At 40.6% G+C, this 57,671-nt stretch carries 43 protein-coding genes (1 of these 43 running past the window's edge); 24 read left to right on the forward strand and 19 right to left on the reverse strand.

Features of this window, described 5'->3' with window-relative positions; all coding sequences use genetic code 11:
- The first annotated feature begins 450 nt into the window (after positions 1-450).
- From pyrG to PSE72_RS06890, 3 genes are all read left to right on the forward strand, one after another.
- On the forward strand, positions 451-2,088 hold the full coding sequence (gene pyrG, locus PSE72_RS06880) for a glutamine hydrolyzing CTP synthase (RefSeq protein WP_004913671.1): 1,638 nt from the start codon (positions 451-453) through the stop codon (positions 2,086-2,088).
- Positions 2,089-2,153: 65 nt separating this feature from the next.
- Complete coding sequence (gene eno, locus PSE72_RS06885) at positions 2,154-3,455, forward strand: phosphopyruvate hydratase (protein WP_004260453.1); 1,302 nt, start codon at positions 2,154-2,156, stop codon at positions 3,453-3,455.
- Between the two features lie 488 nt (positions 3,456-3,943).
- Positions 3,944-5,329 (forward strand): DASS family sodium-coupled anion symporter, encoded by a 1,386-nt coding sequence (locus PSE72_RS06890; RefSeq protein WP_004913667.1) that lies wholly within the window; start codon positions 3,944-3,946, stop codon positions 5,327-5,329.
- A gap of 116 nt (positions 5,330-5,445) precedes the next feature.
- Here the strand turns inward: PSE72_RS06890 and PSE72_RS06895 are convergent, their stop codons facing one another.
- Positions 5,446-6,375 (reverse strand): two-partner secretion domain-containing protein, encoded by a 930-nt coding sequence (locus PSE72_RS06895; RefSeq protein ID WP_232800839.1) that lies wholly within the window; start codon positions 6,373-6,375, stop codon positions 5,446-5,448.
- Between the two features lie 966 nt (positions 6,376-7,341).
- Between PSE72_RS06895 and PSE72_RS06900 the strand changes: the two genes are divergently transcribed.
- Entirely contained in the window at positions 7,342-13,533 is a 6,192-nt protein-coding gene (locus PSE72_RS06900; protein WP_115166797.1) for a TcdA/TcdB pore-forming domain-containing protein, read from the forward strand.
- A 108-nt stretch (positions 13,534-13,641) separates the two neighbouring features.
- On the opposite strand, the gene PSE72_RS06905 is transcribed toward PSE72_RS06900, so the two are convergent.
- Together PSE72_RS06905 and PSE72_RS06910 are read right to left on the reverse strand one after the other, a co-directional pair.
- Positions 13,642-16,800 (reverse strand): efflux RND transporter permease subunit, encoded by a 3,159-nt coding sequence (locus tag PSE72_RS06905; RefSeq protein WP_004913657.1) that lies wholly within the window; start codon positions 16,798-16,800, stop codon positions 13,642-13,644.
- 15 nt (positions 16,801-16,815) lie between these two features.
- A complete protein-coding gene (locus PSE72_RS06910) occupies positions 16,816-18,003 on the reverse strand; it encodes an efflux RND transporter periplasmic adaptor subunit (RefSeq protein WP_004913654.1) in 1,188 nt (395 codons plus the stop codon).
- Between the two features lie 134 nt (positions 18,004-18,137).
- Here PSE72_RS06910 and acrR point away from each other — a divergent pair, with 134 nt between their 5' ends.
- The 3 genes from acrR (at position 18,138) to mscK (ending at position 22,638) form a co-directional block, all read left to right on the forward strand.
- Entirely contained in the window at positions 18,138-18,788 is a 651-nt protein-coding gene (gene acrR / locus PSE72_RS06915) for a multidrug efflux transporter transcriptional repressor AcrR (RefSeq protein ID WP_272690934.1), read from the forward strand.
- Between the two features lie 12 nt (positions 18,789-18,800).
- The gene (locus PSE72_RS06920) at positions 18,801-19,154 is read left to right on the forward strand and encodes a DsrE/DsrF/TusD sulfur relay family protein (protein ID WP_004913652.1); all 354 of its coding nucleotides are present in this window, start codon (positions 18,801-18,803) and stop codon (positions 19,152-19,154) included.
- A gap of 106 nt (positions 19,155-19,260) precedes the next feature.
- Positions 19,261-22,638 (forward strand): mechanosensitive channel MscK, encoded by a 3,378-nt coding sequence (mscK, locus tag PSE72_RS06925; RefSeq protein ID WP_115166798.1) that lies wholly within the window; start codon positions 19,261-19,263, stop codon positions 22,636-22,638.
- Positions 22,639-22,643: 5 nt separating this feature from the next.
- On the opposite strand, the gene rsmS is transcribed toward mscK, so the two are convergent.
- Both rsmS and priC read right to left on the reverse strand, forming a co-directional pair.
- On the reverse strand, positions 22,644-22,820 hold the full coding sequence (gene rsmS, locus PSE72_RS06930) for a pleiotropic regulatory protein RsmS (RefSeq protein ID WP_004913648.1): 177 nt from the start codon (positions 22,818-22,820) through the stop codon (positions 22,644-22,646).
- Positions 22,821-22,838: 18 nt separating this feature from the next.
- The gene (gene priC / locus PSE72_RS06935) at positions 22,839-23,387 is read right to left on the reverse strand and encodes a primosomal replication protein PriC (protein WP_115166799.1); all 549 of its coding nucleotides are present in this window, start codon (positions 23,385-23,387) and stop codon (positions 22,839-22,841) included.
- A gap of 142 nt (positions 23,388-23,529) precedes the next feature.
- On the opposite strand from priC, the gene apt reads away from it, so the two are divergent.
- From apt to PSE72_RS06980, 9 genes are all read left to right on the forward strand, one after another.
- Positions 23,530-24,081, forward strand: coding sequence for an adenine phosphoribosyltransferase (gene apt, locus PSE72_RS06940; protein ID WP_115168259.1), 552 nt, complete (start codon positions 23,530-23,532; stop codon positions 24,079-24,081).
- Positions 24,082-24,193: 112 nt separating this feature from the next.
- On the forward strand, positions 24,194-26,137 hold the full coding sequence (dnaX, locus tag PSE72_RS06945) for a DNA polymerase III subunit gamma/tau (RefSeq protein ID WP_198641377.1): 1,944 nt from the start codon (positions 24,194-24,196) through the stop codon (positions 26,135-26,137).
- 48 nt (positions 26,138-26,185) lie between these two features.
- The gene (locus PSE72_RS06950) at positions 26,186-26,515 is read left to right on the forward strand and encodes a YbaB/EbfC family nucleoid-associated protein (RefSeq protein WP_004260403.1); all 330 of its coding nucleotides are present in this window, start codon (positions 26,186-26,188) and stop codon (positions 26,513-26,515) included.
- On the forward strand, positions 26,515-27,114 hold the full coding sequence (recR, locus tag PSE72_RS06955; RefSeq protein ID WP_115166800.1) for a recombination mediator RecR: 600 nt from the start codon (positions 26,515-26,517) through the stop codon (positions 27,112-27,114). The genes PSE72_RS06950 and recR overlap by 1 nt, the downstream gene beginning before the upstream one ends.
- Before the next feature lie 493 nt (positions 27,115-27,607).
- Positions 27,608-29,476 (forward strand): molecular chaperone HtpG, encoded by a 1,869-nt coding sequence (gene htpG / locus PSE72_RS06960; protein WP_198641581.1) that lies wholly within the window; start codon positions 27,608-27,610, stop codon positions 29,474-29,476.
- A 192-nt stretch (positions 29,477-29,668) separates the two neighbouring features.
- Complete coding sequence (gene adk / locus PSE72_RS06965) at positions 29,669-30,313, forward strand: adenylate kinase (protein ID WP_004913624.1); 645 nt, start codon at positions 29,669-29,671, stop codon at positions 30,311-30,313.
- 181 nt (positions 30,314-30,494) lie between these two features.
- A complete protein-coding gene (hemH, locus tag PSE72_RS06970) occupies positions 30,495-31,460 on the forward strand; it encodes a ferrochelatase (RefSeq protein ID WP_115166803.1) in 966 nt (321 codons plus the stop codon).
- A gap of 123 nt (positions 31,461-31,583) precedes the next feature.
- Positions 31,584-32,702 carry an LPS O-antigen length regulator Wzz(fepE) gene (gene wzz(fepE), locus PSE72_RS06975; RefSeq protein ID WP_004913617.1) on the forward strand — a complete coding sequence of 373 codons (1,119 nt, stop codon included), beginning with the start codon at positions 31,584-31,586 and terminating at the stop codon, positions 32,700-32,702.
- A 106-nt stretch (positions 32,703-32,808) separates the two neighbouring features.
- A complete protein-coding gene (locus PSE72_RS06980; protein WP_004913614.1) occupies positions 32,809-34,122 on the forward strand; it encodes an inosine/guanosine kinase in 1,314 nt (437 codons plus the stop codon).
- A 339-nt stretch (positions 34,123-34,461) separates the two neighbouring features.
- Here PSE72_RS06980 and eutH read toward each other — a convergent pair whose 3' ends face one another.
- Positions 34,462-35,712, reverse strand: a complete 1,251-nt coding sequence (eutH, locus tag PSE72_RS06985) for an ethanolamine utilization protein EutH (protein WP_110732207.1) — start codon at positions 35,710-35,712, stop codon at positions 34,462-34,464.
- A gap of 22 nt (positions 35,713-35,734) precedes the next feature.
- Positions 35,735-37,174 carry an FGGY family carbohydrate kinase gene (locus PSE72_RS06990; protein ID WP_110732206.1) on the reverse strand — a complete coding sequence of 480 codons (1,440 nt, stop codon included), beginning with the start codon at positions 37,172-37,174 and terminating at the stop codon, positions 35,735-35,737.
- A 241-nt stretch (positions 37,175-37,415) separates the two neighbouring features.
- On the opposite strand from PSE72_RS06990, the gene PSE72_RS06995 reads away from it, so the two are divergent.
- The 4 genes from PSE72_RS06995 (at position 37,416) to PSE72_RS07010 (ending at position 41,316) form a co-directional block, all read left to right on the forward strand.
- A complete protein-coding gene (locus PSE72_RS06995; protein WP_115166804.1) occupies positions 37,416-38,816 on the forward strand; it encodes an NAD(P)/FAD-dependent oxidoreductase in 1,401 nt (466 codons plus the stop codon).
- Positions 38,813-40,042 carry an NAD(P)/FAD-dependent oxidoreductase gene (locus PSE72_RS07000; RefSeq protein WP_115166805.1) on the forward strand — a complete coding sequence of 410 codons (1,230 nt, stop codon included), beginning with the start codon at positions 38,813-38,815 and terminating at the stop codon, positions 40,040-40,042. The genes PSE72_RS06995 and PSE72_RS07000 overlap by 4 nt, the downstream gene beginning before the upstream one ends.
- A 35-nt stretch (positions 40,043-40,077) precedes the next feature.
- On the forward strand, positions 40,078-40,854 hold the full coding sequence (locus PSE72_RS07005; protein WP_004913603.1) for a DeoR/GlpR family DNA-binding transcription regulator: 777 nt from the start codon (positions 40,078-40,080) through the stop codon (positions 40,852-40,854).
- A gap of 111 nt (positions 40,855-40,965) precedes the next feature.
- Positions 40,966-41,316 (forward strand): DUF1937 family protein, encoded by a 351-nt coding sequence (locus PSE72_RS07010; RefSeq protein WP_004913600.1) that lies wholly within the window; start codon positions 40,966-40,968, stop codon positions 41,314-41,316.
- A gap of 124 nt (positions 41,317-41,440) precedes the next feature.
- On the opposite strand, the gene ybaL is transcribed toward PSE72_RS07010, so the two are convergent.
- On the reverse strand, positions 41,441-43,192 hold the full coding sequence (gene ybaL / locus PSE72_RS07015) for a YbaL family putative K(+) efflux transporter (protein WP_004913598.1): 1,752 nt from the start codon (positions 43,190-43,192) through the stop codon (positions 41,441-41,443).
- 286 nt (positions 43,193-43,478) lie between these two features.
- Positions 43,479-44,702: an MFS transporter gene (locus PSE72_RS07020; RefSeq protein ID WP_004913594.1), complete on the reverse strand. Its 1,224-nt coding sequence runs from the start codon at positions 44,700-44,702 to the stop codon at positions 43,479-43,481.
- A gap of 258 nt (positions 44,703-44,960) precedes the next feature.
- Here PSE72_RS07020 and ushA point away from each other — a divergent pair, with 258 nt between their 5' ends.
- The gene (gene ushA, locus PSE72_RS07025; RefSeq protein WP_004913593.1) at positions 44,961-46,625 is read left to right on the forward strand and encodes a bifunctional UDP-sugar hydrolase/5'-nucleotidase UshA; all 1,665 of its coding nucleotides are present in this window, start codon (positions 44,961-44,963) and stop codon (positions 46,623-46,625) included.
- A 60-nt stretch (positions 46,626-46,685) separates the two neighbouring features.
- Here ushA and PSE72_RS07030 read toward each other — a convergent pair whose 3' ends face one another.
- The 5 genes from PSE72_RS07030 to copA form a co-directional block, all read right to left on the reverse strand.
- The gene (locus tag PSE72_RS07030; RefSeq protein ID WP_071524548.1) at positions 46,686-47,015 is read right to left on the reverse strand and encodes a hypothetical protein; all 330 of its coding nucleotides are present in this window, start codon (positions 47,013-47,015) and stop codon (positions 46,686-46,688) included.
- Complete coding sequence (gene ybaK / locus PSE72_RS07035) at positions 46,987-47,460, reverse strand: Cys-tRNA(Pro)/Cys-tRNA(Cys) deacylase YbaK (protein ID WP_004913586.1); 474 nt, start codon at positions 47,458-47,460, stop codon at positions 46,987-46,989. Before ybaK ends, PSE72_RS07030 begins: the two co-directional genes overlap by 29 nt.
- Positions 47,461-47,481: 21 nt before the next feature.
- The gene (locus tag PSE72_RS07040) at positions 47,482-48,285 is read right to left on the reverse strand and encodes a TraB/GumN family protein (protein WP_004913582.1); all 804 of its coding nucleotides are present in this window, start codon (positions 48,283-48,285) and stop codon (positions 47,482-47,484) included.
- A 156-nt stretch (positions 48,286-48,441) separates the two neighbouring features.
- On the reverse strand, positions 48,442-49,023 hold the full coding sequence (locus PSE72_RS07045) for an HdeD family acid-resistance protein (protein ID WP_004913580.1): 582 nt from the start codon (positions 49,021-49,023) through the stop codon (positions 48,442-48,444).
- Positions 49,024-49,215: 192 nt separating this feature from the next.
- Positions 49,216-52,149, reverse strand: a complete 2,934-nt coding sequence (copA, locus tag PSE72_RS07050) for a copper-exporting P-type ATPase CopA (protein ID WP_115166806.1) — start codon at positions 52,147-52,149, stop codon at positions 49,216-49,218.
- A 119-nt stretch (positions 52,150-52,268) separates the two neighbouring features.
- Here copA and cueR point away from each other — a divergent pair, with 119 nt between their 5' ends.
- Positions 52,269-52,679 (forward strand): Cu(I)-responsive transcriptional regulator, encoded by a 411-nt coding sequence (gene cueR, locus PSE72_RS07055; protein ID WP_004913575.1) that lies wholly within the window; start codon positions 52,269-52,271, stop codon positions 52,677-52,679.
- Here the strand turns inward: cueR and PSE72_RS07060 are convergent.
- The 5 genes from PSE72_RS07060 to tesA all read right to left on the reverse strand — a co-directional run bounded on the left by PSE72_RS07060 (position 52,633) and on the right by tesA (position 56,523).
- Entirely contained in the window at positions 52,633-53,112 is a 480-nt protein-coding gene (locus PSE72_RS07060; RefSeq protein ID WP_004913573.1) for an NfeD family protein, read from the reverse strand. The genes cueR and PSE72_RS07060 overlap by 47 nt on opposite strands.
- Positions 53,109-54,053: an SPFH domain-containing protein gene (locus tag PSE72_RS07065; RefSeq protein ID WP_109912071.1), complete on the reverse strand. Its 945-nt coding sequence runs from the start codon at positions 54,051-54,053 to the stop codon at positions 53,109-53,111. The genes PSE72_RS07060 and PSE72_RS07065 overlap by 4 nt, the downstream gene beginning before the upstream one ends.
- A 13-nt stretch (positions 54,054-54,066) precedes the next feature.
- A complete protein-coding gene (locus PSE72_RS07070) occupies positions 54,067-54,924 on the reverse strand; it encodes a co-chaperone YbbN (protein ID WP_272690935.1) in 858 nt (285 codons plus the stop codon).
- Between the two features lie 75 nt (positions 54,925-54,999).
- Positions 55,000-55,803 carry an SDR family oxidoreductase gene (locus PSE72_RS07075; protein WP_115166808.1) on the reverse strand — a complete coding sequence of 268 codons (804 nt, stop codon included), beginning with the start codon at positions 55,801-55,803 and terminating at the stop codon, positions 55,000-55,002.
- A gap of 78 nt (positions 55,804-55,881) precedes the next feature.
- A complete protein-coding gene (tesA, locus tag PSE72_RS07080; protein ID WP_115166809.1) occupies positions 55,882-56,523 on the reverse strand; it encodes a multifunctional acyl-CoA thioesterase I/protease I/lysophospholipase L1 in 642 nt (213 codons plus the stop codon).
- Here tesA and ybbA point away from each other — a divergent pair.
- On the forward strand, positions 56,491-57,177 hold the full coding sequence (gene ybbA, locus PSE72_RS07085) for a putative ABC transporter ATP-binding protein YbbA (RefSeq protein WP_004913560.1): 687 nt from the start codon (positions 56,491-56,493) through the stop codon (positions 57,175-57,177). The genes tesA and ybbA overlap by 33 nt on opposite strands.
- Positions 57,174-57,671, forward strand: partial view of a putative ABC transporter permease subunit YbbP gene (ybbP, locus tag PSE72_RS07090; protein WP_115166810.1) — the beginning only. The gene runs 1,950 nt beyond the window's last position; 498 of the gene's 2,448 nt are visible here — the first part of the coding sequence; it begins with the start codon at positions 57,174-57,176; the stop codon falls past the right edge of the window. The genes ybbA and ybbP overlap by 4 nt, the downstream gene beginning before the upstream one ends.

The following is a 57,671-nucleotide window of genomic DNA, read 5'->3' on the forward strand; positions in this document are numbered from 1 at the left end:
TGCGGACCTTGTCTGCAATTGTTTAAACCATTAGTTGTTTTAAAATCTGGCGGTTGTTGGTTTGTTCTAAAAGCACTTCATTCAATAGCACCAAACAAAGCTTCAAAAATAATGGGTGACGTGAAATATTGAGGTGTTAAATAGCGACAAGTAGAGTAAATAGTTATTCAAAATCAAAGTTAGTGCAGAATCGCATTTTTTATACCACACAATGAGCTGAAAGGATTTAGCTTTTGCATTTGAACTGTGTTAATCTATGAAAATAGACAAAGATGACTAATTTTGAAGCGATAAATAATTTTCGCTTTTAACTTGCTGATAATATTAGAGTATTGATGAAATTTAGCCTTATTATGCTTAGAACATTTGTAGCGAAATTAAGGTTCGGGTATACTGTTTTCCCGTCCTGTTATATCCATCATCTTTTAAACCTAAACTTTCAGGTTCAGCATGAAAACTAATTATATTTTTGTGACCGGCGGGGTCGTATCCTCTCTGGGTAAAGGCATTGCCGCAGCCTCTTTGGCGGCTATACTCGAAGCCCGTGGACTCAATGTGACTATTATGAAACTGGATCCCTACATCAACGTAGATCCAGGCACAATGAGCCCAACCCAACACGGGGAAGTTTTCGTTACAGAAGACGGCGCTGAAACTGACTTAGATTTGGGTCATTATGAGCGCTTCATCCGTACTAAAATGACTCGTCGTAATAACTTTACGACTGGGCGTGTTTACTCTGAAGTTCTGCGCAAAGAGCGCCGTGGCGACTACTTAGGCGCTACAATTCAAGTTATCCCTCATATCACTAATGAAATTAAAGACCGCATCATCCGTGGTGGCGAAGGCCATGACGTTGTTTTGGTTGAAGTTGGTGGTACAGTGGGTGATATTGAATCATTGCCATTCCTTGAAGCGATTCGTCAAATGGCTGCAGAAGTCGGCCGTGAGCGTACTTTATATTTGCACTTAACATTAGTGCCTTACCTTGCAGCAGCTGGTGAAGTGAAAACTAAGCCAACTCAACATTCTGTGAAAGAATTGCTGTCAATTGGTATCCAGCCAGACGTGTTAATCTGTCGCTCAGACAGAGTGATCCCAGCAAATGAACGTGCAAAGATCGCATTGTTCTGTAATGTGCCAGAGAAAGCGGTTATTTCTCTCAAAGACGTTGATTCAATTTATAAAATTCCAGCCTTGTTAAAATCACAAGGTTTGGATGAGTACATTTGTAACCGTTTCCGCATTGATGCGCCAGAAGCTAATTTATCTGAGTGGGAACAAGTTATTTACGAAGAAGCTAATCCTGCTGGTGAAGTCACCATTGGAATGGTTGGTAAATATGTTGAGTTACCAGATGCGTATAAATCTGTAATTGAAGCATTAAAACACGGTGGATTGAAAAACCGTTTAACTGTGAATATCAAATTGATTGATTCACAAGACATCGAAACGCGTGGTGTTGAGTTACTAAAAGATTTAGATGCTATTTTAGTGCCAGGCGGTTTTGGTGAGCGTGGTATTGAAGGTAAAATTCTGACTGCTCAATATGCACGTGAAAACAAGATCCCTTACTTAGGGATTTGTTTGGGTATGCAAGTTGCATTGATTGAATTTGCACGTAATGTGGCCAATATGGCAGATGCAAATTCAACAGAATTTAAAGCGGATTGTAAATTCCCAGTTGTTGCGCTGATTACAGAATGGCGTGACGAAGAGGGTAACCTTGAAGTGCGTTCAGAAGAGAGCGACCTTGGTGGAACAATGCGTGTTGGTAGTCAACCATGCCACCTAGTGAATGGTAGCCTTGTACGTGAGATGTATGGTTCAGAAACCATTATTGAACGTCACCGCCACCGTTATGAAGTGAACAACTTACTGCTGAAACGCATAGAAGATGCGGGCCTGAAAATTGCAGGTCGTTCAGTAGATAACAAGCTGGTGGAAATTATTGAAAACCCAAATCATCCATGGTTTGTGGCTTGTCAGTTCCACCCAGAGTTCACCTCTACACCAAGAGATGGTCATCCGTTGTTTGCAGGTTTTGTTAAAGCCGCTGGTAAGTACCAGAAAGGTGAGTTGAAATAAGATATGGGGAAGTCGGCGCAGGTGCACCAACTTCCCAAAATTTAACTTGTACTGAGGAAAACCTAATGTCCAAAATTGTTAAAGTGATCGGTCGTGAAATCATTGACTCTCGTGGTAACCCAACTGTAGAAGCTGAAGTTCATTTAGAAGGTGGCTTTGTTGGTTTAGCTGCAGCACCATCAGGTGCGTCAACAGGTTCTCGTGAAGCTCTGGAACTGCGTGACGGTGATAAAGCACGTTTTCTGGGTAAAGGTGTTCTGAAAGCAGTTGCTGCTGTTAATGGTCCAATCGCAGAAGCGCTGATCGGTAAAGATGCTAAAGACCAAGCTAACATCGATAAAATCATGATTGATCTCGATGGCACTGAGAACAAATCTAAATTTGGTGCAAACGCAATTCTGGCTGTATCTTTAGCAAATGCAAAAGCAGCTGCGGCAGCGAAAGGTATGCCTCTGTATGAGCACATTTCTGACCTGAATGGTACTCACGGTCAATACTCTATGCCTCTGCCTATGATGAACATCATCAATGGTGGTGAGCACGCAGATAACAACGTTGATATCCAAGAATTCATGATCCAGCCTGTTGGCGCACCAACGCTGAAAGAAGCTGTTCGTATGGGTTCTGAAATTTTCCATCACTTAGCAAAAGTACTGAAATCTAAAGGTATGAACACTGCTGTAGGTGATGAAGGTGGTTATGCGCCTAACTTAGAGTCAAACGCAGCGGCATTAGCAGCAATTAAAGAAGCGGTTGAGCAAGCAGGTTATGTGTTAGGTAAAGACGTAACACTGGCAATGGACTGTGCAGCATCTGAGTTCTATAACGCAGAAACAGGCAATTATGAGCTGAAAGGCGAAGGCAAAACCTTCACTTCACAAGAGTTCACTCACTATTTAGAAGAACTGACTAAACAGTACCCAATCGTGTCTATCGAAGATGGTCTGAATGAGTCTGACTGGGATGGTTTCGCATACCAAACTAAAGTTCTTGGTGACAAAATCCAACTGGTTGGTGACGACCTGTTTGTAACGAACACTAAGATCTTGAAAGAAGGTATTGATAAAGGCATTGCTAACTCTATCCTGATCAAATTCAACCAAATTGGTTCTTTAACTGAAACTTTGGCTGCAATTAAAATGGCGAAAGATGCAGGCTATACAGCTGTTATCTCTCACCGTTCAGGCGAAACTGAAGATGCAACTATCGCAGATTTAGCAGTCGGTACAGCTGCAGGCCAAATCAAAACGGGTTCAATGAGCCGTTCTGACCGTGTTGCTAAATATAACCAACTGATTCGTATTGAAGAAGCATTAGGTAAAAATGCACCATTCAATGGCTTAAAAGAAGTTAAAGGCCAAGCGTAATTTTAGTTCGTTAACCAATTTATACGAAAGGAAGCCGATGGCTTCCTTTTTTTTTCGACTGAAACCTTTGCTGAGGAAGCCATTTTTACTATATATTCCCAGTAATTTATGATTATCTCTAATGTATCATAATAAATTTGATTGGATTTTTAGTAAGCTTAATGATTGGTCAGCCTTTTATTGACTCACTTTATATTTAATAATCAATTTAAAATCAATCAATTAGATAGTTGATTGATATACGTCTCTTTAGAAATAATATGCTAATTTATAGTGGCTATTTTAGTATTTAATTCTTCGATTTTTACGAGTAAATGGGTAGGTTTTTTGGAGTTTACATGAAAAACGATGAAATTATACGGTGTAGATCGCACTTTTAGTTCCTCCACATTTTAATTTCATACAATTAACTTTATATTCCAGCTCTTGCAAAAAAATATTAACAATAATACTCGAAAATAATTTGCTTCCGAGCTAATGGAGTTTACATGGACGCTTCCGAATCCCTACAACCAGCGGTCAGCCCGACCCCATCCAATAAACGGGGTTGGATCATTTTAGCGGTTGATATTGTTCTTCTGATCTTACTTTTAAAATATTTGCCTTTTGATGACAAGGCAAATGCAGGCCTTGCAATGATGGTTTTCATTGGTGTGCTTTGGCTAACTGAAGCTATCCATGTCACTATTACTGCACTTTGTATTCCTATCTTAGCGGTTGGGCTTGGATTAATGAATACTGGGGAAGCGCTTAAATCATTCGCAAACCCAATTATTTTCTTATTCTTCGGTGGCTTTGCTTTAGCGACGGCTTTGCATATTCAAGGCTTAGACCGTCTAATTGCTAACCGCTTACTAATGGCTGCACGTGGTCGTTTATCAGTCGCAGTATTACTGTTGTTTGGTGTTACCGCGCTATTATCAATGTGGATTAGTAACACAGCAACTGCTGCAATGATGTTACCACTTGTATTAGGTATTTTATCTAACCTCGATGTACGTCATGAACGTAATACGTTTGTGTTTGTTTTATTAGGTGTTGCTTATAGTGCCAGTATTGGTGGTCTAGGAACTATTGTGGGTAGCCCACCAAACGCAATTGCGGCTGCTGCATTAGGTTTAGATTTCTTATCGTGGATGAAATACGGCATTCCAATCATGGTAGTTTTACTACCGATGATGTTTGTATTGATGTACATGATGTTACGCCCAAATCTGAAACACCGCTTTGAAATTGAATTAGAGCATGTTAAATGGAATGGCAAACGTATTACAGCAATGGGGATTTTCCTGTTTGCAGTAGTTTGCTGGATCACCAGTACGTTTATTAGTGAAGCACTTGGTGGTGTGAAGGATCTCGACACCATTATTGCTATGATTGCTGCAATTTTGATTGGTATAACAGGGGTTGCTAGTTGGTCACAAATCCAAAAAAATACCGAGTGGGGCGTATTGATGCTGTTCGGTGGGGGGTTGACTCTCAGTGCAATTCTAAGTTCTTCAGGTGCCAGTAAAATTATGGCTGACTGGATGCAAATGACATTTGGGACAAGTCATTGGTTTGTTATTATCTTAGCGGTAACAACCTTTATTATCATCCTGACTGAATTTACGAGTAATACTGCAAGTGCCGCCCTGTTAGTTCCTATTTTTGCTACTGTTGCTGAAGCATTAGGTATGCCAGTTATTGTATTAACTATGATTATTGGTATTGGTGCCTCTTGTGCGTTTATGTTGCCTGTTGCGACTCCGCCAAATGCGATTGTATTCGGTTCTGGTTATATCAGGCAAATTGAAATGGTACGGGTCGGTGCAGTTCTGAACGTAGCATGTATTATTGTTATCTCTCTATTTGCTTGGTTCTTTTGGCTATAAAGCAAACAAGAAAAATCACTAAATTGATTTTAGCTAAAAGTATAAAGTGAGAGAAACACATTTTATCTCACTTTCCCAACGACCTACGGGCTCATTAAAAATGAGCCCGTTTTTCATTACTGTGCGACAAGCACTTGCTGATTTTTCCCTATTTGTATTTTACCTGTGCCGTGCATTACAAAATCACTGTCGCCACGTAATGAAAAATTCATTGTTTGTATCAAACCTTTGATATCAATTGTATTTTGAGGGCAAAAAAAACTGTCTTTACATTGATATTGATGACTTTCAAATGAAATAAGCCGGCCTAATAGCTTGGTATTTTCTCCCAGTTCTAGGTGGCTGCCTTGGCTATAAGGTGTATCCGTTTTAAATTTAGAGCCTGAGTGAATGACTGCTTCTCGTGGGGAAATTGAAGCACTTCCGGATGTACTCAGATAGTTTTGAACCGCAGCCGTAATATTTAGTGCATTTTGTAGTTTTATTCGATCGGCGAACACATTCAGTTTAGAAAGCTGTAACGGACTGGCATGCTGTTGGCTGATGTTGATTTGGCTTGCGGGGCTAACTGAGAATTTCAATTGACTGTATTCATCTAGTGCTTTTGCTTCAAGCTGCTTCGTTTCTTTATTTTTAACATATTGTTTTTCTAACTTACCTGCAATTAAAGATAAGCTATTAATATTACTTATGGAGCCATCAGCCCATGAGATCCCATTGGGATTAGCAATAATTAGGTTCGCGGCTTGTCCTTTAATACCGAGGACACCTTTAATTTTACTTTCTTCTGTTCCTGTCACTTCAGCCAATATTAGTTTTGCAGCTTTGTTTGCAAGCTGATTATTATCATTAATATCATTATTAAAAATGAGACCATGATCATTAGAAGATAAACTCTCAAAAGAGTTAAATGAAATATGATTTTTTAGAGGAGCTTCGATATTAATTAATTTTGCTTTAGATACATCGGCTTGAGAAAAGGAAGAAAAACTCAAACATGATAAAAAAGAGTTTGTTAGAAAGATAAATTGCATTTTTTTATTCATTACGTTTCCTTGTAATAATAACCCTAATAGGTGTAATTAAATATAATCTATTTTATTTTTCATTAGTATATTAAAATTTAACATGGATGCTATAAAAATAATTATTTTAAATTTTAATGATGAAAAATTAAAATCAACAACGATTAGTTGGGTAAGTGTAACAAATAGAGTTGCAAGTGTAGATATTAAATCATTTAAGTCACATTCCTACAATTTATAATAAAGTTGATGTTCAATTCGTTTTACTAGGATATAACGGCAATCATCAGGTAAAAAATCGCTCGTTTATATCGATATACCCAAGTACTCATCTAAAGCAAAATTTTTATTTACACGTACACTTTCTGATAGTTTTGTGATCGTTACTGAACTAAATGAAACAACTTATCGGGTCTATTATGATGGGAGAATTAATAGTTCGATTCCTTTTGATAATGTAGTGATGGCGTAGATTACAAAGATTACCAAATAAAAAATGCTAGTCTAATGACCGGTATCAGACTGATACCGAACATATTATGTTTGGTAGTAAATCTAATAGGCTATTGAGAATAAACTAGAAATATCACTAAATTGATTTTCCCCTATCTGTATTTTATCTGTGCTACATATATACAAAATAACCGTCGCCACGTAATGAAAAATTCATTGTTTGTACCAGCACCTTGATATCAATGGTATTTTGAAGCTAAAGAAAACTGTCTTGACACTGATATTGATAGCTCTCAAATGAAATGAACCGGCCTAATAGCTTGGTATTTTCCCCCAGTTCTATCGGCTAAGATATTAAGTTTAGAAAGTTGTATTCTTATTGCTTATATAATCCCTGTAAAAGATAATGATAGCTATTATATTTATTTTATTATTTGTTTAATGATTGTTAATGGAATTATTTTTTATAAAATGTAATTCTTGATATGTGGAGATGCTCTTGTATAACATAGATAAATAAAAGGATTTAATTATATGTTTAATAATAGTTGTTTATTAAAAAATTCCATTTATAAAATGGATGAAATTAAAAAAGATAATAATTTTCTAATTATTAATACAGAATCATTATTAATAATTCGCCAAATAAAACAAATTTTACTGAGAACAGTGCAAGAGATGGGCTATGATACAGTTAACTCTAATTTAGTTGCACAAGTACTGCGTGATAGTCGTTTAAAATCTGGATTATTTGGCAGTATGCCACTTAAAAATAGTCCAGCAAGTCCTGATGTTAAGAACTTTCTTGCAGACACATTATCGTTTACCCGCTTGCATGCGATTAGTGGGGATAGCATGACAACAATGGGTAAAATACCACCTTATGGACGTGCACACTTAGTTAAAATTGGTCCGAATAGTTATGCGGTTGAATATAGATATGAGCCTTCAAGCATCTCGCCTTCATTAGCATTCCATACTTATTTTTTAGGTTATAACGGGGCTAATCAGTCCAGTATAACGCCTGCTTATGTTGATATACCTATTCAGGCTGCGGAGGATAGTTTTTTATTCACGGGCTCTTTAACAGGGTGCTCCGTTATTGTTACTAAGCTGAATGAAACAACCTATCGTGTTTATCATGATGGCCGTGTGAATAGTTCTATATTGTATGATAACGTTGTAATGGCATTTGATTATATGGACTACCAAGTTCCAGGCTCAGATGAAGGCCTTGCGATGGCGTATATGTATTTTAAGGATGGCCATTGGCGGTTATTATTACAAAAGCAAGAATATGAATTGATCAATGGAACACCTATTCCTAAGCTACGTAACAACGAAAGTTCTATGATAGGTTATTATGTTGATAATCAATTTTCCGAGAAACAATTAGAAAAATTCAATCGATATCGCCATGCATCACAAAATAAATTAAAAGAAATAGCAAAAGAATTTGGTATAAATACGGACCAGGTTTCAGATGGTGAATATATTGATGGGGGGTTTTCGCTGGAGAACTCAGCAATAAAATCATGGGTTGATTTAAATGGCAAGGTTAAAAAGAAAATTTATGATAAAATCAATCAATTAATTAAAAAAATTGATAAATTTAAAGTTGAATTAAGCAATCTAAAGAGTAAGTCAATACGAAGTAATGACGAAAATATAAGGATCGATAATTTAATATCAATTCTGGAAATGGAAAAAACTATTAAAGATTACTATTCTCAAAAATATTTATCGATATTAACTGAGTCATTATCTGTAGAAAAAAGCAGGTTATGGCTACAAATAAAAAATAAGACTGGAATTGACTCTGTTGTTCAAGTCGTAAATGAAGAACTTGGTAACGGTGTTACGAATATAGCACTAAATAAAGAATATAAATTGGCGGTGATGCGAGATCGTAATATTGCTAATGATAAATTTAATGAAGGTTATGATAACTATAATAAAACTGATATTCGAGGCTTTAATCAAGAAATGACTTCATCAGAGATGATGGCTCTATATTTAAATCCTGAATTGAGCGTGACAGAACGTGGCGCATTGTATAGGCATATTCAAAATACGATAGATAACGAAGGTCGTCATCAAATTTTAGAAAATACGAGGGAAATAAATGAATTATTTAAGAGAGAGGGCAGTATAAATTCTAGGCTATCCCCCCAAGATTTTTATTTACCTTTAATGGGAGATATGTCAGATGGTCGCTGTTATCCGCTTGTTAGAGCTATGGCTGTTGCATTAGAGGAGAATGGGCCAAATGGTAGTAATGTACTACTCGACAAACTCTTTTTAGCTGCCGCATCACCAACAGATAACAGCTCAATTCTATTAAAAAAATCATTAATAAGGCTTCACTCAAATATTGAAGCGGTACAGTCTTCGAGTTCTCAAGGTAACCTAGATTTAAATGCTATTGAGGCTAGATTAACTGAGGGGAATGCAACGAAAATGTATGCCTTAAATAGCCAGAAGCATGCGATGATGTTGGGGAAAATTGTATATGAAGATAGTGTAACCTATTATTTTTACGATCCTAATTTCGGTATATTCATGTTTGAAAGTAGTCATAAACTTTTTTCAGCTCTAAATAAGTTTATGATAAATAAAAAAATGGCTAAATTATATGTTGCTTTAGGCTCTGATTCGAAACCTATTTTTGAATTAATTTCTATTGATGTTGACGGGATGAGAAATGTGGCAGTGGGCGGGGGATTAGTCGTATCAGATTTATCCAATACAGATGATTTGAATCTTGTTGCTGAAAGGCGTAAAAATACGATTAAATTTATTGAAAATCAAATACAAATCACTAAAGAGTTAAATATAAAAGCATCGTTAACAATTTTGACCGCTGAACGATGGGGGGACAAAATTGAGAGAGTATTTAATGAGATATCTGAACAGTATCAATTAGATGAAACATGGTTACCTAATTTTTCTAGTATAGAAATGACTGAGGAGGGAAAATACCGTATTCAATTTATTAATAAAGACATCGCATTTCGAGAGCGCTGGATTGAAACAACAGATAGTACTTTGATGGAATTTAAAGAGTACTTTAATGAAAATATAAATACATTTGAACAAAGCTACGAATTTCACCATTCTGAATTACGGCGCCGAGGTGGCATAGGTAATGCGGAACATGTTGATGGAATGAACATGGGAATGGCCGTTCACGCATTAATTCAGTGGGCTGCGAATAAAAATAGACAAAACATAAGCAGTGGCATGTCATCAAATTTAGCGGAAGCATTAAAAATTCATGCTTATGTCACTTATAGTATGATGGCGCATGGTGCAGTAAATGATGTGACAAAGGTTGTAAAGTTAGTTAAAACGCTTTGGTGTGAGGAGGCGGGAATTACCCACTCTGCGATGAAGACTTTTTCATCATCATTTGCCCGGGTAGCTAATGAAGGGATCGGTACTGTTTTTCAAGGCGCAATGGTTGGGTTTGATATTTATGAATTAACACATGCAGAAAATGATCCACAAAAGGCTGTATTTGGAACTCAGCTGGCATTCGATTCAGCAAGTTTACTATTAAGTGGTGCAACAATTGGTGCAGGTATTGTCGGAGCTACAGAGGCAGCTGCTGTATTTGGTGGTGTGGGTGTGATTGTTGGTGGCCTCGGAATTGGAATTGTGGGACTAGCACGTGCATATGCTGAAATTGGCGAGCATGCGAAAGAAGTTGGGGTCTACTTCCAACATTTAGATGATGCGTATAGTGGGAATGGATTTGATTATCAAATAGATAATAAAAGTGGTAAACGGATCTTAGTTCCACGTCCTTTGGCTGTATTTGATCGTATTGACTTACGCTCAAAAAAAATTAACTTTGATAGCCAGTATCTCTACCGTACACAGCCCCATCGCAGTGGAAATGGTAGTGGGCGCAAAGATTTTATTGCTTGGGCAGCGTATCTTCCCTATTCGGTGGTTGATAAAAAACAAGCCATTAATATTCGAGAAGGACTTGGTTATCAGAGCAAGCATGACATTCCATTTCAAGAGACAGATACCGTTATTTTACCAGGGGTGCCAAAGTCATATATTAATTATTCTTTTAATCTATTTCCAGGTGCATTGACTCGTTATGATTATGGTTTTAATGTTTTGCGGAGATTAGAAGAAACAGATAAATTTGATTATGATTTTTATTCTTTTCCTGGTGAGTATATTATAACTAGAATTTATCATGAATATGTCAGTACCAAAACAAATATTATTTTACCCATAAATAAAGCACATATTGCCGTGCCTAAAATATCCAGTGAATGGTATGGGAAACTATCTTATAACCTTAGCGGAGCGGGTGGTGAATATATTATTAGTATTAACCATGGTGTTAATATTAAATTAATAAATGATTCAAATTTTAAGCATAATTCAAAATGGGTTATTGATACAAGTTTGATTGATGGCGGTGATCCTACAGTAGAAGTTAATGATGGTTATCTAAGAATTGGCAGTTTAAATATAAATATTGATCCAAGTGCCTTATCTGATCAAGTTATTTTAGTTAATTCAGAGCATGAAGTTCGTGAGGTAGATTTTAAAAATAAACTCATTCAAGTTATCAGAGAGGATGGTCGACAGTGGAGTAATAAAGGCCAGTCAATTGAACAGCACCTAAATGAATTGGCTGATAAACACCAATTGCACGGTAACTTTATTGTAGTTGATGATTATATATATGGTAAGAAAAATGTTGGGAGAGCTTTTTATGAGGTCGCAACAAAAAGAATGCTTTTTACTAATTCAATAAATAAAATCTATCATTCGCCTACACTCGGAACTATTGATGCAGAGTATGCCTATTTCTTTTCTCAGGAAGAAAATATTATTTGGCGGAGCAATATTAATAATGGTGGTCAACTCGATAATAATTATTATTTAGCTGATGAGAAATCATCACCGTTTAAAGTACATAAGCTATGGAGGGAGCATGAAAATATTTATTTTAGTTTAACTCATCATGATAATAATGACGAAATTTTCACTAAATATAAAATAGATGGAAAAAAATCTGAACTCGTTAATATTTTTAATAGTAGTAAGCTGTTAGAATATTTAGCGAATTCACCAACAAAAATAAATAGTTCGGGATACCATATTTTAAAAATGTATTATAATGTACCTAATGATCGTTACAGTCAAAATCTTAGCGAAGTAGAATCTGATAAGTTAGATTTTTCTACGTTAAATCTTGCAAAGATAGTAACTATTGATGGTAAAGATGAAAATGGTATCAATCGTCGTTATTGGCTACGTCGTGACACAAATACTTTAATTAAGGTTAACCTTGGTGTAAATAAATATACAAAGGTTGTTGAAAACCCTGCTGATTTAATACTTGTTGGTAGTTTAATTGACTACAGTGAAACGGAAGTGTTTTTTTTCTATAGTAAAGAAAAAGATAGATTATATCGTCAAGAAGGCTTGGGGCAAGATGTATTTGATATCAACAATCCAACAACAAAGGTTATCACACAAGAAATATACGGACACTCAATCCCGATTACACAAATAAACACTGTTTTTAATTGGAATGGAAATATTATTGTTATAAGAAAGTCAGGAAAGATACAGCAAGTTAATGCGGATGGTAGTATAGATATAGTCGCATTTAATGAGCATTGGTTAAAAACATTAGATTCATCTAATTGGTTATCAAAGCTTGACGACAACTATAATGGAACAAAACAGGCAATTGCTTTATTGGGATTAAGGCGCTCAGATGAGAGTATCATTCCTGCATGGTACTTTGATCGCAAATTTATTATTGCTCACTCTTTGTTATCAGAACATGAGCTACAATTTTTAGGATTTGATTCAGATAATCAAAACGGGTTTATATTTGATAGAAATACCGGTAAATTATATAGTCAGCAAGTTGTTAATATTGATACTATGCGACATTCATTCGGTGTTATTAATACCTATATGAGTTCAAATAATAATATAGCTGATAGCATTAGAATATACCCAGAGTTAGTATTTAAAAATATTAAGAAAATTGATAATGGCCTCATGATGCTAACGGATAAGAACGAAATACTTTATCAGCCTGAAAATGGAACAAAAGAATCGAACAAGATAGGTGCTTCATTTGTAATTAAAGGAACGCATGAGGCAGATATCATTAATCCATCTAAAATAGCTCATGTTGATACATTAATATTAAGTGGTGGAGAAGGGGGGGATACATATGAATTTAGTGTAGATGCTTGGAAAGCTTATCGTGCCATTATTATTGATAATAACGCAAAAGATAATGCTGTAGATGATATTATTATACCGTCAGTTGACAATTGGAGAAAGATGTTCATTAACCGGCAAGGTAATGATCTCATTATTACAGATATCCATAATGACACATCGTTAATATTACGTGAAGTCTATGGTTCAAAATCTAAGTCTTATCGCCACTTGATGATTAAAATAGCGCAGGAGCATGATGATATAGTACTCGATAATCTAGTTAACAAGCTAAAGGAAAATTACGGATTAATGTATTTATCGACATATTTTAATGAAAGAGCAAAACGACAGTCAGACTCTACCGATATTATAGATTTATTAACGGATAGAATAAATTTTATGCGTCACATAGAACAATTAAATGTAGATATTATGCTAGACGGAAAAAATGAACGAACTGAACTTATACCAATTGGCTTATCAAGCCAAATTAATTTGGCTTGATTTTTTATTTTTGTCCACTGGGATGATGTATTAGAGCGCATTATAGGAATCAGCATTTAGATAAAAAAAGAGCCACAATTAGTGGCTCTTTTTGTCATTCATCAGCGTTTATTGAGCTGTTGGTGGGTGACTGTGTTCCACGTCCTCTGATTTCTTCGAGAAACGGCGACGGATCACCACGAAGAATACAGGAACGAAGAAGATAGCCAGCGAGGTTGCTGCGAACATGCCTCCAAGAACACCAGTACCTACTGAGTTCTGGGATGCAGAACCTGCACCATTACTAAATACCAGTGGGATAACACCTAACATAAATGCTAGAGATGTCATCAGAATTGGTCGTAAACGCATTTTAACTGCATTCAGTGTTGCTTCGACTAACCCTTTTCCTTCTTTTTCCATCAAGTCTTTGGCGAATTCAACAATCAATATTGCGTTTTTCGCCGATAGCCCAATGGTGGTTAAGAGGCCCACTTTAAAGTAAACGTCATTGTCTAAACCGCGAACACTGGTGAACAATAACGCACCAATAATACCTAATGGAACCACTAACATAACTGAGAATGGAACAGACCAGCTTTCATATAGAGCAGCCAGACACAGGAATACCACTATCAAAGAAATCGCATACAGTGCAGGGGCTTGGTTACCTGCTAAACGTTCTTGATAAGACATACCCGTCCACTCGTAACCAATTCCTTCAGGCAGGTTTTCAGTGGTGAGTTTTTCCATTAACAGCATCGCATCACCCGTACTTTGTCCCGGAGCTGCTTGGCCTTGAATATTCATCGCAGGGACACCGTTATAACGTTCTAAACGTGGTGAACCATACTTCCAAGGATCTTTGGATTCGTCCATAAATGCAGAGAACGGAACCATTTTACCTTGGTTATTACGAACATACAGGTTACTGATGTCAGAAGGTAACATACGGCTTTCTGCGTCACCTTGTACGTAAACTTTCTTCACACGACCACGGTCGATAAAGTCATTCACGTAGCTTCCACCAAACATAGAACTCAATGTTGCGTTGATATCACTGATAGCGACACCTTGAGCCTGTGCTTTTTGTTGGTCAATATAAATACGGTATTGCGAGGTATCATCCTGACCATTTGGGCGAACACCTTGAAGCATTTCTGGGTGCTGAGCCGCCAATCCTAGCAACTGGTTACGGGCTTGCATCAGTTTATCATGCCCCAAGTTACCTTTATCAACTAACTCAAAGTCAAACCCGTCTGCGGTACCTAACTCAACAATTGCGGGTAGGTTAAAGGCGTAAATCAATGCCTCTTGTTTTTTTGACAGTGCGATATTCGCACGCTGTACAATCGCATCAACGTGGTTTTCATCGCCTTTACGTTCGCTCCAATTTTTCAGAACGACGAAAGCGAGACCCATATTTTGGCCTTGACCTGCGAAGCTAAAGCCCCCAACGGTAAAGACCGATTCAACGTTTTTAGCTTCTTCGGTATGGTAGTAGTTATTCACTTCATCCAGTACCGCTTGGGTTTGTTCTTGCGTTGATCCCGGTGGTAATTGGATCATTGACAAGAATACCCCCTGGTCTTCCGCCGGTAAGAAGGAAGACGGTAAGCGAACGAACATGAACGCCATACCAACCACTAACAGCAGGTAAATGACGAGATAACGACCAGTACCGTTAAGCATACGGCTTACACTGTCGGTGTAGTGGTGTGCTTGTTTTTCAAATGTACGGTTAAACCACCCAAAGAACCCTTTCTGGCTACCATGGCTGCCTTTTTCAATTGGCTTCAACATGGTGGCGCACAGTGCTGGCGTTAAGATCATCGCAACCAGTACTGATAAGATCATGGAGGATACAATGGTAATTGAGAACTGACGGTAAATTGCCCCTGTAGAACCCCCAAAGAAGGCCATAGGGATGAATACCGCAGACAGCACCATTGCAATACCGACTAACGCACCTTGGATTTGACCCATTGATTTTTTGGTCGCTTCTTTTGGTGATAAGCCTTCTTCTTGCATAACACGCTCAACGTTCTCAACAACAACGATGGCGTCATCGACGAGAAGCCCGATGGCGAGTACCATCGCGAACATGGTCAACGTGTTTATGGAATAACCAAATGCCGACAAGATAGCAAAAGTACCTAACAATACGACAGGTACTGCAATCGTTGGTATCAGTGTTGCACGGATGTTTTGTAGGAACAAATACATTACAACAACAACCAGCATGATTGCTTCTACTAACGTTTTAACCACTTCGTTAATTGAAATTTTAACGAATGGGGTTGTATCGTATGGATAAACAATCTCTAACCCTTGAGGGAAGAAAGGTTTCATTTCCTCAAGCGCGGCACGAACGTTATTAGACGTATCTAATGCGTTCGCTCCCGTTGCCAGTTTAATACCGATACCTGCTGCTGGCTTACCATTAAAGCGGGCAATCGTACTATAGTTTTCAGCACCTAATTGGACCTCAGCAACATCCTTAATACGTACTTGTGAACCATCTTGGTTTACACGTAATAAAATATTGCTAAATTCTTCAGGGCTATTTAATCGTGTCTGCGCAATGATAGAAACGTTTAAACGCTGATTTGCTACAGATGGTGAACCACCGAGTTGTCCTGCTGCGACTTGGTTATTTTGAACCTTGATCGCATTAATGACATCTGTGGTGGTCATGTTGTACTTAACAAGTTGCTCTGGTTTTAGCCAAATACGCATTGCATATTGGGTACCGAACAGTTGAGTTTCACCTACACCGTTAACTCGGCTAAGTGGGTCTTTAATATTTGACCCTACATAGTCGGCAATATCATATTGCCCCATTGAGCCATCGTTAGAAACGAAACCCGCAACCATTAAGAATGAACTAGTTGATTTATCGACACTAATACCTTGTTGCTGAACTTCTTGTGGCAACAATGGCATCGCCAGTTGCAATTTGTTTTGCACTTGTACTTGCGCGATATCACCATCAGTTCCTGCTTCAAATGTCAGCGTAATGCTAGCAGAACCTGATGAATCACTGCTCGATGACATATATACCAAGTTATCGATACCGTTCATGTTCTGTTCGATAACCTGCGTTACTGTATTTTGTACCGTCTCAGCATCCGCTCCCGGATAGTTAGCTGAAATAGAAACAGCCGGTGGCGCGATGGTCGGGTACTGCGAAACAGGTAACTGGATAATTGCCAACAGACCAGCAAGCATGGTGATAATAGCAATTACCCACGCAAAAATTGGTCTTTCTATAAAAAACTTAGGCATTAATCAGCCGCTCCCTTATTTAGACTTTTCTTCAGGTTTTGCCTGATTGTCTATGGATTGCGTTTCTAAGTTTGCTTCCTTAGGATTCACAACAATTCCTGGTTTGATTTTTTGTAAGCCGATGACAATGACACGATCACCTGCTTTTAGACCTTCAGTTACCAGCCATTTGTTGCCAACTGCTTGTCCTGCTTTAACTTTTCTGACTTCAACTTTATTCTCAGCGTCAACAACCATGACTTGAGAAGTTCCTTGAGCCGTACGAGATAAACCTTGTTGCGGAACTAGAATCGCATTATCAATAACACCATCTTCTAATACAGCACGAACAAACATACCTGGAAGTAATTCTTTGTTCGGGTTAGGGAACATGGCTCTCATCGTGATAGACCCTGTTGTTTCATCAACAGTGACATCAGAGAATTCCAGAACACCTTTTTGTGCGTATTCTTGACCGTTGTTGTTGATCAAGCTGACAGGTGCTTTTCCTGATTCCCGCTGTACAGCGCCTTTCGCTATCTCATTTTTGAGGCGTAAGAAATCGTCACTTGATTGTGTTACGTCAACATAGATAGGATCAAGTTGCTGAACACGCATTAATTCAGTGGTTTGCCCTGTTGATACTAAAGCCCCTTCAGTCACATTCGATTTGCCAGTACGGCCGCTAATCGGTGCAGTCACTTTGGTATAATTCAGGTTGATACGTGCAGTTTCAACCGCCGCTTCAGCCGCTTTGACGGCAGCGAGTGCTTGCGCATAGGTTGACGTTGCTTGGTCGTATTCCTGACGACTAATGTAATTAGTCCCTAACAATGGTTTATAACGCTTCACCGTTAATGCAGCCAGATTCGCATTAGCTTGTGCTTTTGCTAGCTCCGCTTTTGCGCTGTCATAGGTTGCTTGGAATGGTGCCGGGTCAATTTGGTATAAAGATGTCCCTGCTTCTACGTCGCTACCTTCTTTATAGTTGCGCTTCAATATGATGCCACTAACCTGAGGACGAACCTCGGCAACACGAAATGCGGATGTTCGGCCTGGTAACTCGGTTTTGAGCGTCAGAGGTTCGGCTTTAAGCGTAACAATTCCTACTTCAGGCGCCGGGCGTTCTCCGCCACCTTGTTGTTCATCGTTACAACCGGATAGAGCCAAGCCACCTGAAAGAACTAACAGAGCCAGAGGTAACACCCCTCTGTTTTTTCGCATAAGTTAACCTCAATTAATCAATATGAGTTCAAAACAAAAATAAGAAAAATGGTAAACAATATGATTTATCACTGTGCTATAGTACAAACATACACGAATGTATGTAAATCAGCTTTCGATAGAAACGGGTCACAATGGCACGAAAAACTAAACAACAGGCTGAAGAAACCCGTCAGGAAATATTAGATGCTGCCATCAAAACATTCTCTGAACGAGGAGTTTCTGCCACATCATTAGCCGATATTGCAAAAGCAGCGGGGGTTACCCGAGGTGCAATATATTGGCATTTCAAAAACAAAGTTGATCTCTTTTATCAAGCTTGTGAATTTGGTGATAACCAAATAGTACAAGCTGAAGAATATTATCGTTCTAAATATACCAACGATCCACTTTCAATACTAAGAGAATTATTAGTTTATGTTTTGACTGATTTTATTGAAAGCCCTAAAAACCGCGCTTTGATGGAAATTTTCTTTTTGAAGTGCGAATTAGTTGGCGAAATGGTAGAGTTAGTTGATTTTAAACGCGCTAATTACGTCGCAAGCCAATGCCGAATTGTGGATAACTTGACCGCCTGTATTGATGCGGGGCAGCTTCCAGCAGACCTTGATGTGGAGTGTGCCGCGATTATGATCCGTTCATTAATGTCTGGTTTGTTAGAAAACTGGCTACTCCAATCAGAAAATTTTAATATTAATCAACATACAATTACATTGGTTGATACACTATTAGAAACACTAAAATGTAATACCGCGATCCGGTTAAAACCCATTCAAACTGAATAAGTGGAGTCCGACATGACCTCTATCTTGATTATTGCCAATGGAGCACCTTACGGCAGTGAAACATTGTTCAACTCATTGCGATTAGCGATAACGTTAAAAGAGCAAGAGCCACAACTAGATCTGAAAATTTTCCTGATGTCAGATGCCGTGACAGCAGGTTTAGCGGCTCAAAAGCCTAAAGAAGGCTACAACCTTCAACAAATGTTAGAGATTTTAACAGCACAAAATGTTCCCGTTAAATTATGTAAAACTTGTACAGATGCCCGTGGTGTGAGTGAATTAACCCTTGCTGATGGTGTTGAAGTAGGTACATTGGTCGAGCTTGCAAGCTGGACATTAACGGCTGATAAAGTATTAACTTTCTAATATTCTACGTAAAATGTGTTTGGTTAGGTAAAATTAGGTGCTGATAGGCTGTTATCGGCACTTTGTTTAATTAAGCAACGTATTATTCGTATAAAGGAATGCCATTATGATGAAACAACAATGGAAGTGGCAGCAGTTAGTATTAATCATACTGTTCTTTTTCATCGCATCTTTTTCCAGCTCAATTACGGCATTAACGTCAAATAGCTTACCCAGCAAGAATGAAATAAAAAGTGCACTCAATGCATTGAATAAAAAAAGCTCACTCAGTGAGGAAGATAAACTTGTTCTCGCCGATCTGGAAAAAACCTCAGATTTTTATGACGAACTGGATAAACTCGAACAACGAACGGCTGATCTGCAAAAAAAACTCAGTAGCGCGAGTGAAGAATCAAAACAAGCTGCACAAGGTTTGTTGCAAATAAAAAATGAAAATGAACAACTCACCGAAAATTTCCTACGAAAAATACAAGATAGCTCTCTTTCACAATTAGAAGCATTACAAACCTCCTACTTAGAAAATCTGCAAACAGAACAAAATGACCTCGCAACCTATAGTAGCCAATTAATTGGCTTACAAACGCAGCCTGAAAGGGCACAAGCGATGATGTTGGAAAATGCGAGGCGATTGCAGGAAATTCGTAATGAACTAAATAGTTCATTAAATGAATCTGTGAATTTAAGGCCGACTCAAATCACAATGCTGCAAGTTGAACAGTATTTATTACAGCAGCAAAATGAATATCAAAAACGTATCCTACAGACGAATACTCAATTACAAGATGTACTGCAAAAACAGCGTGATTATACTGCAGCATATATTGAACAATTGGAACATCATATTCAGCAAGTACAAAATGCTATTAGTCATCGCCGCCTAAATGACTCCCAATCAACAGTGCGTGAAGCATTAAGTACTTCTGAAACCGATATCAACGCTCAACAAAATCCCCTTATTCAAAAAGAAATTGCGATTAATAATGCGCTGAGCGACCGGTTAATTGCAGTGACAGAAAATAGCAATAAATTGGTTCAAAATGGTATCCGTGTAAAAACCTGGCTTGAAAGAGCGACACAGTCAGAACGAAATCTAAAAGAACAAATTAATGTATTACGCGGTAGCTTATTGCTTTCACGAATTTTGTTTCAACAACAAATTGACTTACCACCTGATATTCTAACGAAAAATTTACCCACAACGATCGCCGATTTGCGGCTTGAACAATTTGATGTTAACCAACAACGTGATGAACTTTACCAACCTAATGATTATATTACGAAGTTGGAACAGCAATTTGAGATAAAAGCTGGGGATGAGCTTACCAATAGCACATTATTATCAACGGAAGATAAATCCACGTTATTGAAACTATTGGAAGTTCGTCGTGGGTTATTAGATGAACTTAACCAGCAGCTTGGCGGGCAAATTTCGCAAGCAATCAACCTACAACTGGATCAAAACCAATTATTGAGTGTAGTGGGGTCGCTTGAAAATACCTTGGCACAGCAAATATTTTGGGTGAATAGTAATAAACCGATTGATTTGGAATGGGTGAAAGCTTTTCCTGAAGCCGCAGCGACACAAATTAATAGCTTTGATTTTAGTTTATCAAACCGCAGCATTAAACGGGGCGTGAGTAATTCACTGTTAGTGGTTATTCCACTTGTTTTGGTCGCGCTATTGTTTATTTGGTTTAATCGTAAAATTAATAACCGATTGCAAGATATTGACCAACGGCTTTCAAGTTTGCGCAATGATAGCGTACTAAGTACGCCATTTGCGATTCTACTGACATTAATGCAAACATTGCCTATTTCACTGTTTTTACTCGCATTTGGTTACTGGTTTTTGAAAACAGGGAATGTACAAGGCCCATTTTTCTGGCAGTTCAGCCAACAGTTAGCGATATTTTGGGCGTTATTTGAGCTGACGTTTCGTGTGTTGAAACCCCAAGGTATTGCACAAAAACATTTTGGTATTGAAAAAGAGAAAATATCTCAAACACGACGTAGAATGATTAGGCTATCGATTCCTCTGGTGCCACTTATTTTCTTTTCCACTTATGGCGTTAGCAACCCACTGAAAGTGTCTGAGGACGTGATTGGCCAATTAATTGTACTAGTTTCTCTTATACTGTTGTGTATTTTTACAATCCCATTTTGTAAACAGGTTTGGCAAGAGAAAGGTAGTCACTTAACGCGCAGTATTGTCATGACATTACTGACATTTTCGCCATTAATTTTAGTGGGCTTAATGATGGCGGGGTATTACTACACCACATTGCGTTTGGCCAATCGTTGGTTAGATAGCCTCTATCTTTTACTCCTGTGGTATATCACTTACAATGCTTGCTTAAGGGGACTAACACTGGTGGCTCGTAAGTTGGCATATCAACGTGCCATAGAACGTCGTGCGATGTTGAAGCAAGAAGATGTTGAAAACGAACCCATTAAAGAGCCACCCATGACCATCGAGTTGATTAGCCAGCAATCGCTACGCCTGACAACGATGGTGTTGTTTATTATCTTTGCGTTAGCGTTTTATGCAATTTGGTCTGACTTCATCACCATTTTCTCTTTCTTAGATAGCGTGAACTTGTGGAGCTACACCGCCACATCGGCAGAAGGGGGAAATATTTTACAATTCGTAACCTTAGCGAATTTAATATTGGCTCTTGTGATCATCATTGTGTCTTGGGTGATGACGCGAAATCTCCCTGGGCTACTGGAAGTATTGGTGTTATCACGGTTAAAACTCCGTCAGGGTTCTACTTATGCTATTACGACAATATTAACTTATATTATCGTGGGGATTGGCGCGATTGCCTCGTTAGGGATGATTGGCGTGACATGGAACAAATTGCAATGGTTAGCCGCTGCTTTAACCGTCGGGTTAGGGTTTGGCTTACAGGAAATTTTTGCCAACTTTGTATCAGGGATCATTTTACTATTTGAACGTCCGATCCGTATAGGGGACACAGTGACTATTGGGACTTATTCAGGAACGGTAAGTAAAATTCGCATCCGGGCAACCACTATTGTCGATTTTGATCGTAAAGAAGTGATCATTCCGAATAAAGCTTTTGTGACTGAGCGGTTGATCAACTGGTCGTTATCAGATACCGTCACGCGCATCACGATTGCTATCGGCGTGGCTTATGGTTCTGATCTGGATAAAGTGAAGCGGGTTTTATTATCGGCAGCAACCAGCAATAACAAGGTGATGACCGAACCCGCTCCCAATGTTTATTTCACCAGTTTTGGCGCCAGTACGTTAGACCATGAATTACGTTTTTATGTGCGGCAAATTGGCGATCGTGGCGTGACAAGTGATGAAGTGAACCGCGCGATAGACAAGTTATGTCGAGAAAATGACATTGATATTGCATTCAACCAGTTAGAGGTTCATTTGCATAATAATAAAGGTGATGAAGTGCAAGAAGTGAAGCGAACACCTAAAGATAGTGATGGTGAAACGCACTAGGCCCGTTAAGTTTCTTTGGTGCAGGTAGCTTGTGCTGCTTGCACTTGTTTTGACATATAATCATTTTTCACAATTTCAAGTGCTTTGAGAACCACATCGGTGTCTATCTCAGAGGTTTCTAATAAGTAGATTAAATCAACAGCAAGTTGGATTTCTTGTGGAGCATCTTTGAGTGAACTCATACTGATTCCTTCCAATATTTAATCAAAATATTGATTTTCTTGATGTTCAATGGCTTTCTCAATACGCAAAAGTGCTTGGCGGCAACGGTACAAACGCCCTGCAAGTACAGCGAGTTCTTTTTGGCACTGGTGTTGAAGACGGTGGTCAGTTAGCTCACTTAAATGAAGCTCTTTTTCACTCACCATCGCTTGTAAGCGTCGTTCATAGTCTTGGTGTTGTGATAAACGTTCATATAAATCAATCTGTTCCTTTTTCTTAGTAAAACTGGATTCTTTCTCACGTAAAGCTTGTGTAGAAATCTCCCGAGAAATGGCTTGTATTTGGTGGACTATTTTCTCCGTTAGGAAATTGACTTGCTCGCTGTGGTTTAATTTTACGCTGTGGCACAATTGCTGATACAAGGTCTGTAATTCATTTTGGCAATCCCCTAGACGGGTGGATTTGCGGCTAAACAATTGCATGTCGAAGCGTGAATGTGAAAACTCAAGGTCTTTTATGGGGTCCACTCGAGTTTTCAATTCATCAATCTGCTTTTTTAACGCATCTAAAAGAGCGGGGATTTTCATTTTTTGTTCTCATTAAGTGTCAAAAATAGCGGAATATTGATATTCAGCAACAAAACTGATGCCAAATTGACGGCTTCTTATTGCATTTTTATGGTACTTTACATAGATTCTACACTTTCGTGTTTACTACATGGCTTTTATTATGACCGCTAAAGAGCAACAACTGCAATTGATTAAAGAAAGTATCGCATCTATCCAAGATTATCCAATCGAAGGTGTGATTTTTCGTGACATTACCACTTTATTAAATAACCCTGCTGCATACCAAGCAACAATTGATATGTTAGTCGAACATTATCAAAATAAAGGCGTCACTAAAATTGTAGGAACTGAAGCACGTGGTTTTCTATTCGGTGCTCCAGTCGCATTACGTTTAGGCGTAGGTTTTGTCCCTGTACGTAAAAAAGGGAAATTACCACGTGAAGTATTAAGTATGACTTACGACCTTGAATATGGTACGGATACACTTGAAATCCATAAAGACAGCATCAACCCTGACGATAACGTCTTAGTTGTTGATGATCTACTCGCGACAGGCGGTACAGTGGAAGCAACGGTGAAAATGATCAAACAGCTTGGTGCTAATGTTGTGGATGCGGCATTTATCATCAGCTTACCTGACCTTGGCGGCGTTGAGCGTCTACAAAAAGAAGGTGTTTCTTCGTATAGCCTTGTTGAGTTCCCAGGCCACTAATCTTTATTTTCCCTCTATTTTTATCACAGCCTCGCTGTATAGGTTGAGGCTGTGGTAGCATGGTACTATGATTATATATATTCACGTACCATGTTAAATGACAGTGGAATCCATGAGCTATCAGGTACTTGCCCGTAAGTGGCGCCCCCAAAAATTTTCAGACGTTGTTGGTCAACAGCACGTTTTGACTGCACTCGCTAATGGGCTAACGCATCAGCGGCTTCATCATGCCTATCTTTTCTCCGGTACACGTGGCGTAGGAAAAACGACGATTGCTCGCCTGTTTGCCAAAGGCCTTAATTGCGAAACAGGGATTACTGCATCGCCTTGTGGGCAATGCGCCAACTGCCTTGAAATAGAGCAAGGGCGATTTGTCGATTTAATTGAAATTGACGCAGCCTCTCGTACTAAAGTCGAAGACACTCGTGAATTATTAGACAATGTCCAATATGCACCGGCACGTGGGCGCTTCAAAGTTTATTTAATTGACGAAGTACACATGTTGTCTCGTCATAGTTTCAATGCGTTATTAAAAACGCTTGAAGAACCACCTGAACATGTGAAGTTTTTGTTGGCGACGACTGACCCGCAAAAACTCCCTGTGACTATTTTGTCCCGCTGCTTGCAGTTCCATCTAAAAGCGTTAGATGTCACGCAAATCAGTGAGCAACTTGAACTCATCCTGAATGCAGAAAATATTGAACATGATCAACGTGCTCGTCAGTTGATAGCAAGAGCGGCAGATGGCAGTTTGCGTGATGCATTAAGCTTAACTGACCAAGCCATTGCGATGGGGCAAGGGAAAGTCACGGCTGATATCGTTAGCCAAATGCTAGGAACTCTTGATGACGAACAGCCATTAGCCATTATTGAAGCACTAGTACGTGCCGATAGCATGGCGGTGATGGAACAGGTAGAGCAAGCTGCTAGTCGCGGTGCAGATTGGGAAAACTTGCTGGTGGAAATTCTGTCGCAATTACACCGTATCGCAATGATCCAACTGCTTCCAGCTGAGCAAGAAACAGACCCATCTTCGACAGAGGGGCGGTTACGGCAGGTTGCAAGAGTAATTTCCCCTGCAGATCTCCAATTGTTTTACCAAACGTTATTAGTCGGAAGAAAAGAACTTCCCTATGCCCCTGAGCGGCGTATGGGGGTTGAAATGGCACTATTACGTGCATTAGCTTTTCATCCTAAAAATGTGATTGCTGAAATTGAAGCTCCGCCACAGGTTATCCCGCAAGCCGCTGTTCAATCAGCACCGTCTGCGGCATCAAATATGTCGCAAAGGGTGCCTCCGACACAAGTACGAGCGGAAAATCTGCCAGACAATAGCCCAACATTACAGTTATTGAAGGCGAGGCAGGCGTTACAATCTCCCCAAAGTGAGGATCCTAGCCCAAAAAAGGCTAAACCGGTGATGCCTGAAAGGGCTAAGCCGGCGGCATCAGCACTGGAAAGGCTGGCCGCCGTGACCAGCAAACATCAACAAAATGTGGAAAATAGAGCGGCTCGGGCAGCAAAACCACAAAAACCAAAGCAGTACCAGTGGAAACCGCAAAATGAAGAGTCGATGGCTCCAAAAGAAGCGGTAACAACGCCAAGCGGAATCAAAGAGGCGTTGGAATATGAAAAAACGCCTGAATTAGCCGTTAAAATTATTGAAGAAGGGCGAATTCGGGATAGCTGGTCAGGGAAAATCGCAAAATTAAATATTCCCAAACTGGTTGAACAATTAGCTTTGAATTCATATATAGAAGAATTAAGTGATTCGCAAATTATTTTACATTTGCGCTCAGCTCAGAAGCACCTCGATAAACCATCGGCCCACAAAGTGTTGGAAGAAGCTCTGAGTGAACAATATGGTCGTACTGTTGAACTGAAAATCGTTCATGATGATAATAGCGAGGTGAAAACCCCGTTAGAATGGCGACAGGCGATTTATGAAGAAAAACTGGCACAAGCGCGCCAGTCTATTATTGCGGATAAAACGATTCAAAAACTGCGCTCAATGTTTGATGCGCAATTAGATGAAGAGAGTATTCGCCCCGTTTAACGCTACAGTCTCATTATTAAGCTGTAGCCTCAGTTGTGAGAGATAACTATGTTTGGTAAAGGTGGATTGGGTAACCTGATGAAACAGGCCCAACAAATGCAAGATAAAATGCAAAAAGTTCAGGAAGAAATCGCTCAACTAGAAGCTACAGGCGAATCTGGTGCAGGGTTAGTTAAAGTGACGATTAATGGCTCACATAACTGTCGCCGTGTTGAGATTGACCCTAGCTTGCTCGAAGACGACAAAGAAATGTTAGAAGATTTGATTGCAGCGGCATTTAATGATGCTGCACGTCGTATCGAAGAAACTCAAAAAGAAAAAATGGCAAGTGTTTCTAGTGGTATGCAATTACCACCAGGCTTTAAGATGCCATTCTAATGCAAACAAGTCCGCTTCTTGAATCGTTGATGGAAGCTCTGCGCTGTCTCCCAGGGGTTGGCCCCAAGTCAGCGCAGCGAATGGCTTTTCATCTTTTACAGCGTGACCGAAGTGGGGGAATGCGTTTAGCGCAATCGCTCACTCGAGCCATGTCTGAAATAGGTCATTGCCGTGATTGCAGAACATTTACCGAACAAGATATCTGTAATATTTGCGATAACCCACGTCGTCAACAAAATGGTTTGATTTGTATTGTTGAAAGTCCAGCAGATATCTATGCAATAGAACAAACCGGGCAATTTTCCGGGCGTTATTTTGTCCTTATGGGGCATTTGTCCCCACTTGATGGAATCGGCCCAATGGATATCGGCCTTGATAGGCTCGAAGAGCGTTTGGCGTCCGAGACTATCACTGAAGTGATTTTAGCAACCAACCCAACGGTTGAAGGAGAAGCGACGGCAAACTATATTGGGCAAATGTGTGCTCAATATGGGGTGGCGGCGAGCCGAATTGCGCACGGTGTGCCAGTGGGTGGGGAGTTAGAGTTAGTCGATAGTACGACGTTGTCTCATTCGCTCTCCGGCCGTTCTCGATTGTAATATCCTCGTCATACTTTGCACTGTAGCGTTGTTGTCTTCATGCGTTAACCCTAGTCACATACTGGTGTATGCTCCTAGGGATTAACGTATTTGACGCCTAGCTACAGCACAAATTATTTAGAGGATGATATTGATTTCGTTTTTCTAAAATCCCCCTACAGAATTCAGTTACTAATTTGAGCCGTAGGGGGCTGGGCTCGGTGACTTGGTTCTCATACTAGTATGCTCCTAGGAATTAACGCATTTGATGCCTAGCTACAGCACAAATTATTTAGAGGACATGATTGGAGATGAGTAAAATTATTCCTTTCATTAACTACCTTTAAAATGATTGCGGTTGTTATTATTTTCTTTCTAATCATTGGCTTTTGAGTTTGATCTGCTAAATTTTTTATCCCTTTCGCTTGAATTTCTGTTTTTCGCCCCCAACTAATCTGCATCGATAAGTCAAACCTATCCAATTAGATTGATGAAATAGAGGCGATTAATGAGTATGAAAGGACAGGAAACGCGTGGTTTCCAATCAGAAGTTAAACAACTCCTCCAATTAATGATCCACTCTCTTTATTCGAATAAAGAGATTTTCTTACGTGAATTGATCTCCAACGCATCAGATGCAGCAGATAAACTGCGTTTTCGAGCATTATCTAAACCAGAATTGTATGAAAACGATGGTGAGCTGCGTGTGCGTATTAGTGCCGATAAAGATCAAGGTACATTGACCATCAGTGATAACGGTATCGGTATGAGCCGTGAAGAGGTGATTGAAAATCTTGGGACTATCGCTAAATCAGGGACAAAAGCATTCTTAGAGTCATTAGGTAGCGACCAAGTCAAAGACAGCCAAATGATTGGTCAATTTGGTGTCGGCTTCTATTCCGCATTTATAGTGGCCGATAAAGTGACGGTACGTAGTCGTGCGGCGGGTGCTCCTGCCGATGAAGGTGTGTTCTGGGAATCTGCTGGTGAAGGTGAATATACCATCGCTGATATTGAAAAAGCGGAGCGCGGCACTGAAATTACCTTGCATTTACGTGATGATGAAAAAGAATATCTCGATAACTGGCGTCTACGCTCAGTGATTAGCAAATATTCTGATCATATTGCTTTACCCGTTGAAATCGAAGAAAAAAATGAAGAAGACGGTACGGTAACTTGGGAAAAAATAAACCAAGCGAAAGCATTATGGACTCGCAGTAAATCTGAAATTTCAGACGAAGAATATGCAGAATTCTATAAACATATCTCCCATGACTATGCAGACCCGCTGACATGGACACATAACCGCGTAGAAGGTAAGCAAGAATATACTAGCTTGCTGTATGTGCCGTCTAAAGCCCCGTTTGATCTATGGAATCGTGACCAACAGCATGGTTTGAAACTCTATGTTCAACGCGTATTTATTATGGATGACGCGGAACAGTTCATGCCGAATTACCTGCGCTTTATTCGTGGGGTGCTGGATTCCAATGATTTACCGTTGAACGTTTCGCGGGAAATACTGCAAGATAGCGCATTAACTCGTAGTTTACGCAGCGCATTAACCAAACGTGTTCTGCAAATGTTGGAAAAACTGGCCAAGTCTGATGCAGAAAAATACCTAACTTTCTGGCAACAATTTGGTTTAGTGATGAAAGAAGGTCCTGCAGAGGATATGGCAAATAGCGAAACTATTGCTAAACTTCTGCGTTTTGCGACGACTCATACCGATAGCAGTGTACAGAACGTCTCTCTAGAAGAGTATGTTAGCCGCATGGTTGAAGGCCAAGATAAAATTTACTATATCACTGCAGACAGCTATGCAGCGGCAAAAGGTAGCCCACACCTTGAGTTATTCCGTAAAAAAGGTATTGAAGTCTTGCTGTTATCTGACCGTATTGACGAATGGATGATGAACTATCTGTCTGAATTCGACGGTAAACAGTTCCAATCCGTAAGTAAAGCAGACGAGTCATTAGATAAGCTAGCGGATGAAAACAAAGCGGAACAAGAGGAAGCGGATAAGCAATTAGAGCCATTTGTTGAACGCGTTAAGTCATTCCTTGGTGAGCGCGTTAAAGACGTTAAACTCACGCATCGCTTAACGGATACGCCTGCCATTGTCACAACAGACGTGGATGAAATGAGTACACAAATGGCGAAACTGTTTGCAGCAGCCGGGCAAGCCGCACCAGAAGTAAAATATAACTTCGAATTGAACCCAACGCATCCATTGGTGAAAAAAGCTGCAGAAGTGTCAGATGAATCCGTGTTTGCTGATTGGGTGGATGTCTTGTTGGATCAAGCATTGTTAGCCGAACGTGGCACATTGGAAGATCCAAACCTATTTATACGTAAAATCAATGAATTACTTTTAAAGTAATTTAATTTGATATTTTCGATATTGAGCATAAACCACGCTTTTGCTTGTGCTTTAGCGTGGTTTTTTTCTTTTGCGAAAAAAGATAAATGCGAAATCGTTTACGTGTGTTCTTGAGTAAAGCAGCATGCTAATGGTATGGTAGCTTGTTTTCTTTTCAAATTATAAAAATCTAAATAGCAAGGGGTTTACGCAATGCGTATCATTCTGCTTGGCGCTCCAGGCGCTGGTAAGGGCACTCAAGCTCAATTTATTATGGAAAAGTTTGGGATCCCTCAAATTTCAACAGGTGACATGTTACGTGCCGCTGTTAAATCAGGGAGCGAACTCGGCTTACAAGCTAAAGAGCTGATGGATAACGGTAAATTAGTTACTGATGAATTAGTTATCGCATTAGTTAAAGAGCGTATCAAACAAGATGACTGCCGCAATGGCTTCTTGTTGGATGGGTTCCCTCGTACAATCCCACAAGCGGATGCGATGAAAGAAGCGGGCATCACTGTTGATAACGTACTGGAGTTTGATGTACCAGACGAAATCATTGTTGAGCGTATTATTGGCCGTCGTGTACATGCACCATCAGGCCGTGTTTATCACATCAACTTTAACCCACCAAAGGTTGAAGGCAAAGACGATGTAACAGGTGAAGAACTAACCATCCGTAAAGATGACCAAGAAGACACCGTACGTAAGCGTCTGGTTGAATATCATGCATTAACTGCACCTTTAATTGCGTATTACCAAAATGAAGCTAAACAAGGGAACACCAAGTACTTCAAATTAGATGGTACACGTAAAGTGTCTGAAGTTAGTGAAGAACTGGCGAAAATTTTAGGTTAATATTTGTACTAACTATGCTTTGTGTTGCAGTAATTGTAACTGCAATTCGAATTATTTTAAGTATAAGGTATTATATGGAGGCAGCGATGATCGCTGCCTTTCTTTTTTATACCACTTGGTGACAAAAATCGTTAATTAACTGTGCTAAAGTTGGGAATAATTATCAATTAGGAGTTGTTTCATGTCAGAAAAAAAATACGGCATTTTGTTAGCAAACTTAGGAACCCCTGATGCCCCAACAACCTCAGCAGTGAAACGCTATTTGGCCGAATTTCTTAGTGATAAACGCGTTATTGATGTACCGCGCTTGATTTGGAAGCCGATTTTACATGGGGCGATTTTGCCTCTTCGCTCTTCTAAAGTGGCGAAGTTATATAAGTCTATTTGGTTAGAAGGTGGCTCACCATTACTGGTTTATTCTTTGCGTCAAAAACAAAAGTTAGCAGAGTTATTGCCTAATATTGCTGTAGAGATAGGCATGAGCTATGGTTCGCCTTCAATTAAAAGTGCGGTAGATAGTTTGCTAGACCAAGGTGTTACCGACTTAGTGGTTCTTCCACTGTATCCACAGTATTCCTGCACGACAACCGCAGCGGTTTATGATGCATTAACCCGAGCATTTGAAAGTAGACGTACCATCCCAAGCGTGCAATTCATTCGTAGCTATGCGACACATCCTGCTTATATTCAAGCTTTAGTGGCCTCGATAGAAGCAAGCTTTGCCCTGCATGGTGAACCCGATAGGCTAATATTGTCGTTCCATGGCATTCCACAGCGTTATTGCGATACAGGTGATATTTACCAGCAAGAGTGCGAAAAAACGGCAGAGGCACTCCGTGAGGCGTTGAATTACCCAAGCGATAAAGTCATGCTCACCTATCAGTCACGTTTTGGACGTGAGCCTTGGTTGATGCCTTACATGGATAAAACTATGCATGAATTACCCTCCCAAGGCGTAAAATCCGTTCAGGTCATTTGTCCAGGGTTTTCAGTTGATTGCCTAGAAACATTAGAAGAAATTAGCGAACAAAATAAAGAATTTTTTATGAGTAGTGGCGGTAATAAATATAATTACATACCGGCTTTAAATGATAATCCAAATAGCATTCATATGATTAATTCAATAATTCAAGATGTACTAAAATAACTAATTCAGCAAATTAATGAAGAAAAGTTTGCTTATCGATATATCAATAGGCTCATTATGGACTATAATCACTTATCTGAAATTATAAATGATTGAATAAATGTTATGTCTTTTGGAATTAATATGAGCAATAAGCAGCCCCCACAAGGTAATATAGAGCAGAAGCCGTCTTCTGCTCATCAATTTCATATACAACAAAACGATGAGATTGATTTAATGGCCTTGTTTTCCATTTTGTTAAAACATAAATTTTTGATTCTTATATTTACGATTGTTTGTATTGCGGTGAGTGTTGGTGTTGTTAAACTATTACCTCAAAAATGGAGCAGTACTGCTATTGTTATTCCCCCCGCATCTGAAGAGCTCAAAGAAGTTAATGCATTTAAAGCGCAATTGGATGTATTAGATGTTCCTGTTGATCTAAGTGCTCAACGTGTTTTTACTGCGTTTATTGACCAATATCGTTCGAAAGTTAATCAAGAAAGTTATGTGAGAAGTACTGAGTATTATCATAACCTTGCAGAGAAAATTGACCCAAAAGATGATGTTATCGCTCAGCAAAGGCTAGTGAATTCAATCATTTCAAATGATATTAAAATTCAAGATCTGTCAAAAGAAAAAAACAGTACTTCAAATGATATTGTTTTAAGCTTCACTGCTCCGTTGCCAACTGAAGCCCAAGATTTACTTGAAGGCTATATTCGTTATAGTGCATCGAAAGTAAGGCAACAGCTAAAAGTTGAAATCGATAATATGATTTCAGAGAAACTTATTTATGCCAGTGAGTCACTAAAACGCGAAGTCAGCAAAATTCAAACTGAATACGATGTTAAGGTTGAAAGACTTAAACGAGCTGTTGATATTGCAAAAGCCGCTGGAATTGAAAAACCGATCGCCAGCGAATCTGTTGCTATCAATGATGACCCTGATTACCCTATTGCGTTAGGGACTGAAGCTTTAGAGAAAAAATTACTGATTGAAACTCAAAATCGTGATTTAGCATTGATGAGCGAAAACCTACAAAACCGTAAGATTTATATTGATGATTTACAAGAGTTAACCAGTAAAGAGTTAGATTTTACGCCAGTTAAATTTATTTTAACGCCAGACTTACCATTGCATAAAGATTCGCCTAAATCAGCGTTAATTGTTGCGTTGAGCGCCATATTAGGTTTAATTTTGAGCTGTGCATTTGTGTTAAGTCGGGAGCTTTATCGCGATTATAAATATCAAAATCAGTAAAATTACCGCCAAATGACAAACAATGAAGCCAGTGCCTTCTTTGCAGGTGCTGGCTTTATTTTATCGTGTTAGAATAGGGCGATGTTCCATTGTTAATCTTCTAATTATGAAATTCCCCGGTCAGCGCAAATCAAAACACTATTTTCCTGTTAGTCTCAGAGATCCTTTATTACAGCCTTTAAAAGAAACCTTGGCAGATGATGAGAATTGTAAGTCCTATATCGTTGGTATCGACCAAACATTAGTCGATATTGAAGCGAAAGTGGATGACGATTTTATTCAGCGCTACCAGTTGAGTAAGGGGCATTCACTGGTTATTGAAGATGATGCCGCCGAAGCTTTGTATAAAGAGCTCACAGATAATGCATTGATTACTCATGAATTTGCAGGTGGAACGATTGGCAATACCTTGCACAATTATTCGGTATTAGCGGATGACAGGTCTGTTTTATTGGGCACAATGTGTAATAACATCCAAATTGGTAGCTATGCATATCGCTACCTGTGCCATACCTCAAGCCGCATGGATTTAAATTTTCTACAAGGTGTGGATGGGCCTATTGGGCGCTGTTTTACCTTGATCACTGAAAATGGCGAGCGAACTTTTGCTATCAGCCCTGGCCATATGAATCGCTTGCACCCAAATAGTATTCCAGAGGATATCATTGCGGGGGCTTCTGCGTTGGTTTTAACGGCTTATTTAGTCCGTTGTAAACCCGGAGAAACCATGCCTGATGCGACTATGCAGGCTATTGCGTATGCGAAAAAGCACAATGTTCCCGTTGTGTTGACGCTTGGAACAAAATTTGTCATCGCTCAAGACCCTCAATTCTGGCGTGATTTCTTAGCGGAACATATTTCAGTCGTTGCAATGAATGAGGACGAAGCGCAGGAACTGACAGGGCTGAGTGACCCATTACTCGCCTCTAATATGGCATTAGACTGGGTCGATTTAGTTTTATGTACAGCGGGCCCATCAGGCCTATATATGGCCGGCTACACCGAAGACGCTTATAAACGTACGACGCAGCACCCACTATTACCGGGTGCGATTGCAGAATTTAACTTATATGAATTTAGCCGAGCAATGCGCCAACAAGATTGCCAAGTTCCATTACGTATTTTCTCTCATATTGAGCCTTATATGGGCGGGCCTGAAAAAATTATGAACACGAATGGGGCGGGAGATGGGGCGTTATCGGCATTACTTCACGATATTACTGCCAATTCTTACCATCGTTCAAATGTACCGAATTCCAGTAAACATGAACGCCAATACTTAACATATTCCTCTTTAGCTCAAGTATGCAAATATGCTAACCGTGTGAGTTATCAAGTATTAACTCAGCATTCACCTCGTTTGAGTCGTGGCTTACCTGAAAAAGAAGATAGTTTAGAAGAGTCTTATTGGGAACGTTAAAGCGAAATAATTCTCATTTGAATTAATGATGTCAATTTTAAGGCACTTCAATATAATTGTTATTGAGGTGCTTTTTTTCGAACAATTATTCTGATGAATTGTTGTCACTAAATTTTATTAATTGAGGTGATTTTTTTACCTTCAAATTATATATCTATAAATAATGTAATGCTTAATGATGACTAATATAGATATTCATATGGTGAGTGTAATATTAATAATGGATGAGAGTTTGAGTTAATTTCAGACTAATAAATAAAAGCTGTATGCTACTTTAGGAGTATTCATATTTGGCATACAGCTAATTATTTTTAAATATATAAGTATGGTTAATGCTAATTAATGTTGTTTAGCAACAGTGAGCTCACTTTCTTCTTTAACTATTTCAGCTGCTTTTGCATCTTCAGCTTCATAACGCATCGCCTGTGGTACTGAGATTTTAATCGCAATAAATACCGCTAAGAAGCCGCCTACTAGTTTGCCCAGTAAAATAGGTAAAACGAGAGTAGGTTGGAAGTTGGCCGTGAAGGCAAGATGATCACCGATGGTCGCTTGTGCGCAAACACCAAATGCCACACATAATACCTTATCCCTCGCTCGCATTTCTTTGAATAAGTGATAAGTAGCGATAATGTTTGCCATAACCATAATAAAACCTAAAGAACCTGTATCACTCAGTTTTAAACGGTTACTTAATGCACGGACTAAAGGCTTGCAGTAGCGTTGGAACAGATAACAAATGGGGAATGTGCCCGCTAACATGATACCGATATAACCCGCAATTTCGATGGCACGGAATAGTTCATTTTGGTCAGCAAACAGTGGGTCAAAGCCCCATGCGCCGAAAACTTTGGTGAATACACCAGTAAAGTGTTCAACAATGGAAAATGCTAAGACTAATTTGACGAATGCATCCATAATTTTACCAAAAATCAGGAAGCCCGTTACCATTAACATCGGGCGATATTTTAGCCCTGCGGCTAATAAAAAACAGAATACAAACAACGGCATCAGGTATTGCAACATGGTAAAGAAATCTAAGGTTAATTGATGTGCCGCTGGTGAGTTCGTAGAAATAATGTCCCTTACAGGAATATTATTGAAGGTAATTAATAGCAGCGAAGCCAATACACCAAATGGTATGGAGATCAACCCTGCCATCGCACCAAGTGCAAGGTATTTATGATCTTTACGATTTAACATTGTTAACCCTACAGGGATCAGGTAAACAATAGTGGCTCCAGAGGTATAACCGATCAACATTGCGGTGATCCACATATCTCGATTAGTCGTTAGTGCATCGGCAAGTTGGTAGCCGCCCATATCAACGGCAATAATCGATAAGGCTGCAATAGAAACGTCTGAGCCGACAGAGGAAAAGACGGGTCCAAGAATGTAAGAGATTAATTGCGAGAGTAGCGGAACAGCAGCCATGATCCCGGCTTGAGCGAGAAATACGGGACCAATAGAAAAGATCCCATTAACAAACTCTTTTCCAAGCTCGCTGGCGGGTCTAACAATGGATGCGACAGCACCAATAATGGCGCCACACATAATTAAATAAATAATGTAATTTCCGAATTCAGCCATGGTAGGGTTTCCTTTTATTATTTTAGTGTCTTAATTGGCGAGAACGGGCAATGATGTCGCGATATTGTTCCATCACACCTTGCATATTCGTTCCATCAGGATGTGTCACAGTTGCATTGCGTCTTACCGCCATTTCATGAGTGATCCCGAGACCTTTGCGAGCTAACAAGGCGGCGCCTAGTGCAGTTACTTCACGGTTTGCTGGTGCTTCAATGTTTTTTTGTAATAAATTGGCTAAAAATTGCTTAAAATATTGATTTGAAGAGAGCCCTCCATCGACTGAGATTGACTGGCCTAGTGGTGAAATTTTTTCCATTGCAAAAATAACTTCAGCGGAACGTGCGGCTATGCCTTCCAAAACCGATTGCATCATGTCTTTTTTGTCGGTATCTAATGAAAGACCCGCCCAAAGGCCTGCAGCACTGCGATCCCAATATGGACATCCTAAACCGGATAATGCAGGGACAAAGGCTAGGCCGCGTTTAATAGCGGATTCAGCTCTGAAATCCCCGAGTTCATCGAATGAGTCAAATAAACCGATTTTGCGAGCCCAATTGATGGCAGATGCTGCGTTGTAGACGCCGCCATCTAAACCAAATACAGGAGGTTGATTGGGAAACTTCCAACAGAGTGTGGGCAATAAACCGCTGTCATGAGTTTGTGGAATATCAGTGCCAGTTAGTGCTTGCAAGAACGCGCCGGTACCGAAGGTGATTTTGGCATCACCTTTCTCACGGCAACCATGGCCGAATGTGCCAGCAAATTGGTCAACAATAATGGCGGTGACTGGGGTGAGGTGCCCATCAAGATTTATTGCGCCAAAGTCACCAATGTTATCTTTAATAGGCGGCAAGCAATGGATGGGAACACCAAAAATGTCACATAGTTCTTGATCCCACTCTAGCGTATGAATATTGAGTAATGAAGTTCGAGATGCCGAGTTATAGTCGGTGACAAATACGCCACATAACCGATCGAGAAAAAAAGCATCCATCGTACCGATGCGTAATTTATTTTTATCCGCTAATGTTTTCGCACCGACAACATTGTTAATAATCCAGCCCATTTTGCTGGCGGAAAAATAAGGGTCGAGAGGTAAGCCTGATTTAGACTGTACCAGCGGCTCTAACCCTGCTTCCTTGAGCATTGAGATGGTTTTTTCTGTCCGTAAGTCTTGCCAAACAATTGCGTTGTATAAAGGGCGCTTGCTATCCGCATCCCATGCGACAATGCTTTCACCTTGGTGACAAAGCCCAATAGCATCAACGACTTCGCAGCTATGTAAGCATTTAATGATGTTTGCCAGTATTTCCTCTGGGTCATGTTCAACCCAACCACTATTCAGCGTGATTTGTTTATGAGGAATACTCATAGGGGAGTGGTAATGGCCGCCTTCTTCAAAGACAACGACCCGGGTTCCCGTTGTTCCCTGATCGATAGCCGCATAACGTTGATTGAGCATCACAGTATTCCCAGTGTTATAAATGTTGTAAATAGGTCTGTTTTTTTGCTTACTATCGTTTAATCGGAAATAAAATCCACAAAAAACTCACAGTAAGTTTCACTAATGTGACAAAAATCACAATAAAGTAACAATGTGAGTAAGTTTTTGGTTATTGCTGTGCTTTGTGTTGTTTTAATTATTGTGATTGTGGGAATTATGTGGTTTTATGTGTGCAAGTTTTAAGTTAAGGATCTCAGCCATGGATATTAATAATAAAAAAATTTGGGATGTCATTGTCATCGGCGGTGGTGTCATTGGCTGTGCTGTGACACGTAAATTCACACTGATGGGTGCCAACACGTTGTTACTTGAACGTGGAGGTGACATCCTTTCGGGAGCAAGTAAGGCAAATAGTGCGCTATTACACACAGGTTTTGACGCCACACCAGGGAGTCTAGAACTTGAGTGCATGCAAGAAGGGTATCGTGAATTCATTGCAATCAGAGAAAAAATGAATTTACCTCTTCTTGAAACGGGGGCATTAGTGGTTGCATGGAATGATGAGCAACTCAGTAAATTACCGGCGATAGTAGAACAAGCACATACTAACAACGTATTAGATGTGGCAATTATTGATAAAGAAGAGCTATATCGCAGAGAACCCCATTTAGCACCAGGGGCACTTGCAGCTGTTTCTGTGCCAGGTGAAGCGGTTATTGACCCATGGAGTACGCCACTTTCGTATTTAACCCAAGCAGTGAAGCATGGGGCTGAGTACCACTTTCATTGTGAGGTTAATGGTGGAACACTCCATGATGGACTATGGCATTTAACCACATCAAAAGGTGAGTTTCCTGCCCGTTTAGTCATTAATTGTGCAGGAATTAATGGGGATATTGTCGAATCAATTTGCCACCCATCACCGTTCCAAATAAAGCCACGTAAAGGGCAATTTCTTGTTTATGACAAAGCGGCAGCAGCGGATATCAATGCGATTATCCTACCAGTGCCGACTGCTATCACAAAAGGTGTATTGCTATCGAAAACCATCTTCGGCAACCTCTTGCTTGGCCCTACAGCGGAAGAACAAGATGACCGCTGGAAAGCAGAGGTAAAACAAGAAGTGCTTGAGGACTTAATTGCCCAAGGTTCTCGCATGTTACCTTCATTGCACAATTACAGTGTGACCGCAACCTATGCGGGGTTACGCCCTGCTACAGAAGAAAAATATTACCGCATTAATGACTATCCAGAAAAACAGTGGATATGTGCAGGGGGAATTCGTTCCACAGGTTTAACTTCAGCCTTAGGGGTGGCAAGCTATCTTGGTAAATTGTACCAAGAGAATTTCACACCGCTTTTTGAGCTATCACCACCAGAAGTACTGATTTGGCCAACTATGCCAATGATTTCTGAATATCATCAACGGGATTACCAATGCAAAAGCAATGGCGGTATTGTCTGCCATTGTGAATTAGTGACCCAGCGGGAGATTGAAGCCGCATTTGATTCGGATATTCCTCCAGAGTGTTTAGGGGCTTTACGCCGCAGAACGCGAGTGATGATGGGGCGTTGTAATGGGTTTTATTGTAGTAGTCAGGTGGCTGAAATTATTAATGGTCGCTTCGACCACACATTGGCAGTGGAGGCCGTAAAATGAGTGTAAATTATGATGTTATTATCATTGGCTCGGGCCCTACAGGTGTCGCTGCGGCACAGGCACTACGTCGTCGTGGTATACAAAATATCGCCATCATTGAGCGTGAAGCCCATGCTGGTGGCGTTCCACGCCACTGCCAGCACCCAACTTTTGGCATTTTAGCTTTTAAACGGCCTATGAAAGGCAACCAATTTGCTGAAAAAATTGTCAATCAACTGGGAAACACACCGATTTTTACTCGTAGCACGGTGACTGCGTTACAACCTAATGGGAAATTAACCGTTTCAACACCAGAAGGTCTTGTTGAAATGCAAGCTAAACGGGTTTTGATAGCGACAGGGGTAAGAGAAACACCTCGCCATCCGCGCTTAGTTTCAGGCTTGCGGCCACAAGGAATTTTAACCGCAGGGGCATTACAGCAATTTGTTTATTTAAATGGCAAGAAGCCTTGCCGTAATCCCGTGATTGTAGGCAGTGAATTAGTGAGTTTTTCTGCACTATGGACACTAAAAAATGCAGGCGTTAAAGCCCAAGCGATGATTGAAAGTGGTGATCGGATTTTAGCTTTTAAACCCGCGACTTTATTTGCTAAAGCGATGGGAACCCCCGTTTATTTAAATAGTAAAATTACTGAAATTGGTGGCTTAGATCGCGTGGAATATGTGGTTGTTGAAACAGAAGGTAAAAGCCACAAAATCATGTGTGATTCGGTCATTTTTACGGGGCAATTTGTGGGTGAAAATACGCTAATCCGTAAAAGCCATTTGAGCTTTGATGCGGCGACAGGAAAACCGGTAACAGACCAATATGGGCGTTGCTCTGATACTCGCTACTATGCCGCTGGCAATATGTTGCATCCAGCCGATATGGGTGACCAATGTTACCAAGAAGGTCTTATAACTGGCGGATATATTGCAGACGATTTATTAGCAAATCATCACCAACAACATGTCAAAGTTACCCAGCGTATTCCTGTACAAGTTAATGAGAAAATTTGTTTTAGTGTTCCAGCGTGTATTGATATGGATAATTTATCAGTGCGACAAATTGATTTTAATATCAAAGTTGAACAGCCAGTGAACGGAACTATTCGTGTTATGGCAGGGAATACCCTGTTATATGAAAAACGCCATCGCTGTTTACCAACACGACGTATTTTACTGAAAAATATTGATTTAACAAAAATACAGCAGGAAGCTACTGAAATTAGTATCACTGTTGTATAGTGCTGGAAAGTTAAATGGTTAAGAAGGATTAAACTATGTGTGAGGGACGTTCCTCAAAAGTACGTCATCAAACCATCATTGAGCTGCTTTCTACTCAAGGGCAGGTTTACGTACAGGAGCTTGCTAAACATTTTAATGTCGCGCAAGAAACCATCCGTCGTGACCTTAGTAAGCTTGAAACACAGAAGTTACTGAAAAAAGTCCATGGTGGGGCTGTCAATATTCAATCAAAATTTGAGCGTAATTTTACGGAAAGAGCACAAGCCGCGGTTGATGAGAAAAAAGCGATTGCGGCGAAAGCGGCTGAGCTGATTAAACCTGGAGACACATTGTTTATTGATTTTGGCACAACCACCTTTGAATTTAGCCAAAGAATCAAATTGATTGATAACTTAACCGTTATTACAAATTCGCCGTTATTGGCAAATACGTTACAAGAAAACTCAACTATCGAAACGATTTTGATTGGAGGGCAATTTAACGCAGCGCAAAATGCGTGCTTAGGGGCTATTGCACTAAAAAATATTGCTGAGTTTTTTGCTGATTATGCAGTCATTGGGGCAGGGGCGATACACGCATTGCATGGCGTGATGGATCAGCACGTCGATGAAGCGGCAATCGCACAAAAGATGATGGAAAACAGCGATAAATTAATGGTGTTAGCGGATGGCACGAAAGCGAATAAACATGCGATTAATTTTGTGACAAGTTGGGACAATATTGATTATTTAGTGACAACCAGCAAAGAATTTAAATTACCTGAAAGTAAAAAACATCCTAAAACGAAAATTATTGTTGCGGACGTTGAATAAGTTTTAATTCTATAAATTAAACACTCCCTGTGGAAAATAATTAATTATTTTTCATGGGGTTGCTTTAACTAAAAAATGTTCATCGAAAATTAACAACACCTAGGAAAGATTATGAGCCTTTATTTTATTGCTTGCCCTTATTCAGACCCCGATAGCAATGTTGTAGAAATGCGCTTTGCTGAATGCACTAAATTTGCAGCAGAACTGGCGCTTAAAGGTATCGCTACCTATAGCCAAATCACAATGACCCATCCAATTAACCAATACTTAGCCTCACAAGGACAAAAAGTCGCATGGTCTTCTATTGATATGGAATTTCTAAAGCGGTGTGATGGTTTAATTGTGCTGACACTACCTGGCTGGGAAAAAAGCGGTGGTGTTGCAGCTGAAATTCAGTTTTTTAAAGACCAAGGGTTGCCAGTTTGGACTGGGGATGAGTTTATCGCTCACTATTTAGAGTGAACGATGAGGGAAAGTAAAAACCGAAGATAAACTATCTAGAGAGGATAGAAATAATAAGCGTATAAATTTCAATGTAATAAAAAAGGAAGCAATGGCTTCCTTTTTTTATTAATGGAAATAGAGGTTAATGAGCGGGTTTTAGATAATCATCTAAACTTTTGCCTTCACCTTTTTTATCATTGTCACCATCAATCATATCATCGATAGAACAACCGAACTCTTCCACATCATTGCACATGAGTGTCGCCATGGATTTTGCAATTTCATGTTCGCCAATAATGATATGGTCTGCACCTCGTTCTTTAATAAAGCTGACTTCATCATCATAATGGGCACGAACAATCACAGTGACATCTGGGTTCATTTCTTTCGCGGTTGCGACAATTTCACCAGCTTCATAACCATTAGGGATAGTTAAGAGCAATGTTTTGGCGCATTCAATACGGGCAAGGCTAATAATTTCTCTATTGGCACCATTACCTAAGATTGCGCTAAAGCCATTTTCAGCAAGTTCTTCAAACCGAGAGCGGGTATCTTCAACAACGACAACCGGAATTTCCCTTCTACGCAGTTTGTCTGCAAGCATGCCACCTACTCGGCCGTAACCAACGATGATGGCGTGGCCGCAGATATCGACAGGAACTTGGGTTTCCTCTTCCAGAGTCTCTTCCAGCAGTTGCTCTTCGATAGTTTCGGTTTTCTCAAGGTACTTATCTAATAAGCTAAATAACACAGGGTTCAGCATAATAGAGACAATTGCACCCGCTAACACCAAGTTTTGCGCGTCTTTATCCATGACACCTAGGGTTAACCCCATTCCGGCTAAGATAAAGGCAAATTCACCAATTTGCGCAAGACTAACTGAAATAGTTAATGCGGTTCGTCGTGAATGGCCAAACATCCTAACAAGTACCAAGGCAGCTGCGGATTTACCAATAATGATAATGGCGAGAACGGCTAAAATTCCCAGAGGCTGCTCAATTAATACGACTGGGTCGAACAGCATCCCAACTGATACAAAGAACAGTACGGCAAAGGCATCACGTAGTGGCAGAGTGTCTTGTGCGGCGCGATGGCTGAGTTCAGACTCATTTAATACCATTCCTGCGAAGAACGCACCAAGGGCAAATGAAGCATCAAAAATAGCCACAGCAGCATAGGCAATGCCTAATGCGAGTGCGAGAACAGCAAGAGTGAATAGCTCACGAGAACCTGTTGATGCGGTACGCGATAAAATCCATGGGATTACTTTACGGCCCACGACAATCATAATAAATATGAATAGAACAACTTTACCAATTGTCCATGCAAGGCCTAATGCGAGCTCACTGAAGCTGGCATCATCCGTGTTCATGATAGCTGCCGCCGCAGGCAGTAGAACGAGTGTTAAGACCATCGCTAAGTCTTCAACAATCAGCCAGCCTATAGCAATTTGCCCACGCTGACTTTCAATCAATTGACGTTCTTCTAATGCACGAAGTAATACGACGGTACTGGCAGTTGATAAACACAGGCCAAATACAACGCCTGTAAATATTCCCCAGCCAAATAACATCGACAGGCCAAGGCCCAGTAAGGTTGCTACTGCGATTTGAGCAATAGCTCCGGGAATGGCGATAGCTTTAACAGCAAGTAAATCTTTTAATGAAAAATGTAGGCCTACCCCAAACATCAGTAAGATAACACCGATTTCAGCAAGTTCAGGTGCCAGTGCTGCATCAGCAACAAACCCAGGGGTAAATGGGCCTGCGAGAACACCGGCTGCAAGATAGCCAACTAAAGGGGAAATTTTTAATCGCTGTGCGATCATACCTAACAAATATGCAAGGGCGAGACCACCAACAATGGTTGTGATTAAGGGCGTTGAATGCTCCATTTAGTCTCCTCTGGTTAGTATAAAAATAGAAAGGTGGGTACATGCCGTTGACTTTTAAAATGAGGCCTTCATTTTAAAATGCAAATTGCATGTTTTTATATTCTAACTTTTTTTGAGATAAATTTCCTTAAAAAAATGAAATGTTTTTAAAAAAAATGCAGGTTAAAGGAGCTAAATCGTTACAAGCTTTGTGTTTGTGAGATTTTTATCTGAAATTTATCGAGATTATGGAAGGAAAGACCCATACTTATTTTTAGGTAAGTATGGGTAAAATAAGAAAATAAATCTATTTGTTACCAATATTTGGTAGCAATACTGTAAAAATCCCAAGTAATGGTAAGAAAGCACAATAATGATAAACTTGTTCAATACTGGTCTGGTCTGCGATATGGCCTAAAACTGCCGCACCAACACCTCCCATACCGAATGCTAATCCAAAGAACAACCCTGATACCATGCCGGTTTTACCGGGGATCAGCTCTTGTGCGTAGACTAAAATAGCCGAAAAGGCAGAGGCTAAAATCATACCAATGATGACGGTAAGTACCCCAGTCCAATAGAGGGATGCATAGGGTAAAATTAAGGTAAATGGTGCAACTCCAAGGATTGAGAACCAAATAACGTATTTACGCCCTATTTTGTCGCCTATTGGCCCGCCAATCATAGTACCAGCGGCTACGGCAAATAAGAAAACAAACAAATGAATTTGCGCATTTTGCACAGAAACACCGAACTTATCGATCAAATAAAAGGTGTAATAGCTGCTGATGCTCGCCAAATAAAAGTATTTTGAAAAAATCAGAATTAACAGTACCGCCAAAGAGCCAATAATTGTCTTTCGTGGTAAGACTTTAACATTCCCTGAATTGAGTGGTTTCTTACTTGCAGCGCGGTGTTGTTGTTTGTACCAGCTGCTAACTTGCAATAAAATAACAATCGCAAGCAGGGCTGCAAGCGAGAACCAACCAATGTTGCCTTTTCCGTATGGTTCAATAATCAGTGCTGCAAGTAGTGGCCCAAGGGAGGCACCTAAGTTACCACCGACTTGGAAAAAGGATTGCGCCAGACCATGACGACCGCCTGAAGCCATACGCGCCACACGAGAAGATTCAGGATGGAAGACAGAAGAACCGGTTCCAACCAATGCGGCTGCAAGTAATATGGTCGGGAAAGTTTCTGCCATCGCTAACAAGATTAGCCCCGTTAGCGTGAAGCTCATTCCTATTGGCAAGGAATAAGGTTGTGGATGTTTGTCCGTATAGTAGCCAATAATCGGTTGTAACAGTGATGCAGTAATCTGATAAGTAAGGGTTATCATCCCGATTTGGGCAAAACTCAGTGAAAAATCAGATTGTAATAAAGGATAAATCGCTAAGATTAGTGACTGGATCATATCATTAAGTAAATGAGAGACACTGATCGCGGTTAGGATACTAAAGACCGTTTTCCCTGTTTTATTTAATGGCTTTGACGGGCTTGGGTTGTTGGGTGTTGTGGTTTGCTCACTCATGTCATTATCAACTTTATGTGTTACATAATTGTTATCAATATAACTGAAATACAATTTATTTAAATAAATAAATAAATCACGTGAATAACTAGTGTTCGTAAATTATTTGATGGCGGTCTCATTTTTATGAAACGAATTTCTTATTCTGCAATAGGTATCAAATCCTGCTCATATTTTTATGCTATAAGACAGCAGGTAGTGACAAACTATAATCTAATATGACTGTATAAAAATTCCTATACCAGCAGGGAGAAATGTATGAAGTTTGCATTTAAGGCATGCGCATTAACGGTATCGTTAGCGTTAATACCCGCAACTATGGCAAATGCGTGGGAAAAAGACAAAACATACAATATTACCATTTTGCATACCAATGACCATCACGGCCACTTCTGGCATAACGACCATGGTGAATATGGTTTAGCGGCGCAAAAAACGGTAGTTGATGAAATTCGTGACGAAGTCGCTAAACAAGGCGGCAGTGTTTTACTGCTCTCTGGTGGTGATATTAATACCGGTGTACCAGAGTCTGATTTACAAGATGCAGAACCCGATTTTAAAGGAATGAACTTAGTCGGTTACGATGCAATGGCATTAGGGAACCACGAGTTTGATAACCCACTTGAGACGTTGCGTCAGCAAGAAAAATGGGCAACTTTTCCGTTTTTATCTGCCAATATTTATCAAAGCAGCACAGGTAAACGCCTTTTCAAACCTTACCAAATCTTTGATAAACAAGGTGTGAAAATTGCTGTTATGGGGCTGACAACCGACGACACAGTGCGTATCGGTAACCCTGCCAATTTCCCTGATGTCGAATTCCGTGTGCCTGCGGACGAAGCCAAAAAAGTGGTTGAAGAGCTTCGCGCAACAGAAAAACCAGACATTATCATCGCAGCAACTCATATGGGGCACTATGATGATGGTAATCATGGTTCAAATGCTCCGGGCGATGTAGAAATGGCGCGCAGCTTACCTGCTGGCTATTTAGATATGATAGTGGGTGGTCACTCACAAGACCCTGTTTGTATGTCTCAAGAAAAGAAAAACTACAAACAAGAGGATTATGTACCAGGTACACCGTGTGCGCCAGATAACCAAAATGGAACTTGGATTGTGCAAGCCCATGAATGGGGTAAATATGTTGGTCGTGCAGATTTTGAATTTAAAAATGGCAAGTTTACGCTGAAACACTACCAGTTAATCCCAATTAACTTGAAGAAAAAAGTGACAAAAGAAGATGGGACTAGCGAGCGTGTTTATTATACGCAAGAAATTGCTCATAACCCTGATATGATGAAATTATTGACACCTTATCAAGAAAAAGGTGACAAGCAATTGAGTGTTAAAGTGGGCTCAGTTGAAGGTAAACTTGAAGGTGATCGCAGTAAAGTGCGTTTTGTGCAAACAAATATGGGGCACCTTCTGTTAGCCGCACAAAAAGAACGCGCAGGGGCTGATTTTGCGATTATGAGCGGCGGCGGTGTTCGTGACTCTATCGAAAGTGGCGATATCACTTATAAAGATGTGCTCAAGGTTCAGCCGTTTGCTAATGAGTTAGTTTATGTCGATTTCAAAGGGGATGAAGTTATCCCATACCTGACCGCAGTTGCGAATATGAAACCGGATGCAGGTGCGTATGGCCAGTTCTACAACGTGAACTTAACGCTGAATAAAGATGGCACGATTAGTGATGTCAAAATTGATGGTAAGCCTGTTGACCCAGCCAAAACTTATCGTATGGCAACGTTGAATTTCAATGCGATTGGTGGTGACGGTTACCCGAAAATTGACAACCATCCTAACTACGTTAATACCGGCTTTGTCGATGCGGAAGTGCTCAAAGGGTATATTGAAAAACATTCCCCGCTGAAAGCGGCAGATTATGAACCAAAAGGTGAGATTATTTATAATAATAAATAATTAAATCATTATTACCTTGAAAGCCTCACCGCTCGCGGTGGGGCTTTTTATCGTCATTATTTAGAGCAAAAAAGCATGAGCGACTAAATGAGGGCCTTCATAAATATCAAATGAATGATAATGTAATAAATATTCATGAGGCGCATGATCAACAAGAAAACGCACAGTTCCTCGGCTTATTTGTCGATTATGGCTATTGCGTAAATGAAACGCTAGCTGGAATATCACACTCCAAGATTCATCGGGTTTGAGGCTGAAACGAGCAACAGCATAATAAGTCCCAATTGCTGGCGGCTGTTGCCTACCACCTTCTTGAGACGATAACCATTCAATCGTCGCTGCGACTGTCACGGGTTTAATATCATTTACGTATTTCAGCGAAGGTTGCATTCAGTACTTTGGCGAGATCGTTAGGAGCAAGTTCAATATCTAAACCACGTTTTCCACCTGAAACGAACATACTGGCATATTGCTGAGCTTGGTCGTCAATGACTGTCGGTAAGCGCTTTTTTTGACCTAATGGGCTAATGCCCCCAAGCAAATACCCCGTTGTTTTTTGAGCGATTTGTGGGTCTGCCATTTCAACTTTTTTGACTTTAAACACTTTAGCAACCAGTTTTAAATCTAGTTGCCCTGAAACAGGTGTTACGGCCACGGCTAATGTTTTTTGATCGCCATTGAGTGCGACTAATAAGGTTTTAAACACTTGCTTGGCATCTAACCCAAGTTTTCGTACTGCTTCATCACCAAAGTTACTTTCATTTGGGTCGTGATCGTAGGGGTGTAATGTGAAGGAAATTTTTTGTTTTTCGAGTAATTTTACGGCTGGGGTCATTTTGAGCCTTCTATTTATAACTTAGTTTCGCAAATATTCTACCAGACTATTTTCACCAAACAGGTGTAACGCACCAACGGCGACCACATAGTTACCATCAGGGAGTGATCTAAGCTGTTCGTTCCAATTCGCATTTCGTTGCTTCATCAATACCTGATAAATGTCTTCGCTAAAGGTATTGGGTAAAGCGGTACGATTATTGGGTTGGTAGTCTAACCACCAGCCTATCATCGTTTGTAGCGAGCGCGCGTTTGCACGCCAGTGGTTCAGCGAGTCTTGTAATAACGCTAACCCATTATTAGGCAAAGAAAGCAGCAATTCAACTTGAGAGGCAGTGCCCTCTAGTTCAATAATTGGTTTGAGTTGTGATTGCGCATTACGGATAAGTTGGTAGTCAATGCCATAGTGGCCTCTTAGCCCGAGTTCTTGGGCTTGGGTCGCTTGCAAAATCAGGGCAATTTGCCATGAGGGTAAGGTATCAAAGCGCTCGGGGGATTGGCGGAGCTCTAAACAATATTGTTGAAAAAGGTGATATTCATCGCGAGTTAGCCGTTGTTCAACAGGGAGAAGCTCAGCGATATCATCGCTAGGAAATGGAGAGTGGGTTTCAGTGATATCCGCCTCAACAATCAAGGCATCTGCGAGATTAAGTTTGTCTAATAATGTGGCAGACAAAGGAAACATCGTTTCTGTTCCCATGTGAATGCTACCCACAATGTGCAATTTCAGTTTTTTTGATAGCCGAATATCAACAGCAGGGTAAGGGTAAACCGGAGCAGTTTCTGTATGAAGCCAATTCTTTAAATTTTCAAACAAGTTACCCACGATTTCGTTCCTGCGTTATTTCTCATTTTCTTAGGGTAAACAATCTTACCGCAATTTGCGAATGCTCATCGTCGATTACGCATTTTTTAGCCGATTGGTGTCATCGTGGAGGTGAAATAATGTAAAAAAATGCCCCTATTAAGGGGCATGATAGGATTAATTATTTTTACTAATACCTTTAAATACACTGAGCAACGTGAATAAACTAAAGGAACTAAACACCATTTCGATGCCAATTAGGGTTGTCAGTAAAGTAATTGATGTAATTGGGCCATTACCGATGAGTAAATAAGCAATGAAGAAATCTAACAGCCCGATGATGATTTGTAACCAGCCGCCGGCTGAGCTAATTTGTTGGAAGCCGACATATAACCGAATAACCCCACCGATGATAAATAAAGCCGCCACTAAAATAGCCAACGCGACTAGGCTCTGCAACGGGTCTTTAATGAAAGAGTAGCCGACAATAATATAAATAAGACCAATGATAAAACCAAACAGTCGAGACCAACCGGTATAGATCACGGTACTTAGAATGCTCACAATCGCGCCAACGCCACCAATAATCAGGAGCACACCCAGTACGGTACTGACAGCGATACCCGATATCATTGGGTTGATGATACAAAAAATTCCGCCCGCTAATAATAAAATGGATAATATCACCAAAAATGTACGTTGTTTTTTAAACTCTTCACCCGCAAGTTTGGCAAGTTTTTCACGATCAATATTAAGCATTTTGCTCTCCAAATATGAAATAACTAACTATTTACTAGTATAGACTTAGCTTGATATTAATGACATATAAGATAATACAATTTTTACTTAGTATTAGTATGAAAATGAAGTGTTGTAGAGAGAAGGTTTAGAGATGAACAATATCAATCATTAAAAAGTGGGAAGAACATCAGTTCCTCCCACTTTAAGCTATTATTTTTCAGGTTTAAAGCGTAGTAAACGGTTTGCGTTACTGACTACTGTAATCGATGATAATGCCATTGCTGCACCTGCAACGACAGGGTTTAGTAATGTTCCCGTTATTGGGTACAAAATACCAGCGGCAATCGGGATACCTAACGTATTATAAATAAAGGCACCAAATAGGTTTTGCTTCATATTACGCAGTGTTCCTTTTGAAATAGACACCGCATCGGCAACACCATGTAAGCTTTGGCGCATTAGGGTAATGGATGCAGTTTCAATCGCGATATCACTGCCGCCACCCATCGCAATACCAACGTCAGCTCGGGCTAGAGCAGGGGCATCATTGATGCCATCACCCACCATTGCAACTTTGTGCCCTTTGGCTTGCAAGGCTTCAATTGCGGCGGATTTACCGTCTGGCATAACGCCTGCAATCACTTCATCAATACCCGCTTCTTTGGCTATCGCGTTAGCTGTTACTGGGTTATCCCCGGTTAACATGACTAAACGGAAACCTTGTTTGTGCAACCGCGCCAGCGCACTTATGCTGTCTTCACGTAATGGGTCACGGATAGATAACAGCGCGGCAACTTTACCATCAACAGCCAGTAAGACGGGAGTGACACCTTGAGTGGCTTGTTGGTGTAGTGTTTCTTCAATATCACGGGTATCAACATTATTTTGTGCTAACAGTTTTTGGTTACCTAATAAAATAGTTTTTCCATCAATTATTGCACTAATACCTAACCCTGCTAAGGTTCTAAACTGCTGATTAGCGGGCAGTGTTAAGCCTTTTGCGCGATTTAAAACAGCGCGAGCCAGTGGGTGATTAGAACCATTTTCTAATGAAGCGGCAAACTGTAAGGCGGTGTCTTGTTCGAACCCATTAAATACATGGATATCCGTAACTTGTGGCATACCTTCAGTCAATGTACCTGTTTTATCAAAGACAATGGTGTCTAACTCACTTGCTTGCTGTAATGCATCCGCATCGCGCACTAATACGCCAAATTCAGCCGCTCGGCCCACGCCAGAAATAATCGACATTGGCGTTGCAAGGCCTAGCGCACAAGGACACGCAATGATTAATACCGTTGTGGTAATAACGAGTGCGTAAGTAATTTGTGGTGCAGGCCCAATAAAGTACCAAATTGCACCTGAAATTAAGGCAATAGCCACAACGACCGGTACAAACACGGCAGAAATACGGTCAGCAAGCTGGCCAATTTGTGGTTTACTACTTTGTGCTTGGCGAACAAGGTGAATAATGCGCGCTAAAGTCGTTTGGCTGCCGACAGCAGCGGCTCGAAATAGCACGGTACCATCTTGTACCACAGTTCCCGCATGGACTTGATCCCCTTTACTTTTTTGCTGCGGGATCGGCTCACCAGTTAGCATGGCTTCGTCTAACCAAACCTCGCCTTCGATAATTTCACCATCAACAGGGACACGGTCACCCGTTGCTAAGCGTAAAACCATTCCTTTTTTGACTTGCTCCAGTGGCATATCCACTTCGCCTTGTTCTGTGACAACACGGGCCGTTGGCGGCGTCAGGTCTAGCAAGCGTTCAAGGGCTTTGGATGAGCGTTGGCGAGCTCGTTGTTCTAAGGCATGACCTAGGTTAATAAGACCGATGATCATGGCACTGGCTTCATAATAAAGGTGTCTGGCTTGGTCTGGGAACCATTCAGGCCAAATATTGACTACAATAGAATAGAGCCAAGCCGCCCCTGTTCCTAGCGCGACTAAGGTGTCCATGGTCGCACTGCCATTTTTTAGGCTTTGCCATGCATTTCGATAAAAGTGCCCACCTGCAAATACCATGACCGCAAGGGTTAATACACCAATGGTGAGCCAAATGGTATGGTTTTGCTCAGTCAGCACCATGTTATCGCCCATCATCCCCCACACCATCACAGGGATACCAAGGGCAAGTGCTAATGCTGATTGCCAGCGGAAGCGGCGCATATTGGTTTGCGCGACCTCCTGTTGGCGCTCTCGGCGTTTAGCTTCATCTTGAATGATTTCCGCGCCATAACCTGCTTTAACAACCGCGGCGATTAAATCATTCGGCTCAGCAGTTCCGGTGACTAAAGCACTGCGCTCAGCTAAGTTGACACGTGCATTTTCAACGCCTGGTACGCTATTTAAGGCTTTTTGGACTTTGTTGACACAACTGGCACAGGTCATGCCATCAAGCAGTAACTGCACACTGTCATCCATTGGGCTAATTTCAGGTTGTTCACCTAAATCAGACTCTTGTGCCGGGATCTCACAGATTGCCGCTGAATCAGCTTCCGGCTGTTCAGTTATGGTACTCAGCGGCTCAGTTTTTGGGTGAGATTCACCCACAGTTGCTTGGTAGCCAGCGGCTTGAACCGCAGCAATTAGGGATTCTGCGGATGCCATACCACGGACAACAGCGGTTTGGGTATCGACAGTTGCACTTTCAACACCATCAACTGCTTCTAGCGCTTGCTGTGTTTTAGCGGCACATTTCATGCAACTTAGACCCGAAAGGGCTAAAGTGATCGCTTTTGTTTGAGCTAGTTCTGCGTTGTAACCCGCTTGTTGAACGGCAGCGATTAACGTTTGCGCATCCGCAGTGCCATATACCTTGGCGCTAGTCGTATCGACAACAGCAGTGGCGACACCGTCAACCTCTTCGAGTGCTTTTTGTGTTTTACCCGCACATTTCATACAATTGAGGCCAGAAAGTTGTAATTCGATATCTGGGGCTGTAGCCACTTCAGCTTCATAACCTGCGTCAACGATGGTTTTAATTAAATCAGCCACATTGGCATCACTTTCCATCACGGCATAATCGATAGTGACTTTTAAGTTAGTGACATCACCGCGCCCTTCGAGCGCTTTAGTGACTGAGCCGACACAGTGCATGCAGCTTAGCCCCTGTAATTTTAAAATAATCATGTTACTCATTTTGCAGCCTCCAAAACCCGTTTGATGTATTGGGTCTATAACTTTATCTACAATTAGGTCTATAATTCGACAATGAACAAAGGTTACACCTTCCAGCAAGGTTAAGGTCAAGAGGAATTATGAATATTAGTGAAATTGCCAAAAAAACGGGGCTAACTGCAAAAGCTATTCGTTTTTATGAAGACAAAGGGCTAATTACACCACCTGAAAGAGGGGAAAATAGCTACCGTTATTATCAGGAGTGCCATCTAAACGAACTCGTGTTGCTAAAACAGGCAAAAGATGTGGGTTTTACCTTGGATGAATGTGGCGAACTATTAGGTTTATTTCGCAACCCAACCCGACATAGTGCTGATGTAAAGACGACAACGATAGCTAAGATAAATGAAATAGAGCAGACAATCGTTAAATTGTCTGCCATTCGAGATACATTACAAGAGCTCGTGGACGTATGCCCTGGGGATGATGGCGCAGATTGCCCGATTATTGACCACTTGGCACGTGGGTGTTGTCATCATGAGAAGGTTTAACCTGCAAGGTGATACCGTCTACTGCGATGACCACCACTTCTGTGTTGGCGCTTAATGGCGTGTCGCTATACACGCGCCAACTACCATCTGCAAGGCGTACTCGGCTAAAGCCTTCTTCGGTATCTGACAACAAACGGCCTTTCACACCAATCAGTTGATGACTGATTTGATTGACGTTATCTGCCTTATTTTTTTGCTTGTTCCTCAACCAGTTGCGCCATAACACAGCAGAGACAACGGTAAAAATGGCAAACAAGATCCCTTGCCACTCCCAACCGATGAATGGCAGAGCCCAAACGATAACCCCAACAAGCACCGCAGCAATACCCGACCATAAAAGATAGCCTGCGGTACCAAGAAGTTCACCAATCAGCAATAGCCCACCAAGACACAGCCAAAACCATGCGGGTTGAGCACTGATAAGCTCTATCATTCTTTTACCTGTTTTTTTATGGCACCGGTTTTCTTGCTTTCACCGATTAGCTCAGTAATCCCACCAATTGCGCCCATTAAGTTACTGGCTTCTAATGGCATCATGATGACTTTGCTGTTTTCGGCAGAACCAATACTGGTCAGTGCATCGGTGTATTTTTGCGCCACAAAGTAGTTAATCGCCTGCATATCACCAGCGGCAATCGCTTCAGATACCATTTGTGTTGCTTTTGCTTCCGCTTCCGCAGCTCTTTCGCGTGCTTCGGCTTGTAAAAATGCGGATTGGCGTTCACCTTCAGCTTTGAGAATTTGTGACTGTTTTTCACCTTCAGCTTTTAAAATTGCTGCTTGGCGGATACCTTCAGCCTCAAGAATATCAGCCCGTTTGGTACGTTCAGCTTTCATCTGCGCATTCATCGCACTAATTAATTCTTTTGGTGGCTTCACATCACGAATTTCGATACGGGTAATTTTGACACCCCAAGGGTTAGTTGCTTCATCCACCACGTGTAATAAACGGCTATTAATGGAATCACGTTGCGACAACATTTCGTCTAGTTCCATGGAACCTAATACGGTACGAATATTCGTCATGGTTAAATTTAGTACGGAAAGCTCAAGGTTGCTGACTTCATAGGCCGCACGTACTGGGTCAACGACTTGAATAAAGCAGACCGCATCAATCGTGACGTTGGCATTATCGCGAGAAATAACTTCTTGGGATGGGATATCAAGGACTTGTTCCATCATATTGATACGACGGCCAATTTTGTCCATAAATGGCACAATAATATGCAAGCCTGGTTGTAACGTACGGGTATAGCGGCCGAAGCGCTCAACTGTCCATTGAAAGCCTTGCGGTACTGTTTTAACACAGGTAAAAACAATAACGACAGCGACAAAAATGATAATCGGTATTGCACCAAAGGCGAACAAGTCCATATTTAACCCTTAATTAGTAAAGTAATGAATATACTTGGCGACGGTATTTACTGGCAATGGCATCACCGGTTCCCATGGCAGACATAATATCCATCATGGTTTTTCTCACTGCGCCGTCACCTGCACCCAAGTCGGTACGTAAAAAGCCGAATAACATTTCCAGCGCTTCTTCGTTGCGGTTCACTTCATGCAGTTTTAGGGCTAATTGAACAGCTAACATTGTATTTTGCGGATCTTGATTGAATTCATCTTGCAATTGCTGAATTTCAGGGGTGTCCGCAGCTTGTTTTAATAATTCAATTTGTGCGATTAAACCTTGGTAGCGACTGTCTTTATCCTGTAATGGGACTGCTTCTAAAGTAGCTTGTGCGTCATCAACAAGATTTAAACCGATTTGGGTTTCTGCCAACAATAATGTGATTTCGCTATTTTTTGGGTTCAGCTGATGCGCTTCTTTTAACAATGGTAGCGCTTCTTCTGTTTTACCTTCTGCTATTAATTCAGCGGCTTGTGCTGCTTTCATTTCTTCTGGGCTTGGCAGCACGCGAGATAAAATTTCCAGTACGACCTCTTCGGGTTGTGGCCCTTCAAAGCCATCAACAGGACGACCATTTTGCAACACATACAGGGTAGGGATCGCTTTTAAGCCAAACTGACTGGCGATCATTTGTTCTTCATCACAATTAACTTTAGCTAAAATAAATGACCCTGCGTAGTCGTTGGCAATTTTTTCCAACATAGTACCGAAATCTTGGCAATGAGGGCTACGCGGTGACCAAAAGTAAAACATGACAGGTAAGTTCATTGATTGTTCAATGACTTGGTGTAGGTTGGTTTCGTTAATATCAATTATCTGAGCGTTAGCAAACATAAGAAGTCTCTTTTGAATTTGTTATCAATAGAATTTTTGGGCGATGGTAATAAAATGGGGCTGATTTTGCTTTTTTCAAGCTTTTTTCCCCTGATTTGCCAGTATTTTATCCATTATTTTGTCAGGTAAAATACGCTTTAAGATACGCACAGCGACAGTTAATAACGTGACAGAATAGCGTACTTTTGGGCGCGGGCTTTCTAACGCATGGATCAATTTTTCTACCACATGTTCCGGTGTTAAGGTAAAACGTGAGGCAATACCTGGGTTTTTAACAGGCTTATCTTTTTGAGTTTGTTCAACATTTTGAGTAAATGCTGTATGAATAGGGCCGGGCTCAATTAAGCTTACTTTTACCCCCGTTCCTGCCAACTCTAGGCGTAAGGCATCAGACCATGCTTCCAGTGCGTATTTACTGGCTGCATAAGCGCCACGGCCGGGGGTTGAAATCACCCCCATTACCGAACTGGTTTGGATAATTCGGCCTTCATGGTGCGCGCTCATGGCGGGTAATAGCAAAAAAGTTAACTGGTGAACACCAAAAAAATTAGTGGAAAATTGTGCTTCGAGTTGCTCGCGGCTGACGCTATTTAATGGCCCATACACCCCAAAACCGGCGTTATTGAATAACCCGTAAAGGCGATGATTACAGAGTGTTAGCACCGTTTGAGCCGCTGTTTCTATGCTATCTTTATCATCGAGGTCAAGGGAGACGGTGTCATAACCCTGTTCTTTCAGGCGCAAAATATCACTTTCTTTACGGCAGGCAACAATAACATGGTAGCCACGCAGGCGAAGTGTTTGTGCAGCACAAAAGCCAATACCGCTTGAAGCACCTGTGACTAGGACTGATTTTTTGTTTCGTGCTGATGTTTGCATAACTTTACCTTGGTTTCATGCAACTGAATCTATTTCGGGTATAAAAGAGCGTTTTAATCCCCTTGTTTAACGTCTGTTTTATTGACTAGACGGTAAAATATGTTCAGAAAGTTGTTTTTCCATAAAATCAGCAATGGATGGCTGGGCTTCAACCGTCGGGTGAATACCGTCTTGTTGTATCCATTCAGGCTTAGTTATCACGGTTTCCATATAAAATGGCAGTAATGGAATTTGATTACTTTGCGCCAATTTCGGATAGACTTTTTCGAAACTTGTCGTATAACGTTTTCCATAGTTAGGTGGAATACGAATTTGCATTAAGAGCGGTTTCGCACCGGATTGCACGATTTGCTTAATAATCTGTTGTAAATTAGCTTCAAGTTGTTCTACTGGGAGACCTTGTAAGCCGTCATTTGCACCTAACTCAATCAATACCCAGTTAGGTTTGTTTTGTTCGAGTAACATGGAAAGGCGTTCTAACCCCTGCGCAGAGGTATTCCCACTAATACTACCGTTAATAATAGCAACGGGTGGGGAAAGTTTCTGCCAACGTTCGGCAAGCAAAGTGGCCCAAGCCTGCTCAGCCGGTAGACGGTAGCCTGCACTTAGGCTATCACCTAAGATTAATAGCTTAGTTGACGCAAGTGCGTGCCCACTTGCAGTCAGTAACAGGAGAAATACCAATATATGTCGGCGAATAATATTCTTGAAGTTCATCATCTCATTAAACGTGTTGGCCAAGGTGAACATGAACTGACTATATTGCAAGGTGTTGAGCTAATTGTCGAGTCCGGGCAAACAATTGCTTTAATTGGGGAGTCTGGTTCGGGGAAATCAACCTTGTTAGGGATTATCGCGGGGTTGGATGACGGCTCCAGTGGAACGGTTAATTTATTAGGCCAAGACCTCACTAAAATGGATGAAGAGCAACGGGCACGTTTACGGGCACAAAGTGTCGGTTTTGTGTTCCAATCTTTTATGTTAATCCCAACCTTAAATGCCATTGAAAATGTGCAACTTCCTTCTTTGCTACGTGGCGAATCTGAGTCTGAAAGTTATCAACACGCGGCGAGTTTACTGACTGATTTAGGCTTAAAAGATCGCTTAAAACACATGCCACCACAGTTGTCAGGGGGGGAACAACAACGCGTTGCACTTGCTCGAGCTTTTAATGGCCGCCCTCAGATTTTATTTGCTGATGAACCAACGGGTAACCTCGATCGTCATACAGGGGATAAAATTGCAGATTTATTATTTGCGATGAACAAAGAGCATGGAACAACCTTGATTTTGGTTACTCACGATAACGAGCTAGCTGCGCGTTGCCAACGTCGCTTGCGTTTGGTTGATGGGCAGTTGAGGGAAGAAGCATGATTTGGCGTTGGTTTTGGCGTGAATGGAAAACACCCTCGTTATTGATTGTTTGGCTTGCGCTTACTCTTGCAGTTGCCTGTGTATTGGCTTTAGGGCGAATTAGTGATCGCATTGAAAATAGCATGAGCTACCAAAGCCGTGAGTTGTTAGCGGGGGATTTAGTTTTACGCTCTTCTCATCCAAGCGATCCTACATGGTTACAAGAAGCCCAAAAAGAGGGCTTAGCGCTCAGCCAGCAAATATCATTTTCTACCATGGCTTATGCGACGGAAGATGAAGACGCTCGGCCACAATTGGTGTTAGTGAAAGCCGCAGATAAGGCATATCCATTATATGGCGAGCTTATCACTGAACCCGCTGGGTTAACCCCGACAAAAGGGGAAATATTAGTCGCTCCACGGCTATTAGAATTATTGAACCTCAATGTAGGGGATAACATTGATATCGGAGATGCAACGCTAAAAATCTCGGGTAAATTAATCCAAGAGCCCGAT

This window comes from Providencia sp. PROV116, assembly GCF_028482485.1.
In the GTDB taxonomy this organism is placed as follows: Bacteria; Pseudomonadota; Gammaproteobacteria; order Enterobacterales; family Enterobacteriaceae; genus Providencia; species Providencia rettgeri.

Coding starts and splice junctions, on each gene's coding strand:
- pyrG (WP_004913671.1), top strand. CDS start 451: ATGAAAACTAATTATATTTTTGTGACCGGCGGGGTCGTATCCTCTCTG.
- eno (WP_004260453.1), top strand. CDS start 2,154: ATGTCCAAAATTGTTAAAGTGATCGGTCGTGAAATCATTGACTCTCGT.
- PSE72_RS06890 (WP_004913667.1), top strand. CDS start 3,944: ATGGACGCTTCCGAATCCCTACAACCAGCGGTCAGCCCGACCCCATCC.
- PSE72_RS06895 (WP_232800839.1), bottom strand. CDS start 6,375: ATGAATAAAAAAATGCAATTTATCTTTCTAACAAACTCTTTTTTATCA.
- PSE72_RS06900 (WP_115166797.1), top strand. CDS start 7,342: ATGTTTAATAATAGTTGTTTATTAAAAAATTCCATTTATAAAATGGAT.
- PSE72_RS06905 (WP_004913657.1), bottom strand. CDS start 16,800: ATGCCTAAGTTTTTTATAGAAAGACCAATTTTTGCGTGGGTAATTGCT.
- PSE72_RS06910 (WP_004913654.1), bottom strand. CDS start 18,003: ATGCGAAAAAACAGAGGGGTGTTACCTCTGGCTCTGTTAGTTCTTTCA.
- acrR (WP_272690934.1), top strand. CDS start 18,138: ATGGCACGAAAAACTAAACAACAGGCTGAAGAAACCCGTCAGGAAATA.
- PSE72_RS06920 (WP_004913652.1), top strand. CDS start 18,801: ATGACCTCTATCTTGATTATTGCCAATGGAGCACCTTACGGCAGTGAA.
- mscK (WP_115166798.1), top strand. CDS start 19,261: ATGATGAAACAACAATGGAAGTGGCAGCAGTTAGTATTAATCATACTG.
- rsmS (WP_004913648.1), bottom strand. CDS start 22,820: ATGAGTTCACTCAAAGATGCTCCACAAGAAATCCAACTTGCTGTTGAT.
- priC (WP_115166799.1), bottom strand. CDS start 23,387: ATGAAAATCCCCGCTCTTTTAGATGCGTTAAAAAAGCAGATTGATGAA.
- apt (WP_115168259.1), top strand. CDS start 23,530: ATGACCGCTAAAGAGCAACAACTGCAATTGATTAAAGAAAGTATCGCA.
- dnaX (WP_198641377.1), top strand. CDS start 24,194: ATGAGCTATCAGGTACTTGCCCGTAAGTGGCGCCCCCAAAAATTTTCA.
- PSE72_RS06950 (WP_004260403.1), top strand. CDS start 26,186: ATGTTTGGTAAAGGTGGATTGGGTAACCTGATGAAACAGGCCCAACAA.
- recR (WP_115166800.1), top strand. CDS start 26,515: ATGCAAACAAGTCCGCTTCTTGAATCGTTGATGGAAGCTCTGCGCTGT.
- htpG (WP_198641581.1), top strand. CDS start 27,608: ATGAAAGGACAGGAAACGCGTGGTTTCCAATCAGAAGTTAAACAACTC.
- adk (WP_004913624.1), top strand. CDS start 29,669: ATGCGTATCATTCTGCTTGGCGCTCCAGGCGCTGGTAAGGGCACTCAA.
- hemH (WP_115166803.1), top strand. CDS start 30,495: ATGTCAGAAAAAAAATACGGCATTTTGTTAGCAAACTTAGGAACCCCT.
- PSE72_RS06980 (WP_004913614.1), top strand. CDS start 32,809: ATGAAATTCCCCGGTCAGCGCAAATCAAAACACTATTTTCCTGTTAGT.
- eutH (WP_110732207.1), bottom strand. CDS start 35,712: ATGGCTGAATTCGGAAATTACATTATTTATTTAATTATGTGTGGCGCC.
- PSE72_RS06990 (WP_110732206.1), bottom strand. CDS start 37,174: ATGCTCAATCAACGTTATGCGGCTATCGATCAGGGAACAACGGGAACC.
- PSE72_RS06995 (WP_115166804.1), top strand. CDS start 37,416: ATGGATATTAATAATAAAAAAATTTGGGATGTCATTGTCATCGGCGGT.
- PSE72_RS07000 (WP_115166805.1), top strand. CDS start 38,813: ATGAGTGTAAATTATGATGTTATTATCATTGGCTCGGGCCCTACAGGT.
- PSE72_RS07005 (WP_004913603.1), top strand. CDS start 40,078: ATGTGTGAGGGACGTTCCTCAAAAGTACGTCATCAAACCATCATTGAG.
- PSE72_RS07010 (WP_004913600.1), top strand. CDS start 40,966: ATGAGCCTTTATTTTATTGCTTGCCCTTATTCAGACCCCGATAGCAAT.
- ybaL (WP_004913598.1), bottom strand. CDS start 43,192: ATGGAGCATTCAACGCCCTTAATCACAACCATTGTTGGTGGTCTCGCC.
- PSE72_RS07020 (WP_004913594.1), bottom strand. CDS start 44,702: ATGAGTGAGCAAACCACAACACCCAACAACCCAAGCCCGTCAAAGCCA.
- ushA (WP_004913593.1), top strand. CDS start 44,961: ATGAAGTTTGCATTTAAGGCATGCGCATTAACGGTATCGTTAGCGTTA.
- PSE72_RS07030 (WP_071524548.1), bottom strand. CDS start 47,015: ATGCAACCTTCGCTGAAATACGTAAATGATATTAAACCCGTGACAGTC.
- ybaK (WP_004913586.1), bottom strand. CDS start 47,460: ATGACCCCAGCCGTAAAATTACTCGAAAAACAAAAAATTTCCTTCACA.
- PSE72_RS07045 (WP_004913580.1), bottom strand. CDS start 49,023: ATGCTTAATATTGATCGTGAAAAACTTGCCAAACTTGCGGGTGAAGAG.
- copA (WP_115166806.1), bottom strand. CDS start 52,149: ATGAGTAACATGATTATTTTAAAATTACAGGGGCTAAGCTGCATGCAC.
- cueR (WP_004913575.1), top strand. CDS start 52,269: ATGAATATTAGTGAAATTGCCAAAAAAACGGGGCTAACTGCAAAAGCT.
- PSE72_RS07060 (WP_004913573.1), bottom strand. CDS start 53,112: ATGATAGAGCTTATCAGTGCTCAACCCGCATGGTTTTGGCTGTGTCTT.
- PSE72_RS07065 (WP_109912071.1), bottom strand. CDS start 54,053: ATGGACTTGTTCGCCTTTGGTGCAATACCGATTATCATTTTTGTCGCT.
- PSE72_RS07070 (WP_272690935.1), bottom strand. CDS start 54,924: ATGTTTGCTAACGCTCAGATAATTGATATTAACGAAACCAACCTACAC.
- PSE72_RS07075 (WP_115166808.1), bottom strand. CDS start 55,803: ATGCAAACATCAGCACGAAACAAAAAATCAGTCCTAGTCACAGGTGCT.
- ybbA (WP_004913560.1), top strand. CDS start 56,491: ATGTCGGCGAATAATATTCTTGAAGTTCATCATCTCATTAAACGTGTT.
- tesA (WP_115166809.1), bottom strand. CDS start 56,523: ATGATGAACTTCAAGAATATTATTCGCCGACATATATTGGTATTTCTC.